This window comes from Streptomyces xylophagus (genome assembly GCF_000716435.1).
GTDB lineage: Bacteria > Actinomycetota > Actinomycetes > Streptomycetales > Streptomycetaceae > Streptomyces > Streptomyces xylophagus.
Window position 1 is genome coordinate 113,706 of the sequence record NZ_JNWO01000004.1, and the last position, 56,502, is coordinate 170,207.

The following is a 56,502-nucleotide window of genomic DNA, read 5'->3' on the forward strand; positions in this document are numbered from 1 at the left end:
CCGAGCGGCTCGCGCACCCGCCGGTTGAAGTCCTCGAAGCCCGGGAGGACCCGGGCCATCGTGTCGCGGATGCGGTCGTAGTCCTGGACGTACCACTGCCGCGGCGTCATCGAGTCCGGGAGCGTCGCCCGTGCCATCCCGGCCACGATCGCGCACTCGGACAGAAGCGTCTCGGCGGGCGGTGATCACCCCGCCCGTCGTACACGACCGACTCGCAAGCCCCGCTGCGCCCGTGGAGAGACCGGACGCGCGCATGGCTTCCGGCTCAACTGGTCCGCAGCCCACGACGGCGCGCGTGATGTCGTCAGCGGCGGCGCCGGTGGCCACCGTGAGGGCTTCGGCCGGTAGCACGCCACGTCGTCCTCGTACAACGTTCCGCCGGGACCGGGCGTCCAATGGTCGGCACATCGGCTGAACGCCGTTCGCGGTGTTCAGCGATCACACGTCGTGTTCGAGGGACCAACGGACCAGGGGTGGGGCGCATGGCGCGCGAAAGACGTCGGCGGAGATGGCGAAGAACCAGGTCAGGGGCGGTCGCCTCGGTCGTGACGATCCTGGCGGTCGGGGCGGGGCTGCTGCCGTGGGCGGGAGCGGGGTCCGCGGTCGCGGACAGTGCGGGGCTGCCGTCGGTCACCCTCAAGGGCGAGCTGGGGCCGCAGACGAAGCCGGCGGTCCCGATCAGTGCGGACGGTTCCGGGGTTCTGTCCTACGGCGTCGATTCGGGGGAGCGGGTCACCTGGGAGCGGCCGGACGGTACGTACGTGAACGGCCTGCCCAAGCCTCTCCGTCTCGGCGAGATGTGGGGCGTCAACGGCGGCTTCGGCCTGGAGCAGGTCGGCACCACCCGCACCTACCGGATCCGGAACTACGACACCGGCAAGGCCGTGCAGTTCGACCTGCCGGCCAGTGACAAGGCCACGACGGTGTTCACCGGGAACCGCCTGATGACGCTGCGGAACACGCACGGCAAGTGGTCGCTGCACCTGCTGGAGATCCCCGCGGCCGGCGGCGCGCCGGTCGACCACCTGGTGCCCGGCGTCCCGGACACCCTGCCGGGAACCGTCACCAACGCGCTGGTGGACTCCCGGGGAGCCGCCATCGACTTCGGTGGCCCCGCCGGCTTCCACGCGCTGCTGGACTTCGCGACCGCCCGCCTGACCGTGGTGCCCGAGGAGGGCGACTCCGCGACGCAGGTGGTGTCGCTCAGCGCCACCAGGATTCTGTACGCCTCCTACACCGACTTCGACAGGTACCTCGTCGACCGCGACCACCCGGACGCGCCACCGACCCTCCTCAAGGTGGATTCCACGGTCAATCTGAGGTTGCTGGGCGACTGGGCGGTCTACCCCGGTGCCGACGGCCAGATCCTGGCCCAGCCCGCCGCCGGCGGCGCGGCCCGCACCCTGCTGCCGCAGTCCGACTTCCAGCCCGTCATGGGGGCGGACGGCGCCGTCTACGTCGCGGGCGGCTCGGGCCCGGACGACTGGGCGGTCCGGCGCATCTCGATCGGTGCCGACGGGACACCGGCCGTCGGCGTCCTCGTACCGCTGCCCCGGCAGTCGGTGTACGACGTCGGCGGTATCGCGGTCGACCAGGGACAACTGCGGGTCGGCACGCTGCACGTACCGAGCGGTGTCTCCCGCGCGACCACGTATCTTTCCGGCTCTTCGCTGTCGCTGACCGCGGGGGGCACGCTGAACGCCACGCCCCCGCAGAACGTCGGCGACCTCGGGTGGCACCCCGCGGACGGCGAACCCGCCTACGACATGCAGTGCACCGGGGAGTGCCTGCGGCTGGTCGGCACCGGGGAGGGCGACGTCGTCCGGTCCACCGGGGAACGCTGGGTACCCACGCTGTCGGCCTCCGGCACGTACAGCATTCAGCGCCCCGACGCACGGTTCCAGTACGTCCTCGACGGAACCAGGGCGCTGAGCCACACCGACCACTGGCACGCCGCCTCCCTGTGGGGCAACCAGCTGTGGAGCGCGGGGAGCAGGAGCGGCACCGTCTCCGCGGTGTCCCTGCCGTCGATGAAGGCACTCGGCTCCGCGGTGTCCGTGGGCGCCCCCTGCACACCCGAGGAGATCCAGGTGGTGGGCCGGTGGATCTACTGGTCCTGCGGTCCCACCGGGAGAGCAGGCGTCTACGACCGCACCACGAAACACGTGATCACGGTGCCGTCCGGCTACGCGGAACTGGCCGACGGCTACCTCGTCAGCCAGAACGCGGCGGCGGCAAGGCTCGACATCACCTACTTTCCCGGCGCGGTTCCCGCCGAGCGCGTGGGCACCACCGCACTGGGCCCGCTGAAGGACCAGGTGGGCGCCGCCGCCGACCGGCGTGGGCGGTTCTGGGCCGTGGACCGGTTCGGCGGCCCCGTCGCCTACCTCACCGACGCGGGAGATGTGACGGTCAGATGGCCGCGGGTCGCCACCTTTCCCCTTGCCGTCATCTCCACCGACAGCCCCGCCGGCGTGGATCTGCGTGCCGACGGTAGTCAGTACACGGGGGTGTGGCACCTGTCGAAGCCGGCGGCGAGCTGGAAGCTGACGATCGCCGCCGACAGCGGGAAGACCGTCCGTACCCTCACCGGTGGTCCGGCCACCGGCAGGATCTCCGCGACGTGGGACGGCACCGGCACCGACGGCAGGAAGGTCCCCACGGGCACGTACCGCTGGACGCTGACCGCGAGGGCCGCCGACCACGCGGGTCAGTCCGCGACCGCGGCGGGTTCATTGGCGGTGTGGTCGTCGGTCGCGCGGCGCCACGACTTCGGCAAGGACGGTGTCGGCGACATCGTGACGATGGACACCGCCGGGCGGCTGGCGATCCAGCCCGGAGACGGCCGCGGCGGGATCGACTCGGCGCACAAAGCTCTGGCGGGCGGCTGGCCGCGGGGCTCCTACCCGGTCCCCTTCGGCGACATGAACGGCGACGGCTGCGACGACCTGTTGATCCGCGACTCCGCTGGCGCGCTGACGCGTTACGACGGCAGCTGCGGTTCACCGATCGCGCCGAAGTCCGCGCACGTCCGGCTCGGCACCGGGTTCAACGCCTACAACGTGCTGACCTCGCCGGGCGACCTGACCGGCGACGGCCGAGCCGACCTGCTGGCACGCGACGCGGCAGGCGTCCTGTGGACCTTCCCCGGCACCACGACGGGCGGCCTCGGCACCCGCGTCAAGGGCGCCCCCCACCAGCAGATCTATCAGCGGCTGGTGGGCGCCGGCGACCTCGACGGCGACGGCATCGGCGATGTGATCGCCCAGGACAAGGCGGGCGTCCTCTGGCGGCTCCTCGGCACCGGCAAGTCCGGCTTCCATCCGCGCATCGGACTCTCCTCGGGCTTCGCCTCGTACAACGTGCTCGCCGTGCCCGGGGACCTCACCGGTGACGGCCGCCCCGACCTGGTCGCCCGCGACACCGCCGGCCGGTTGTGGCGGCTGAACGGCACGAGCGCGGGTTCCTTCTCGGCTCGTACGCGGATCGCCACGAACTGGCAGAGCTACCTGTATCTGACCTGATCCCATCGGCCCGCCGGCCGGGGTGCGCGACGCACGTGCGCGGAGCCCGCCCCGGCCGGTCAGGTGGGCCTCTCCACGTCCGTCAGCTTCCGCCAGAGTCGTCTGCTGCTGCCCGCTGCCCACCGCACGATGTCAGGCTCCCGAATCCCGTGTTCCGCGTTCTCCGAGAGGCGCGAGTGGCCCTCCACCGCACCTCCATCGACGGACGTGAGGCTCTGAGGGGCGGTCGGGAGCGGCTCGGTCGGCCACAGAACTGGTGCGGAGGCGGCATGACTCGGGTGGAGCCTGCGGATTTCCGGGAGTTCTTCGGATCGATACCCACGGCAGTGGCGGTGGTGACCACGGTCGATTCCCACGGGCGGCCTCAGGGGTTCACCTGCAATGCCTTCGCCGCGGTCTCGCCGCAACCGCCGCTGCTTCTCGTCTGCGTGGACGGGCGCTCCCGTAGCCTGCCGTCGCTTCTGTCGTGGCGGGCGTTCGTGTTGCACCTGCTCGCGGACGACGGTGAGGAGACGGCCCGGGTCTTCGCGAGCCGGGCCGTCGACAAGTTCGTGGGACTGCCGTGGTTTCCGAGCGAGGTGGTCCGCGAGGTACCGGTCCTGGACCGCGGCGTCCTGGCGTACGCGGAGTGCACCCTGGACCGGGTGGTGGAGGCGGGCGACCACCATGTGCTCATCGGGCGCATGGAGGCCGTACACCTGCACCCCCGTCGACCGGTGCTGTACCAGCGGGGGACGTTTCGGTCGTGGGGCGGGACGGCCGAGAAGACGGTTCAGGCGTGACAGGCCGGGAGCCCGCCGTGGAACTCCACCATCTCGGCGAACAGAGCAGGCATCTCCGCGGCGTCCCCGACGGCCTGGCCCCGTTCCTCGGCGTACGCACGGTGCAGGTTGGGCACCAGCCGTTCGGCATCGATCCACTCGCCGTAGGGGCCCAGGTCCGCCTCCTGGGCGGTCTCCAGTGGTGTGAGTCCTGCCGCGGCCCCCTCGCGTGCCAGTCGCTGGACGAGACGGAGATAGCCTTCGGCCGAGTCGAGCACCTCGGTGCCGCCCACCGGTCCGTGCCCCGTCACCACGGTGCGGGCACCGAGCGACCGCAGTACGGCGATGGCCTCCACGGAGCCGGCCACCGAGCCCATCGGGCAGAAGGGGGTCACGCCGGACATCACCAGGTCACCGGTGAACAGCACTCGCTGTGCGGGCAGCCACACCACGGTGTCCGCTGCGGTGTGCGCGGGCCCCAGGCAGAGCAGTTCCGCCGTCGTCCCGCCGATGTGCAGGGTCAGCCTCTCCCGGAACGTCACCTCGGGGAGGACGACTTCGACGCCGCCCCAGCACACCTCGGGCCACAGCCCGGTGAGATGCAGACCGACCGTGTCCATCTCGGTGCGGGTCCGCTCGCTGCCGACCACGACAGCTTCGGGGAAGAGGAAGTTGCCGAAGGTGTGATCTCCGTGGGAATGGGTGTTGATCACGGTCCGCGGCGGAATGGGCGTCACGCCGAGCACGGCTTCGCGCAGAGCACGTGCACGGGCCTCGGTGGCGGCTGTGTCCACCAGGGCCGACCGGCCGCCGGAGACGATCAGGCCGGCGTTGTTGAGACACCAGCCGCCGTCCGGTTGCAGATGGGCGAAGATCCCGTCGGCGACCTCCTCGAGCCGGGGCGCGAGTTTCTCGGTGACTCCTTCGACGTCTTCGGTCATGTGGGCTCCCTCGTGCGCATCCTGGACGTCGCACATCGTCGGCTGCGCGACTGGAGGCCCGCTTGAGGCCGGTCACCGGTCGTCGCGACGCCTCGGCAGCACATATGCGAAACGCATATGTGCGCCGTGTGGACTGCATTGGCGAACTCGTGCGGCACGCCCTGGAATTGATCTGGCACTCAGTGTCACTCTGCGGCTGTGCCTTGCCCCACGAGATCGCACGAATGGAGAGAGACCATGCAGATATGTGTCTTGGGTCCACTCGCCGTCGAGTACCACGGCAGGTCCATCGTCCCCACGGCGGGCAAGCCCAGGCAGATCCTCGCGCTGCTGGCACTCCGGCCCGGCCGCGCCGTTCCGGTCGACACGCTGATCGAGGAGGTCTGGGGGGACTCGGTGCCACGCAGCGCTTCGACCACTCTGCAGACGTACATCCTTCAGTTGCGCCGAAAGATAGGCGAGGCCCTGGACGGTGACGGTGATATGTCACCCAGGGACGTCCTGTCCACCTCCTATGGCGGTTACCGTCTGATCCCTGCTGATCAGGGCCACGATCTCACTCAGTTCCAGGACTCGCTGGTGTGCGGTTCGAGGGCTCTCGAGGCCGGGGACGCGCGCTCCGCCGCCCTGCTGCTGGGGAATGCTCTGGCGCTGTGGCGCGGTCCGGTCCTGGCCGATGTGCCCAAGGGCCTGGTGCTCGAGCTCGAAGCCATCGGCATGGCAGAGGCCCGGACGACGGCGCTCGAGCAGCGGATCGAGGCGGATCTCCGCCTCGGCCGGCACACCTCACTGGTTCCCGAGCTCCGTGTGCTGACCGCTCGTCATCCACTGAATGAGAGTCTGCGTGCCCAGCTCATGATCGCCCTTTACCGCGCGGGCAGCCCTTGGCGGGCGCTGGAGGAGTTCCGGCAGCTGCGTGACCAGCTGAACGCGGAGCTGGGCGTGGAGCCCAGCCCCCGCCTTCAGCGGTTGCACCGGGCGGTGCTCGATGGGGATCCCCTCCTGGACACCGACCGGGCGTCGGCCCTACGGCTCGCGGGCTGACACCACGGCCGCCGCGCCGACGAGACAGGACGCGGGGCCGAGCCGGACGGTCCGGGTGGCGAACGACCAGCCGTCCGGGCCGTCCGGGCACGACCCGTCGAAGCCGGCGCCGAGTCCGCGCGACGGCACGCGCGGCCCTGTACCCAGTGCCTTGACGTATGCCTCCTTCAGGGTCCGGAGCCGGAGGACGCCGTCCTCGTGTCCGGTCGCGTCGAGCGCGGCGACGACGGCCGGTTCCCGTGGGGTGCGGATCCGTCGAGCCGGCTCGGGCAGGACGCGGCGCCCCGCCGGCAGGTTCGGCAGTACCGGAGCGCCGAGTGCGGTGCGGTCGAGCCGTACGACCCCTCCGCGTCAGAACATCTGGTCGTGCTCGACGCACCGGGACCGGGTCAGTACGGTGTCGCCCTCGATCACCAGCACGTCGTGGACGACGCAGCTCGGGGCGATCTCCGGTTTGCCCCCCGGGCGGACCGTCACCACCAGCGCGTACACCCTGGACCGGTAGGACCCGTCGGCCTGCTCGGTGAGTGCGATGTGGTTGAACCAGTGCCTGCGCCGCACCGGGTCATTGTCGAAGCGCTTGTGGAAGGCGACCAGTTCGGCGGTGATCCCGTCCCGTCCGACGGCCGGTTCCGCCTGCGGCGAGTGCTGGAACTCCCCGTCCTTGGTGAAGGTCGCCGCGTAGTCCTCGAACCGGCCGCCGTCCAGTGCCTGCATCTGGTGCGCGTAGAAGTGCTGCACGCGTACGAGGAGTTCGCCGGGTACGGCGGGTACGGCGTCGGTCTCGGGTACGACGTTGGTCTCGGTCACCTGGATGCCTCCTGTTTCCTGGGTCCGGATGGGCTCGGGACATGCTCGGCCGGCCCACTGGAGTGCGGGTGGAGGGCGGCCGGGGGGCACTCCAAGCTCCCTCCAGCGTGGCTCGACCGGTTTCCAGGAGGCTCGACGGAACCCAACGGCCACGACATACGGAGGGCACATGACCGCGACCGCATCGCCGGTGGCGCTGGTGACCGGAGCGACCAGTGGCATAGGTCTGGAGATCGCCGAACGGCTGGCCGGGCTGGGCGCCCGTGTCTTCCTCTGCGCCCGGGACGAGGCCCGGCTCACGGCCACCGTCAAGGAACTGCGCGACCGGGGACACGACGTCGACGCCACGGTCTGCGACGTCGCCGACCCCGAGCAGATACGCGGATACGTGCGCGCGGCGGTGGATCGCTACGGACCGGTCGACATCCTGGTCAACAACGCGGGCCGAAGCGGAGGCGGTGCCACCGCGGAGATCCCGGACGAGCTGTGGAACGACGTGATCACCATCAACCTCACCGGCGTCTTCCTGATGACGAAGGAGGTGCTGACCACCGGTGGGATGCGGGAGCGGGGGCGTGGCCGGATCATCAACATCGCCTCCACCGGGGGAAAGCAGGGTGTGGTCCATGCCGCCCCGTACTCCGCCTCGAAGCACGGCGTGGTCGGCTTCACCAAGGCCCTGGGACTCGAACTGGCCCGTACCGGGATCACGGTCAACGCCGTCTGCCCGGGATTCGTCGAGACACCGATGGCGGAACGCGTGCGCGAGCACTACGCGGGTATCTGGGGCGTGAGTGAGCAGGAGACCTTCGACCGGATCACGGCGCGCGTCCCGATGGGCCGCTACGTGGAGCCGCGCGAGGTGGCGGCGATGGTCGAGTACCTGGTCGGGGACGACGCCGCGGCCGTGACCGCGCAGGCACTCAACGTCTGCGGCGGACTGGGCAACTACTGATGGCCGCGAGTGGTCCCGTCGCCCTGGTGACCGGATCCTCCTCGGGGATCGGAGAGGCGATCGTCCGGCGACTGGCCGAGGACGGCTACCGGGTGGCGGTGAACTCGTCGAGTTCTGTGGAGGCGGGTGAGAAGGTGGCCGCGACACTGCCCGACGCGATCTACGTACGGGCCGACGTGTCGGACGAGGGCGAGTCCCGGGACCTGGTCTCCACCGTGGTGGGGCACTTCGGCAGGCTGGACGTGCTGGTGAACAGCGCGGGCCGTACCCGGGCCATCGCGCACCGGGACCTGGAAGCGGCCACTCCCGCGGTGTGGCGCGACATCCTGGACCTCAACGTCATCGGCACCTGGCAGACCACCGTGGCGGCGATGCCGCACCTGGCGCGGACCCGTGCCGGTGCCGTGGTCAACGTCTCGTCCATCGCCGGCAGCCGGACCGCGGGCAGTTCCATCCCGTACGCGGTCAGCAAAGCCGCCCTCGAGCACATGACGCGACTGCTGGCGAAGGCGGTGGGTCCCGAGGTCCGGGTCAACGCCGTGGCTCCCAGCCTCATCGAGACCCCGTGGACGGCGGACGACGCGTTCTTCGCGCCGATCGCGGAGTACGTACGGCAGAACGCGCCGTTGCGCCGGGTGGGAGTACCCGAGGACGTCGCGACGGCCGCACGGCACCTCGTCGACGCGACGTACACCACCGGGCAGGTGGTGTACGTGGACGGCGGCTGCCACCTGCTGTGATCCGTCATTCCGAGCACACCAGGAGTCCGGTGCCATGCGCCTCGCTGTGAATCTCACCTACCAGGGCGCGGCCGAACTGGCCCGCGCCGCAGAACGACTCGGCTACGCGGCCGTCCTCGCCCCCGAGGGATACCGTTCCGACGCGGCGAGCCTGCTGGGACTGGTCGCCGGACAGACCGAGCGGGTGGCCCTGATCTCGGGGGTGATGCAGATCCCCGCTCGTCCGCCCGGGCTGACGGCGCTCACCGCCGCGACGCTCGACGCGCTGAGCGGCGGGCGGTTCAGGCTCGGCCTCGGTGTCTCCAACCCCGATGTGGCGCAGGGCTGGTACGCCGCCGCCGCCGACCGGCCGCTGGCCCGTACCCGGGAGTACGTGGAGGTGGTACGCCGGGCGTTGGCCGGCGGTCCGGTCCGGTACGAGGGGCGTCACTACTCCGTCGGCGGCACCGCCCCGCTCCATGTGCTCACGGAACCCGTGCGCGCGGACCTGCCCGTCTACCTCGCGGCGGTGGGGCCGGCGAACCTCAGGCTCGCCGGCGAGATCGCCGATGGCTGGATCGGGGTGTTCACCGCGCCCGAAGCGGTGGCCGAGGCGGTCACGGAGATCGAGGGCGGCCGGAAACGGGCGGGCGGCGACATGGCGGGCTTCGAAGTGCTGCCGAGTCTGCCCACGGCGGTCGGACCCGATCCGGCCACCGCCGCGGACCTGCTGCGCGACCAGTACGTCTATCTCATGGGCATCGGCGATGCCGAGCGCAACGTGTACTGCGCGCTGTCCCGCCGGCTCGGCTACGGCCATGTCGCGGACGCGCTGCGGGAGCGGCTGGCCGCCGGCGACCGGGCGGGGGCCGCCCGGGCGCTGCCCGTCGACTTCATCGACCGCACCGCCCTCATCGGGCCGGTGCCGCGGATAGCCGAACGGATGGCCGAGTACGCCGAGGTGGGGGTGACCACGCTGGGCGTCATGGTCTCGGCCGCGGCCACCACACAGGCTCAGCGGCTGGTGATCCTCCGTGACTGCGCCGAGGCATGGCAGCTGTCGGGGGTCGCGTCATGACGACGTCCCGTCGCCGGTGCACGCCCTGTCCTCCCCGCTCAACCCTCAAGGAGAAGAAGTGAGTTCGGTCCAGACGGTCCTGTTCGAGGACGACTTCGCCGGGTGGAACACACCGGGCGGACGGGAGCGGTGGGAGCTCCGGCCGCTTTCGTGGCTGCCGAAGGGTGACGGTGTGGCAACCCTGTCGCCGGAGGGGCTGTCCGTGGTGCCCAGCGGGCGCAACCCCGGGACGGGGCGCCCGGCGTTCGCCCCGGCGCCCGACGGGCACGACGGATCGGGGCACCTGCGGTGGGCCGCCTTCGCGCTTCCCGCCTCCGGGGACAGCCGCAAGGGCTTCCCCCTGCCGGACGAGGGTGAATTCCGTGCGGAGGCGGTGCTGTCCGCCGAGCTCTACGGCACCGACGGGCACCCCTACGGCGAAGCCGTCGCGGACCCGGACGCCACCCTGAAGTGCGGCATGGCGGCGATGATCTGCGTGGACATGGAGTCCGGCATGGTCTTCGACTTCGCCCTCACGAACGGTCGCGTCTGGGCGCTGTACGAGCGTCTGCCGCGCCCCGGTGCGGAGCACGGCACCTTCTCGTACGCCATACCGGTCGCCCCTCGTTCGGCGGCGTCCTGGCACGACCTGGCCATCACGGTCGACTCCCGGGCGGGGCGAGCACGGTGGCTGGTCGACGGTGACGAGGTGTTCGCCGTGTCGGGCGTCGGACTCCGGCTCGGGGCGGACGAGTATCTGGCGCGTGCCGAGCCGGGACCGGAGGAGGAGGTGACTGTCCGTCAACTGTCACTGGGGCTCGGGCTGTTCGCCGATCCCCTGTGGGGCCAGGGGGCGCGGCTCGTGGCTCGCCGGGCCCGGGTGGGCATCCTCGGCTGAAGCGGTCCCGGCGGCCTGGGCCGACGGACTGTGGGCTGACACGGGAGGGGGGACGACCGGATGGTCGTCCCCCCTCGGCCGTCCCTCACACGTCGCGGGCGTGGATGCCCGGCCGCCCGGGGTCGAGGCCCCAGGACAGGATCCGGGTCGGATGGATCCGGATCATCTCCCCGCTGAAGTGCTCCATGTGCTTCTCGACGCCCGTGATCGTCTCGGCCCGGCCCCGGACTTCGACGGCGCGTACCCGCCAGGGACTGAAGGAGGCGATGTCGTCGACCACCAGGGAGACGTTCTCGTTGACCTGCACGTTGCGGAACTTACGGGTGTCGCCGAGTGCGCGGCCCTGGATGTCGATCGTCCCGGTCACCGGGTTGTGGCGGAAGGCGACAGGGTTGTTCTGCGGGACGCCGTCCGGCGCCACGGTGGCCAGCCTGCCCAGGGTCTGGCCCTTGAGGTAGTCGAGTTCGGCCTCGGTGAAGCTCATGCTCATGCCTTTCCGCTCGCTTCCAGCGCTGCCTGTCGTTTCTGGGCGCGTTGCGCGGCGAACACCGGCCGCTCGACCGCCGCCAGCACGGCGGTGGCGGCCAGGGCGACCAGCGTGACACCCAGCACCCATCCGAACGCGACTCCGAAGGAGTCCGCCATGGCGGCCGTGGAGCCGTGCGTCCCGGCCAGGCTGTTCTGCAGGACCACCACGATGACCGCGGTGCCGATGGAACCGCCCATCCTCTGCAGGATGCTGAGCTGCGGGGTGGCGTCGTTGATCTTGCTCCGGCCGAGGACCCGGTAGGCGGCGGTCATCGCCGGCATCATGGACATCCCGATCCCGAAGCCGCGGACGACCATCGCCAGGCTCAGCGCCACGTACGAGGTGTGCGCGCCGATCATCACGAACGGCAGGGTCGAGGCGATGTTCACCAACCCGCCGATGACGGCGGTGAGTCCACCGCCGATGCGCTCGGTGATCCGGCCCGCCAGCCACATCGCGGCTGCGGCACCGAAACCGGAGGGGCCCAGCAACAGTCCCGTGGTCACGGCGTCCTCATGACGTACGGCCTGGTAGTAGAGCGGCATCAGGATCATCCCGCCGTACATGGCTCCGCCCAGGCAGAACGTGGCGAGGCAGGCGGCGCCGAACGCCCTGTTGCCGTAGAGCCGCAGATCCAGCAGCGGGCGGCGGGGCTGCCTGACCCGGAGGGCGTGCAGGACGAAGCCCGCCGTGAGCAGGAGTCCGGCGGCGAGCGAGACCATGACGGTGACGGTGAACCTGCCGGTGTTGCCCAGTTCGGCCAGGCCGTAGGTGAGGCCGATCATGCCGAGCGAGATCATCGCCAGGCCGGTCACGTCCAGTGGGCCGGCCTCCTCGGGCTGCTCGCGGGGCAGCAGCCGTAGCCCCAGCAGGAGGGCGAGCGCCCCGATCGGCAGGTTGACGAAGAAGATCCAGCGCCAGCCGGGTCCGTCGAGGAGCAGCCCGCCGATGGTCGGGCCGATCACGGGCGTCAGCACCATCGGGATGCCGATGATGCTCATGACCCGGGCCATGTTCTGCGGCCCGGCCTTCTTCGCCAGGATCATCTGGCCGACCGGGAGGGTCAGGCCGCCGCCGATGCCCTGGAGGACCCGTAGAGCGATCAACTGCTCGACGTTCTGGGCCAGTCCACAGGCGACGGAGGCCAGAGTGAACAGGACGATCGAGCTGAGATAGAGGCGGGTGGCGCCCACCCGCCGGGCGGCCCAGCCGGTCACCGGAATGACCGAGGCGAGAGCCAGCAGATAGGCGGTCACGACCCACTGGACCGTGTTGAGGCCCGTGTGCAGTTCGCGGGTGAGGTGGTCGAGCGCGATGTTGACGATCGTCGAGTCGAGCAGCGAGGCGATCGCCCCGGCCACCACCACCACGGCGATGCGGCGGACCTCGGGGCTCAGGGCGCGCGGTGGCGCGGCGGAGGCCGCCCCGCCCGTGTCGGTTCGGGCACTGTCTGTGGACATGAGGGCATGGTTGCCCACGTGGACAACCGTGTCAACCAGATAGATGAAGACGTTGGCTGGGTGGTTGAGACGCGCTAGCATGGCCTGGTGGATCAGAAGAAGACGGATGGGAAAGAGGGGTCGGCTCCGCGCCGCCCGCGCCGGTCCCCGCGCCCCGAGGACCGTGTGCTCGACGCCGAGCGCAGCCGCCGGCAACTGCTGGAGGCGGCACTCGACGTGTTCTCCCTCAAGGGCTTCGACGGCGCGCGGGTGCAGGAGATCGCCGACCGTGCGGGCGTCAACAAACAGCTGATCAGCTACTACTTCGGCGGAAAGCTCGGCCTGTACCGCGAGCTGCAGAAGGCATGGCAGGAACGTGAGAGCAGCCTCGGTGGGCCCGACCTGCCGCTGGACGAGGCTGTCGTCCGGCACCTTCAGGAGGCGCTGCGCGATCCCCGGCCCATGCGGCTCGGCCTGTGGCGTGGCCTGACCAACCCGTCGGAACTGTCGGCCGACGAGCCCGAGGAGCGCGAGGACCTTTCGCACACCTACGCACGCCGCGACCGCCGGGAGCTGGCCGAGGACATCGACCCCGCCTCCGCCGTACTGCTGCTCATCGGTGCGGTGGCCGCGCCCGTCACCATGCCCCAGCTCGTTCGCCGGATCTTCGGCATGGAGGCGTCGGATCCGGCCTTCCAGGAGCAGTACGCGGACCAGCTGCGGCGGATGATCCGCCGGCTGGCCCTTCCGCTCCCCGACGAACCGTCGCCCGAGCCGGGCTCCACCGGGCATCGAGGCGGCGTCGAGGAGTCCTGATCAACCTGGCCCGTAGCAGCCGATCCAGGGAGGACCCATGACCGTGTCATCCGTGTCGTCATCCGTGTCCAACGCGGGCTTCATCGCCCTCGTCACCGTCAAGACCAAGGACGCCGCCACCCAACAGGCGCTGGTGGAGATGCTCTCGCGGGACGTGGAAGCCTGGGTGCGCCACTGCCCCGGCTTCCTCTCGGCCAACTACCACCTCAGCACGGACGGCACCTCGCTGGTCAACTACGCGCAGTGGACCACCGAGGAGGCGTACCGGAAGTCCTTCGAACGCAACCCGGACAAGGAGGCCATGCGCCGGGCCATCCGCGAGCTGCCGGGAGTCCTCGACGGCCCCTCCATGACCGGCTACCGGCTCGAACGCAGCATCACCGCGCCGCAGGACGTCGGCCCCGGCGAGGACGTCCGGCCGATCGCCGACTGGGTTCGCCGCGGTGCCATGCAGTTGGGCAGCCGGTTGCGCAAGGAACTCCCCGAGAACCCGCCCGCGGTGCCCGAGCTCACCCTCCTGGTGCAGCTGACGAACAACCGGGCGCCCAGGACGGTGCGGGAGCTGGCCGCCCACGACGAGGTGCCGGCCGAGGCGGCGCGCGACACCCTCGCCGGACTCGCGTCACGCGGTCTGGTCGAGGCCGTGGACGGCGACGCCTACGCGATCACGCCGAGCGGCCAGGAAGTCCTGGACGCCGGCCGCCGGGCACGCACCGACTACCTGACGAAGGCCATCGAGGCCCTGGGCCTCACCGCTTCCGAACGGGCCGTACTGCTGCAGGCCGGCCCGCTGCTGGAGCGGCTCGCCCGCTACTGACCCCACCACCCGAGGAGCGCCGATGCGCGTCGACATCTGGACCGATCTCGCCTGTCCGCACTGCTACTACGGCTCCCGGAACCTGCTCACGGCCCTGGCCCTGCGCGGTGACCGGCCGGACGTCCAGGTGTTCTGGCGCAGTTTCCAGCTCATGCCCGGTCCTCCCGCGCCGGATCGCGACCCGGAGGAGGCTGTGCCCAGCCTGTTCGACGCGCTCGCCCGCTTCAACGGCAGTCGCGAGGCCGCCGAGGCCGCCATGGCGCGCATCGCGCCCCGGGCGGCCTCGGCCGGTTTGGACTTCCGGCCCGACCTGGTACGCCCCTGCCGGACCATGAACGCCCACCGCATGGTGCACCTGGCGGCCGAGCACGGCCTGGCCGGACAGGCGGTGGCCCGTCTGTACGGGGCCTACTGGGCCGAGGGCCGTGACCTCGCGCACCACGACACCCTGGTCTCGCTCGTCGCCGAGGTCGGCGTTCCCGCCGACGAGGCACGCGAGGTGCTGTCGGGCGACCGGTTCGAGACGGCCGTGCACGCCGACCGTGCGGAAGGGCTGGCGCTGGGCATCGGCGGCGTGCCGTCGATCGTGATCGACGGCCGCTACGTCGTGTCGGGCACCACCGCTGCCGAAGACCTCGCCGAGCTCCTGGCCGAGGTGACCGAGGGCCTGCCGACTCTCTGATCCCCGGCCACGGGGCTCGTTCAGCGCGAGGAGCGCTCCACGCCCGCGGTGCGGGGCGCGCGGTGGTGCTCCGCCGGCGCCCAGGCGGTTCGCGCCAGCCACGCCTCCAGAGTGAGCAGGCCGGGCTTGCGTCGTCGCAGGGCCGTCAGGTCGGCCGTGTAGCCGACCCGGTTGAGCCAGTCGTAGGCGGTGGCCTGCCATTCGCTCTCCTGCCGCAGCACGTCCATGGGGACCGCCTCGTAGCGCGTGGCGATCCCGGTGTGCCGCTGGAAGACCTCGGCGATCATCTCGCCGGTCAGTTCGTCGCCGGCGATCTCCCACGCCTTCCCCATGAACTCCGCCGGAGCGTCGAACGCCTCCGCCGCGAAGAAGCCGATGTCCTCGGAGGCGATCATCTGCAGTGGCGTGCCGGGCGCCAGTCCGCGCCGGTAGACCAGTTCCCCGTCCTGCAACAGCGGCGGGTACTGGCCGAAGTTGTCCATGAAGTACGTCGGCCGGATGAAGGTCGCGGGCAGCCCCAGCTCGCGCACCCGTTCCTCGATCCGTAGCTTGGCCTCGCGCCAGAAAACGCCGTCAGGGTTCTCGGCACCGCCCACCGAGCTGTGCACGAAATGCTGCACGCCCACCTCGGCGGCGACAGCCGCGATCAGATTCCCGTGGCGCTCCTCGGCCGGCACCCCGCCCGGTCCGAGCGGTGTCTGCACGCTGAAGACGGCGTGGGCTCCGCGCATCGCGGCCCGCACGGACCCGGCGTCCTCCAGATCACCCCGCACCAGGAGCGCACCGCTTGCCGCCAGCTTCTGCGCCGCCACTGACGCCGTGTCACGGACGAAGGCGTGTACCGCCCACCCGCGGGCCAGCAACTCCCGGGCAGTCGAACCGCCTTGGTTCCCCGTGGCTCCGAACACGAGTATCCACTTTGCCGACATGGCTGATTCCTTCGCTCGCCTCAACGGACAAGGCCAGCCTGGCCGCACGGTCTCCAGTCTCACTCGAGCCTCGCCAGCGAGTGTGGGTCGGGCAACGTCGCGAGAGAAGAAGGAGAGGACCGCATGCCGGACCGCCCGAGCGAATTCACCGTGCTGACCACCGCGGCGGTGGACGTCGCCAAGCTCGCCGCAGAGCACGCGACCGAGGCCGAACACCGTCGGTCGCTTCCCGAGGCAGTCGTGGAGTCGCTGATCTCCGCGGGTTTCGCCCGCCACTTCGCACCCGTCGCGCACGGGGGCCGGGCCGGTCGGTTCACCGACGTCGTCACCGCGGTCGCCACGGTGGGTGCCGGTTGCACCTCCGCCGCATGGGGTGCGTCCCTGACGGCCCACCTGCCCCGTATGGCGGCGTATCTCCCCGAGCAGGGACAGGCCGACATCTGGCAGGACGGTCCCGACACCCTCGTCGTGGGGGCTCTCATGCCGCTCGGCCGGGCCGAGCCGACGCCGGGCGGCTGGCGGGTGGGCGGACGCTGGCCCTACGTGAGCCTCGTCGAGTTCTCGGAGTGGGCCCTGGTCTGCGCCGTCACCCCGTCCGGCGCCACCGCCGAGACCCGCTTCTTCGCCGTGCCGCGGAATGCCTACGCCTTCGAGGACTCCTGGGACAGCGTGGGGATGCGCGGCACCGGCAGTCACACCCTGGTCATGGACGATGTGCTGGTACCCGCTCACCGCTCGTTCCCGCGGGACACCGTGGTCACCGGAGCGGCGCGGGACGGTGCGAGCCCGTGTCACCGGGTGCCGCTGAAGGCCGTCAACGGCCTGTGCTTCGCCGCGCCGGTCCTCGGTGCCGCCCGTGCGGCGGCCGACGCCTGGCTGGCCCTGGCTTCCGGGCGCGGCTCGCTCACCGACGCCGCTGCCGCCGATCTGGCCCGGGCGACCGGTGAGACCGACGCCGCGGAGCTGTTGCTGCTGCGGGCCGCCACGACGGCGGACCGTGGAACGGTGGACACCATGGAGGTCGGCCGGGCGGCCCGGGACTGCGCGCTGGCCGCCGACCTGTCGGTCACCGCGGTGGAGCGGCTCCTGCGCGGCGCGGGAACCCGCGGCCAGCAGCAGGGATCTCCGTTGCAGCGGGCATGGCGCGACGCGCACAGCGCGGCCAGTCACGTGGTACTGCAGTTCCAGCCCGCGGCCGTCGAGTACGCGCGGCGGCTGACGGCCTGAAAGGGCGGCGGCCGGGCGGGCACCGATGGTATCGGTGCCCGCCCGGCCGCACAGTGCGCCGGGACGGTGTCACGCGTGCGCCGCGGCCATCCGCTGCAGCGTGGCCCGGCTGTTGTGGCCCAGCGCACTGCGCACATGGGCGCGGGCGTCGGCCAGGGTCGCGTCCGGACCCAGGATCTCGGCCACCGCGTCCGGATTGATCACCACAGTGTGCCGCGCGGTGGCGACGGCCCCCGAAGGGCTGTCGGCGAACGACCAGTTGCCGCTGTGTCCGGCCAGCAGGCGCGGAGCGATCTGCTGCTTGTACGCGATCCACTCGCCGTCCCGGCAGACACGTACCGAGCGTGTGGTGTGCTGTGAGCCGTCCGGGGTCAGGGTGTCCATCTCCATGTGCTGGATCTCGGCCTGCGACTCGGTGAGTTCCACCCGCGTGACGTGCGACAGCAGGTTCGGCCAGCGTTCGGCGTGCGCCACGAACGCGTACGCCTCAGCCGCGGAGACGGGCAGCTCGACGATGTCGGAGAAGGCGAACACCACCTCGTCCACGAGGTGCCCGCAGGAGGCGAGCCGGCCCAGGGCCGCCAGCTCCCGCTCGCTGTTGCGGTCGAGCGCCGCTGTTACGGCGGCCACGGATGCCGGATCGTCGTCGGCCACGGTGAACCGGTGTCGCAGCACGATCTCGGTTCCGCCCGAGGACAGGGGACGGAAGAGCCAGCCGCCCGACATCGAGGTGACGGGCGGCGTGCTGTGCTCCTGGCGGAAGGAGACATAGCGGCGCTCTCGGTCGAGCACGCGGCGAGAGGTCCAGTGAGCGACCGTGCCGTTCACTTCCGCCCATATCTCGAACCGCTCGGAACGTGTCGCATGCTCGAGGTGACGCACGTGAACGGTGGGTTCGAACACGGCCGGCCAGCGGCTGACGTCCGCGACGAGGGAGTAGAGGGCATCGGCCGCCGCGGCGACCGTCAGGGTGTGCTGGGTTCGGTGCAGGACGGCAGAGGGCATGGGTTCTCCTGGACGTCTCCGGCGACGGAAGGGCGAAAGGACGAAGGGCGAAAAGACGGGGCCGCACCCGGTGGGTGGTGCGGCCCCGGTGGACGTTCCGCGCGGTCAGGCCGCGGTTGCGGTCAGGCCGTTCACCAACGCCAGCAGGGCGCGTGGAGTGTCGGCCTCGGCGACTGCCTCCTCCGGCAGCGAGATGCCGTGATCGCGCTCGATCTTCGCCGCGCTCTCCATCAGCGCCAGCGAGTCGTATCCGAGGTCTTCGAAGGTCATGTCGAGGATGTCTCCGCTCAGTTCGACCGAGTCCTCTTCGCCGGCGCACGCGATGAGTGTGCCCCGCAGGTCATCAAGGGTCATGGCTGGTGCTCTCCTCAGGTGTGGGTGGGGGCGCGAAGTACAGCCCGGATCAGACAGTGGTGAGGACGACGGCCGCGTTGAAGCCGTGCCGTCCCCGGGCGAGCACGAGGACGGCGTCGGCGCGCACGGGGCGTGGCTCACCGAGAACGAGGTCCAGTCCGTAGGAGTCCGGGACGGACGTGGTGTGGGCGGTGGCCGGGATCACGCGGTCGCGCAGGGCGAACAGCGCCGCCGCGATGTCGGCGGGGCCGCCGCCCGCGTACATGCGGCCGGTCAGCGCCTTGGGTGCGGTCACGGGCACGCCGTAGGGCCCGAAGATCTCCCGCACCGCCTGTGCCTCGGCCGCGTCGAACGCGGGGATGCCGGCCGCGTCCGCGAACACGGCTCCGATCGCCGAGGGTGTCAACTGTGCGTCGGCGAGCGCGAGTTCGGCGGCTCGACGCAGGCCGGGCGGCCGACCGGTGCCCGGAGACGGATCGAAGGTGGCCGCGTACCCGGCGATCTCGCCGTACGTCCGGGGCGCGCCTCGTTCGCGTGCCGACTCCGCGTCCTCGACGACCAGCATGGCGCCGCCCTCTCCCGGTACGTGGCCGCACGCCGCACCGTCGAAGGGCAGGTAGGCCCGCTCGGGGTCGTCCGCCGTGCTGACCCTTCCGCCTGCCAGTTGAGCCGACCAGCCCCAAGGGTCGAACGCCGAGTCGACTCCACCGCTCAGCACCAGCCGGGTTCCACGCCGCACAGTGCGGCGGGCGTGCCCGATCGCGTCAAGTCCGCCCGCCTGTTCGCCGACGAGGGCCGCGCTCGGGCCGCGCATTCCGTTGCGGATGGAGATCTGGCCGGTGTTGACCGCGTAGAACCAGGCGAAGGACTCGTACACGCTGACGTATTCCGGGCCCTGGCTCCACAGCTTGTGGAATTCCCGGTGCGTGAAGTCGAATCCGCCCTGCGAGGTGGAGGTGATCACCCCCATGTCGTAGTCGTCGATCCCGGCCCCCGCGTCGATGCCCGCGTCCGCGAGGGCCCAGTCGGCCGCAGCGAGGGCGTAGCGGGTGGAGATGTCGGTCTGGGGCATCAGGCGGCTCGGCAGGTGCTCCGCCCCGTCGAAGTCCCTGATCTCGCCGGCGAGCCGGGCCGAGTACCGGGACGTGTCGAAGCGGCTCAGCTCGGCTATGCCGCTTTCCCCGGCGAGCAGGGCCTTCCAGTACTCCTCGGCCCCCAGCCCATTGGGGGCGACGACACCGAGTCCGGTGATGACCGCGCGTCGGGAACTCATAGGGAAGTCACCTCCGGGTCGTGCAGCACCATGGCGCTCTGGAAGCCGCCGAAGCCGCTGCCCACGGTGAGCACGGTGTCCACGCGCTGCTCGCGCGCGGTGAGCGGGACGTAGTCCAGGTCGCACTCCGGATCCGGGACACGCAGATTCGCCGTGGGCGGAACGACGTTGTGCCGTATGGCCAGCACAGAGGCGGCGATCTCGATGGAACCGATCGCGCCGAGCGAGTGGCCCACCATCGACTTGATGGAACTCACCGGCACGGCGCGCGCGTGCTCACCCAGACTCCGTTTGAAGGCCGCGGTCTCGTGCCGGTCGTTCTGCTTGGTGCCGGAGCCGTGTGCGTTCACGTAGTCGATGGTGGTCCGGTCGAGGCGGGCCTCGTCGAGCGCCGCTCGGATCGCCTCTGCCATCTCTCGGCCGTCCTTCTTCAGACCGGTCATGTGATACGCGTTGCTGCGCGTCGCGTAGCCGCCGACCTCCGCGTAGATGTGCGCACCGCGGGCCCGAGCCGCCTCGAGTTCCTCAAGGACGAACATCGCCGCGCCCTCCGCGAGGACGAAGCCGTTGCGGGTGCCGTCGAACGGTCGGGAGGCCGTTTCGGGTTCGTCGTTGCGCGGCGTCGTCGCCTTGATGGCGTCGAAGCAGGCGACAACGATGGGCGACACGGGAGTGTCCGCCGCACCGGCCAGCACGGTGTCGGCACTGCCCTCGCGGATGAGCTGGACGCCGTACCCGACCGCGTCGAGGCCCGATGTGCAACCGTCGGAGACCAGAGTGACCGGCCCCTCGGCACCCACCTCCCGGGCGATCTCCGCGGGCATCACCCCGGGACTGAGGTAGTCGAACATGTACGGCGACAGATGTGCCGGGTCGACCAGCCAGTCGCGGCCGGCGTCCGACATGACCAGGTATTCGTTCTCCAGGCTGGTCGCCGCGGCCACCGCGCTGCCCAGAGCCACACCCACCCGGTGGGGATCGAGTGTCCCGAAGTCGAGACCGCTGTCGGCGAGGGCGTCCCTGGTGCACGCGACGGCGAACTGGGTCGCCCGGTCCATGCGCCGTGTCTCGCGCGGAGTGAACCCTTCGGCCGCGGCGTCGAAGTCGATCTCTCCAGCGATCCGCGACCGGAACGGCGAGGCGTCGAAGAAGGTGATCCGCCGGGTCGCGGTGCGCCCCGTCGTGAGCACGTCCCAGAACTCTTTCGTTCCGGAGCTGCCGGGTGCTCGCACACCGATTCCGGTGATCACCACCCGCCGGGTCACCGCCCGGCTCCTGTTCTGCTCGGCATGGTCCGATAGCCCCTTTCCATGTGGACCCGGAGGTGCTGACGGGGTCCAGCATCGAGGCAGCCGCTCGAGCCTGGCTCGGGAGCGAATGGGGTGGGCGGTGCCGGAGCAGGCTCGGGTAAGAGATATGGGGCACTCTTCACTTCACCGTAACAATGTGAAGACCATGAGGCGTACAATTGGTCGCGGTTACCGGTCACAAACTGGCGAACTGCGGGGGAGTGGTGGGCAAAATCTACGGATGGATATCTGCGCCCTGGTTAGCCGTGTGCACCATCTGTGCACTTCAGGTCGGGGTGGCGTTCAATGGCTTGATTGAAATGCTGTCGGCCGGATCCAGTGGTGTTGCCCTCGCTGTCTGGGTTGTTGCCCTACCGATTCTGGTCGTTCTTCAGGTGCTGCACAGTCCACCCGGCGTGAAGAAAATTCGCCGTTTCTCCCCGTGGTCCCTTCACCTGCAAGCGCTGCTGACCTATGTGCCGTCCGTGGCCATCGGGGTCACATGGCCGGGAATGGGGGGTTTCATCGCGGGCGCGGCGGCGGGTATGCTGCGCGGCTGGCGGGGGACGGGAGCATTTCTCGGAGTTCTGCTCGTCGACCTGGCGGTGAGCAGGCGGAACGGCCTGTCGTATACGGAATCGGCCGTGGCCGGTACCGTGACGCTGACCGTCGGCCTGGCCGTTACCGCCCTGGTCCGGCTCGCGTGCCGCCTTGCCTGGATGCATCAGTCGGAGGACCAGGCCGTGCGCAGCGCCCTGCAGGACGAGCGTCAGCGGATAGGCCGGGACATGCACGACCTGCTGGCCAGTCGACTGGCGTACGCGACCATCCGCGGCGAATTGGCCAATCGCTATCTGGGGAATCAGAACGAGCGGGCCCGATCAGAATTGCACAGTCTTATGGGATTGACCCGCGAAGTCCTCGTCGATATGCGTTCGATGGCCCATGAATTCGGAGTGCTGTCCTTCCGCAACGAACTGGAAAACGCTCAGTCCTTGCTGAGGAGTGTGGACGTCGATATCACGGTCGACGAAGAGGCGACTGTGTTGCCGGGCGAAATACAGAATTTCTTCGCCACCGTGGTGCGTGAATCCGTGGCGAATATTCTCCGGCACAGTGAGGCGACCTTGTGCACAATCTCCGTGCGGCGCAAGGGCGATGCGTTCGTGTTGTCCGTGCTCAATAACGGTGTACGCGATGCCTACGACGTCGTCACGCCGGCATCCGGGGGCGGACTTTCCAATCTCGCGTTACGCGCCGCCGAACTCGGCGGCCGGTGCAGGGCGTGGGCCCCCTCGACCGGCCATTTCGAGCTCACTGCGTCCTGTCCTGCGGAGCCGCCGTCCCCTCGGCTGGAGGCAGCCATCCCGCTTCCCGGGCGATGCGTACAGCGTCGAGACGACTTCGAGCACCGAGTTTTGTGATGCAGTTGCCGAGATAGTTTCGGACAGTGCCCGCGGACAGTCGTATCGCATCCGCGATGTCCGACACCGTCTGCCCGTCCGCAGCCCGCCGGAGCATTTCCGTTTCCCGCGGAGTGAGCGGATTGACACGACTTTCCCAGGCCGCGAGCACCAATTCGGGCGCGAGCGCGCGGTGTCCGGCGGCGACCCGCCTGATTGCCGTGGCCAGATCGGCAGGGGGCGCGTCCTTCATCAGGTATCCGTTGACGCCCAATTCCATTGCTTCCCGCACGGTTGCGGCGGTGCCCAGGCTGGTCAGCAGCAGCGTCCGGCACGAGGGGAGGTGCTCGTGCAGTTGGCCGGCCACCTGAATCCCGCTGGTGTCGGAGAGATTGACATCCAGTACTGCCACATCGGGACGGTGGGTGAGTGCGAGGTGCAGCACCTGGCTGCCCACGCCGGTGTCCGCGACAACCTTCAAGTCCCGCTCGGCGCGGAGCAGTTCGACGAGCGCCCCCCGGATCAGATGCTCGTCATCGGCCAGCAGCACACGTATCACAGAAGTCCCCCCAGTGCTCTGGGCTGTCGTCCCAGCCGGCGAAGCGGCGCCCCCGTGACCATTGGCGGACCAGTGGACGCCATGAGCCCACCCTACTTGGACGGTGGAAAGGATTCGGGAAATTAACCCATCTCTCATATTGGATGCGTAAATTCACTTGACAGGGCACTCGCATTGGTTCGTCAAGAAGGAGCGGGCATTTGTGGCGTCCCTGAGTACGACGAGCCGATGGTTTTGGGGAGCCGGCGACGAACAAGGCCAGGCCGGGGACACGACAGGAGCGCCTACGGGGTGGCGCCCGGTGACATCAAGTCCCCGGGCGCCCCGGAAGGCCGAACTCGCCGCCTAGGAAAGGACCTTGTAGCCGCTCCAGCCGCTCGCGATCTGCACCCGCGCACCGAACGAGCCCTTTCCGTCCCCGCTGTTGCGCCACACCTTGCCACCGGTGTCACGGGAGACCAGGTCCGGCCTGCCGTCGTCCGTGATGTCGCCGACCCCGACGACCGCGTTGTACGAGCCGCCCCAGTTCGACAGCACCTTGACGCGGGCCGCGAACGTGCCGTCGCCCTTGCCGTCGTAGCGGTAGACGTTGTTGGACGTGTCCTGGGCGAGGAGGTCGGGCTTGCCGTCGCCGGTGATGTCACCGGTGCCGACGATCTTCTTGTAGCCCTTCCAGTTGTCGTAGAGCTTGACGCGGGCGGCGAGCTTGCCGGTACTCGTCCCCTTGTAGAGGTAGACCGCTCCGGTGGACGCGTTCCGCGCGATCAGGTCCGGCCGTCCGTCACCGCTCACGTCGCCGGGCGAGGTGAGCACGTTGTACTGCGTCCAGCCGCCGGTCCCGAGGGTCGTGTACGACGTCGACGGCTTGACCGCCGCCCCGCAGCCCGGCTTGTACAGCCGCAGCGCGCCGCTGCCGTAGCGGACGAGGACGTCGTTGCAGCGGTCGCCGCTGAGGTCGCCGAAGGGGATCGCCGTGATGGTCGTGGGCCAGCCGGTGCCCGTGTACTTGTCGCCGAGTTTGCCCGTTCCCGTGCCGCTGTGGAAGGTCAGCCCGCCCGAGGAGTTCAGGGTGAGCAGGTCGCCGCGGCCGTCCGGGCCGTCGGGGCTGACGAAGTCGCGGCGCACCGCGGCTCCGCCCTGCCCGAAGCCCTCGCCGCCGGTCACCGTGTTCGGCGTGGCGGTGCCGAGGCCGGTCACCTTCAGGGTCCAGGTGTAGGGGCCGTTGGGGAAGTAACTCCCGCTCGCCGTCCTGCCGTTCCAGGTCGCCCTCACCCAGGCCGCGGTCGCGCCGCCGGTGAGGGTGCGGGTGGCCTTGCCGTTCGCGCCGCTCTGGACCGAGGTGAAGGTGAGCGACCAGGAGGTGACCGGGCGGGACAGCACCCAGGCGCCCTCGAAGGGCATCCCCGGGGCCACATAGCTGCCGGCCGACGTCTCGAAGGCCGTCACGGCGGACGGGGCGATGCCCGTGGTGGTGACGTGGGTGCGCTCGTAGTCGTCGAACCAGGCGACCAGACCGGTGTACTCGTCGACCGTCCAGCGGTAACGGCGGTCCACTGAGCCCTTGTCGGGCAGGTCCGAGGCGATCGTGCGCGTGGTGCCGGTGGCCGCCTCGGTGAGGACCAGCGTGCCCGCGCCGTGGTCGTGGCGGACGGTGAAGCCGTCGCCGAGCAGCACGTCGCCCGGGGCGACCGCCCTCGACGTACCGGCCTTGGTGTCGTACACGCCCGCCGAGTCCGTCCCGCAGGCCCAGTACACCCAGCGTCCCGCCGCCTGGAGCTCGCTCGGCACGCAGGCCAGGCCCGGGACGGTCACCGTGGTGAGCGTCTTCGCCTGCGGGATGCTGTACGAGGTGAGCTTGCCGGCGGTGGTGGTGGCACTCCACAGGGTGGAGCCGTTCAGGGCGGCGGCGCCCACTGACCGCTTCAGCTTCTGGCCCTGGCCGAACTCGCCGACGTACTGCGCCGGGCTGGTGCCGCCGGAGTCGAAGACGGCGTAGCCGTCGGAGACGTCGACGATCCGGCCGCCCTGGCCGCCGAAGTCCAGGTCGTTGCCGCCGATCTCCACCAGCCGGTCGTCGCCGAGGCTCTCGCCCTCGTCGGTCCCGCCGTTCGCGTCGAGGTAGACGTCCTGGGCGTCGAGGTTCCCCCACAGCGCCGAGCACGTGGTGCCCTCGTACGGGCAGAGGGCGGCGTAGATCGAACGGCTTGACGTGGCCTCGGACGCCGTCAGCGTGGCGGAGCCGTCGGTGGTGAGGGTGCGCACGGACGTGGTGTCCGCGGTGGCGTTCGGGTCGTCCTCGGCGACCCGCAGACTGCCGCGGCTGAGCGCGATGCCCGTCTTGGCGTTCTCCAGCGCCGGGGCCTGCTGGACCTTCTCCAGCTCGAGCGTGCCGTCGTCGGCCCGGCTCACCCGCCGCACCCACCAGTCGGTGGCGTCGGCGCCGCCGGTGACCAGCGCACTGCCGTCACCCGCCGCCAGCGTGTACTCGCCGGCGCTCGCCAGCAGGGTCTCCTGCACCGAGGGATCGTCGACGTCGACCGCGAGCAGCCGGGAGCCGAGCGACCTGGAGGACAGCGGCAGCAGCAGCCGGTCGCCGACCAGGACCGGGTCGCCGTCGAGCGCGCCCGGATCGGCGGGCAGCGTGACGACCTGCTCGGCCGCGGTGAGGTCGGTGCGGGACTTCAGATGCAGCTCGGCGGTGCCGGCGTCGTACCAGCCGATGCGGTCCTCGCTCATCACGTAGTGCGAGGCGTAGGTGGCGTCGGTGAACGCGTAGGTGTTCACGGCCGAGGCGACGTCGACGTAGCCGATCGTGCTGCTGTCGACTGACCAGAGCACCCCGCCGGAGTCCGCCGCGAGGACGTCCTCGCTCCCCACGCTCGTCGCGTCACCGGTGACCCTGCGGCTGCGCCACTCGCCGTCGACCTTGTCGATCAGGGTGTGGGTGGTGACGATCGTGTCGCCGGCGAGGGCCCGGTAGTAGCCCTGCCCGTACTGGCCGGAACCGTTCCAGCTCACCTTCTTGGAGGTGGCCGTCGCCGGATCCCACAGGGTGGCGTACGCGTCGTTGGCCGTGGTCGGAAGAGCGACCAGGTCGCTGTCCGAGCCGTACCAGGCGTGACGGCACGCGGAGGCGATGGACGTGCAGCCGGTGCCCGGTGTGTAGACACCGTCGGCGTTCTCGACGGTGACGGTCCTTCCGCTCGCGTAGTCGCTCCACAACAGCCCGGTCCTGCCGGTCTGCCGGTGCAGGAAGCCGGTGTCGCCCGCGACGTACGGGCGGTCGGTGCGTGGTGTGGTGGAGCTGGGGTCGACCAGTGTGATCGCGGTGGTGTCGGCCTCGGCCGCTTCCGCGGAGCCGCCGCCCTCCGACAGGACGACGACGGACGTGGCCACGACGGCGACCACGAGTGAGGAGACGGCGGCGGCAGGACCGCCCCGTCTCAGGGCGTGTCTGCCCACGTGATGTTCCCTCCCCCGCGAGGTCCTTGCCCTCGCACAAGTGGCCGAATCTTACCCGACTCTTACCAAAGGGAGTGACGGCAAGGAGCCGCTCGCGAAGGTGAGAACCGTCGCGGCGGCGAGGCCGTCTGGTTCACCATGGGGTGTGCGATTCGATTCAGTTCCCATGCCGACGACCGTCGAGGCCAGACCTCGTGACAGCCGCGGCTACCCCGTGCCCGCCATCACCCCGTGGGAGGGCGACGAACCCCGGTTCGCGCTCACCGACTACGGGCGCAGCGCCGAGTGCGCACGACAGCGGCTGTGTTCGGTCTGCAACACCCTGATGCCCAGAGGACCGGTGTGGCGGGTGGTGGGTGCCGCGGAGAGTGCCGCGATCCGCGAGGCGCTCACCGCCGGGCGGCCGTACCGCAACATGGCGGCGACGCTGGAAGCTCCGGGACACCGCGCGTGCATGCTCTACGCCTCGATGGTCTGCCCGTATCTGGCGCGGCCCAACGCGCGCCGGGGACTGACGGCGGAAGCCCCGGACGACATGACCGCGCATGTCGTCCGGGGCGCCGTTCGTGGGGACATGGGTGCCGTGGTGGGGTACGGCGACTACGAGTTCGCCGTCACCAGGACCCAGGTTCTGTTCCGTTTTCTCGACGTGGTCGAGTACCTGCCGCACGACACGGCCGACCAGCACCTGCCCGAGCTACAGGCCGAACTCGCCCGCTCCGGCGGCCGGTTGGGTGGCGGTCAGCCGCGGTAGGCGGGCAGGCCGGTGTGGGTGGAGACCTTGACGGGCTTGCCGAAGCCGTGGGCGGTCTTCGTGATGGTGTACGTACCGGTGGGGGCCCGGAAGGCGATGGTCTTGCCGTTGGGCGACCAGGTGGGCTCGGTGTAGTTGCTGGTGGCGCTGGGGGTGACGTCCTTGACGACGTTGGTGGAGCCGCCGAAGTCCTCGACGAAGAGGTGGTCGTGCCCGTGGACGGAGCGGACGAAGACGACCTCCTCGTTGTCGGGGGAGAGAGCGGGCTCGGAACCCTTGGCCAGCGCGCCGCCCTGCTGCCGCAGGTAGTCGTCCCGGATGTAGACCTCGCCGGTGTGGGTGTTCTCGTAGACGGCTGAGCCGTAGCTGCCGCCGGCGTTCGGCCAGGTGTTGTTGGTCTGCGGGACTTGGCCGTCTCCCGCGTAGCCGTTCAGGCTGATCTTGGCCGGCCTGCCGTGGTTGCTGGTGGCCTTGATGCCTTCCAGGACGGTGCTGCCGTGGATCTTGGCGGAGAAGACGATGTTGTTCTTCGCGGGGATCTGGTTCGTACGGTCGGCCGCGGCCACCTGCCAGGTGGGGTGGGACCAGGTCTGCCCGCCCGGGTTGGCGGCGACGGTGACGCGGTGGGTGCCGTCGGGGTTCGAGACGACGAGGTTGCCGTGCCCGTCGATGAACGCGGCCTTGCTGCCACTGGGGTTCCAGGCCAGGTCGCGGACGACGGTGCCGAAGTCGATGGACCTGCCGTTGACGATGACGTGGCGGGTGCCGTCGCTGATGGTGAGCCCCCGGGGCACGGTGACCGTGTGGCCGGACGCGGCAGCGGCGACCATCGCGGCGCTGCCCTTGGCACTACCGCCGGAGGACGGAGCGGCCATCGCGGTGGCGGCGGCGCCGCACAGGGTGAGCAGTGCGGCGGTACCCGCGGTGACGACGGCTGCGGTGCTCCGACGGTTACGAGCGGACATCGAGTTTCCCCCCAGGGATGTGAATGACGCTGCGATGAGAGTCTCGCGGGAACCGCCTGCCGTCCCCGGAACCTGAACCGGTCCGCTCGACCTGCCGCCCTGCGCGATGGGACGAAGTCTTTCGGCGGGCGGTGACGGGGCTGTGCGCTCACTGTCACAGCTGTGCAATAGCACGTCGGATGAGATGAAGAGACGTCAGCGAGGGACGCCGGAGACCGAACCGCCCCGCGAGGGGTGCCCCTATGAATTTCGTCAACGAAATCGGGCTGCGTCGAGGATCGGTGCCGGGCAGCATGACGGTGTGTCCGATCTGCTCTGGGAAGACGTCGAGTACTTCTTCGACCTCGATGAGATGGGGTCGTTGCCGGACGTGCGTGTCCCTGACGCCTCGGTGGAGGACTGGCAGGCGGTCCTCGACCTGATCAGTGCGAGCGGCTGGCAGTGCCGGTACTCCGAGGGCGAGGTCGTGATGCCGATGCCCCGGGCAGAAGCGGTGTTGTCCCGCCCGGCTGATGCGGAGTGCCCGGAGCTGCGGGTTTGGCCGACAGCCGATGTGCTGGCGATCTTCCGCTTCCACGCGGCGGAGGAGATCGACTTCGACGTCGATCTGCGGGAGCTGCAGGGCCAGGACCGACTCGATGTGTTCTGCGCCTTCCTACGGGCGATCGGGCGCCGGCTGGCCAAGCCGGTGCTGATGGATCCGGAGGGTGATTACGGTCATCCGGTGCTCGGGTTCGATGTGGAAGCCGATCGGGTTGTTCTCTTGGCCGAACCACCGGCCGGTTGACCACGGACGCCGGCTGCGGTCCGCAGAAGGTGCCGTCGGAGAAGTCGGAGAAGAGAGACAAGTGTCGCCCGGTGACCATCAGGTGACCGCTGTCCGTCAGGTGATGTGCGGGGTCGGAGGAAATGATGGGGGGCGTCACCGCAAGCAACCAGCAACCAGCAACCAGCAGCCGACGCACCGCGCGAAAACCCCGACCGCACCGGAAGGAATCTCACCCATGACCGCGACCGCGCCCAAGGCTCCGACTGCACCAGGGGTGCGGTCCTGGTGGGGAATCCCGTACGCCACCGCCGAGCGGTACCGCCGCCCCGTGGTCGCGGACTTCGATCCCGACCGCCCCTACGACCGCAAGGGCGTCGCCCCCGTCCAGCCCGACAGCGGCGACTGGCTCGAAGCGGACAGCGGAACGGGCGAGGACTGCCTGAACCTGAACGTGTGGGCTCCCGAGCGGCGGGCCGGGAAGCCGCTGCCGGTGGCCGTGTACATCCATGGCGGCGGATTCGAGTTCGGCGCGAACACGCAGCCCACCTCGAACGCCGCCGGTCTCGCCGCGACGGGACGCGTGGTGAGCGTGTCGCTCAACTACCGGCTCGGCGCACTGGGCGCGCTCTCGCTCTCGCAGTACGGCGGGCGGCTCGCCGAGGCCAGCAACCTGGGCCTGCAGGACGTCATCGCAGCCCTCACCTGGATCAGGCAGCACATCGCCCACTTCGGTGGCGACCCCGACGACGTCACCGTCTTCGGCCACAGCGCCGGCGCCTACTCCACCCTCGGGCTGCTCGGGGCCTCCGCCGCGGACGGCCTGTACCGGCGACTGGCCGGGTTCTCCGGCGCGCCTTCGCGTCTCGTCCCGGCCTGGTGGGCCGAGGAGCTCGCGGAGCGGTTCGTCAGCGAACTCGGTGTCGCGGGCAACCCCGACAAGCTGATCGATCTCGACGCGGCGTCCCTGGTGGCCGCCCTGCGCACGGTCTGTCCGACGGATCTCGGAGTCCGTGGCGGCATGGACAACCAGAGCCTCGGCGTCGTCCTGGACGCCGAACAGCCCGGCGGGGTGCTGCACGCCCACCCCCTGGACGTCCTGGCCTCGGGCTCGCACCGGGACATCGACGTCCTCCTCAGCACGGCCAGCGACGAGATGGGCTGGTGGGTGGCGAACGACCTCGACCGGTTCGACCCGCACGCCGTCGACCGCGTCACCGACGAATTCGCGGGCTGGCGCATTCCCCGCTCCCGCGCCAGGAGGATCGTCGACACCTACGACCAGGACGGCCGCACCCCTGCCGAGGTCCGCGCCGCGTCCCTGACGGACTACATCTTCACGCTCCCCGCCGCTCGCGGTGCCCTGGCCCACGCCGCCGCGGGCGGCACCGCCCGTCTCCTCATGATCGGGCCCGCCGAGGATGCGCCCGCCGTGCACGGCACCGAGCTGTACGCCCTGGTCGGCCAGCAACGGCCGGGCCGCAGCCCTGAACAGGCCGACCGCGATACGCGTGTCCGCGACATCGTCCTCGACTTCGTCACCGGCGAGCAGACCCGCCTGTGGCCCGCCGTCACGGACGACCGGCCCACCTCGGGAAGTGTCGGCAACCCTCCCCACGAGCCCAGCGCCCGCTACCAGGCGGTCCTCGACCTGTTCGGGAACATCGCCCGCCCCTGACGGCCACCGGGCGATGACTTCGTCACCCCGGAACAACGCACCTGGGGGCGAGCACAGTTGGCGAACACAGTTAGGGAACTCGACATGAGCCGACCGACACCAGCCGGCGACTCCGCACCGGCGACGATGCGGGCCGTCGTCGTCACCCGGCCCGGCGGCCTCGACGCACTGGAGATCAAGGATGTGCCGGTGCCCGTACGCGAGCCCGGCTGGGTGCGGATCAGGGTGAAGGCGTTCGGCGTCAACGAGTCCGAAGTCACCACCCGCAAGGGCGAGTCGGACGCGGCGGTCACCTACCCGCGTGTGCCCGGCATCGAGGGCGTCGGCGTGGTCGACGAGGCCGACGAGGACAGCGAACTGCGGCCGGGACAGCAGGTGGCCACGATGATGGGCGGCATGGGCCGCTCGTACGACGGCGCCTACGCCCAGTACGTGACCGTCCCCGCGGCGCAGGTCATCCCGTTCGAGACCGGCCTGCCGTGGGAGGTCGTCGGCGCGCTGCCGGAGATGTTCCAGACCGCCTACGGATCGCTGACCACCGGCCTGGACCTCAAGGCCGGGCAGACGCTGCTGATCCGCGGCGGCACCTCCACGGTCGGGCTGAGCGCGGCCACGATCGCGAAGGACCTCGGAGCCACCGTGCTGTCCACCACCCGCAGCCCGGAGAGGGCCGGGGCACTGCGGGCCGCGGGCGTCGACCATCCCCTCGTCGACAACGGCACGATCGCCGACCAGGTGAGCGAGTTGATGCCGGAGGGTGTCGACGCCGTACTGGAGCTGGTGGGCTGCTCGGTCCTCGCCGACACCCTCCGCACCGTCCGTCGCCACGGCACGGTCTGCTTCACCGGAGCCCTGGCGGGCCAGTGGACGATCCCCGATTTCACCCCGTTCATGATCCCCAACGGGGTGCGGCTGACGTCCTACGGCGGTCAGGCCGCCGACCTCCCGGCCGACGTCTTCGCCCGCCAGCTCCGGGCCATCGCCGCGGGGAGCCTCGAAGTCCCGGTCGCGAAGGTCTACCACGGCCTGGAACAGGTCCGTGCCGCCCAGGCCGACGTCGAGTCCGGCACCACGCCGGGCAAGCACGTCGTCGTCCTGCCGACGATCACTCCCACAACACCCCAGAGGGCGGAACCCCTATGAGAATCCGACTGACCGCCGGAGAAACCGTCCTCGACGCAACCCTCGAAGACAACGCGACGGCACGCGACTTCGCCTCGCTGCTTCCGCTGACCCTGCAGATGAACGACCTGTTCAAGCGCGAGAAGTACGGTCACCTGCCCCGGTCTCTCACCGCAGGAGGCGAGCCGCGGTCCAGCTACGAGATCGGCGACATCGCCTACTGGTCACCCGGTCCCGACATCGCGATCTTCTATGACCACGACGGTCAGTCCATCCCCGAACCCGGCATCATCGTCCTTGGCGAGATCGGCTCGGGGACCGATGCCTTCAAGAAGTACGACGGCACGGTCGACGTCACCATCGAGGCCGTCGACTGAGACCCAGCCGGAAACCACCGGGACCGTCAACCGAGATCGTCAACAGGGAGAGGAGGGGGGACGTTCGTGGCCTCGCCGGCCGCGAAGGCGGCCGGGGTGAGACCGGTGCGGTCGCGGAAGAAGCGGCCGAAGTTCGCGGGGTCGGTGAAGCCGAGGTGGACGGCCACGGTCCGGGCATCCCACCGTTCACCTCCCAGCAGGCGCCGGGCTTCCAGGAGGCGCCGCTCGTCGATGAGTTCACGTACTCCCTTGCCGGTGGCGTCCCGCGCGGCACGGCTGAGGGTGCGGACCGAACAGCCGAGCAACTCGGCGTAGTCCGCGGCTTGGTGGAGTTCGCGGAAGTGCAGCTCCAGGGCGTCCAGGAAGCGCCCGTACCTGTCGGCGCGGCCGGTGCCGGCGGTGGCCGTGCCGGTGGGGGCGATGCCCGGGGAGTTGGCCAGGCGCAGCAGCAGCGATTCGAGCAGGCTGCGCCGCAGGGCGTGGTGGATGCCGAGGGGGCGGCGCCCCAGTGCGCGGTGTTCGTCCAGGAGTTGGAGTGCCGTCTGCTGGAGCCAGTCGGTGTCGTCGGGGTGCGGGCTGAGCACGGCAGGGGCCTCGTGCGCGGTGAGCGGGGCCAGGAGGCGGGCGAGGTCGGGCCGCAGTACGTCCGGTTCGAACAGGATGAACGGGCCGCGGGCCGCGCCGGGCGAATGCCAGCACTGCGCGTGCCCGGGACGCACCCACAGCCACTGGCCGGCGGCGACGGTCCGCGTGACGTAGTCGACGTCGTGCCGCAACTCGCCCTCGGTGACCAGGATCAGATAGTGGAAGGTGGCACGGCCCGGCCGGGGCGGGTTCCACGGCCAGTCGTCGTGCTGGGCGAAGAAATCCTCGACGGTACTCACTTCAAGGCCGTACGGAGTACCGACCGGGGGCTGGAAACCGTACAGCGGAACCGCGGCCGGCCCGGCCTGCCCGCTTGGCCAGCTAGGCCCGCTCGGCCCGGAGTGTCGCTTGTCGACCATCACGTGTCCGCAGCCTACCGCCCGTCCAGTCGCCTTCGACGCAAGGATGGGACGTGCCACCGTGCCCGCGCGGCGCGCCCTCCGCCTCCTTCGACGCCACAGTCCGTCACCCCCTGGGAAGGCTCACCGCCCATGAACGGATCGGCCCTGCACAAGACCGCCGCCGACTGCGCGGAGGAACTCCCCGGAGCCCGGCTGGAGCACCCCTTCGGCCCCGACTGGGCGGTCTACAAGGTGCGCGGCAAGGTGTTCATGCTGATGACCGAAGTCCCGGGGCGTCCCGTCGTGATCCTCAAGGCGGACCCCGGCGAGGCCCACGCCCTGCGGGAGCAGTACAGCCACATCACCCCCGGCTACCACATGAACAAGAGGCACTGGATCACCCTGGAGGGCGGAGAAGGCGTCGACAAGGAGCTCGTCGGGGAGCTCGTCACCGAGTCCTACCGGCTCGTCGTCGCCCAACTACCCAGGGCGGAGCGGCCCGTTGACCCGCACACCTACGGCACAGGCACAGGTACCGGCACGCGGGCGGCCCGGTGAACGCGGCCGGTGATCGGCTCCAGGACACCGCCCGCCGGGCGGCCCTTGCCCTCCCCTACGCCCGCGCTCACGTACGCGGCCACGCCTCGATCACACCGGGCCGCTATCTCGACCAACGCGACTGGAACTCGCTCGGGCCGGGACCCGGCATCGCCGAGCGGCTGCCGCGACGCGACCGCGCGGATGCCCGATGCCCGATGAGCAACCTTCTCCGGCGCGGTGATCTGAGGTACGGGCACACCCTGGCGTCGCCGCGTTCGGCCATGAAAGCGGCTGGCGCACTCCGAAGCGAGCCGAGGTGGCCACCTCCGCCCCGCATCTGCGAATACTTGGCTAGCCACACGATTGCTGTTACGGTAGTCATGTGGCTAGCCACACTTTCTCTTGAACGTCCCCCGCAGAACTGAGGAGACCCCATGTCCCACGAGAACTCTCTGGTGAAGCCTCCGATCAATCAACGCGTGCTGACCCTCGGCATCACCTCTGATGCGCTTTCGCCGGACGATTTCCCGCCGGGGGTTGCGACGCTCGAAGAGCTGGTCGCCATGAGGGAGCGCAGCTGGGCTGCGCTCCAGGCGACAGGCATCGACGGCGAGGCGGGATATGTCAGCCTGGACCCCGACGAGGCCGAGGCCGAGCTGCGTCGGCTGTTCGCCGCGCACTCATACGGGGTGGTGCTCATCGGCGGCGGCATCAAGAACGTCCCGGAGTACACCGTCCTGTTCGAACGGATCGTCAACGTGCTCATCGACCTCCAGCCCGACATCCGGTTGAGCTTCAGCTCACATCCGACGAACGTGCCCGAGGCGCTGCAACGTTGGCTCAAGAAGTCCTGACAAAGACGCCTCACGGAGCCGGGCGTTGGACGCGGCGGTGAGTGATGAGGCAGGCGGCGAAGCCGAGGAAGGCTTCGTGGATGTCGTCGCGTCGTCCCAGCCGATCCGCAGCCGGCGCAAGCCGTGCAGCCAGGGGATCGTCCGACTCCCCGCACAGTGGGCAGCTTGAGTCGCCAGCTCCCCTAGCAGGTAGCTCGTCACCACCGTCAGTACCTGCCCGCTCGACCAGGCGGCCACGGTCCAGCAGGCCAGCGACGCCGGGCACGTGCGGGGCAAGTACGGTCCTGACCGTCGCCCGAGCACGCCCGCCCACCCCCTCCCCAGGTGGCAGAGCGGCCGGCCGCACCGACTACCCCACCCACACTGGCTGAGGAACCGAACCATGCCCACCCCCGAACTCCGCATCCCCACGACGGCCGACGCAGGACCGATGAGCTACGCGATCTTCCAACTCTCCCGCGCCCACCGCGCCTACGCTGCCGCTCTGCTGCGCGAGATGGACCTGCATCCCGGACAGGAACTGGTGCTGATGCACCTTTTCGATCAGGACGGCCAGTCCCAGTCCGAGCTGATCGAATCCCTCGGCGTGGACCACTCCACCCTCTCCAAGGCGCTACGCCGCATGCAGGACGCCGGCCTGGTCATCCGCGAGCCGGCCGCACATGACCGGCGCGTCATGGTGGTCCACCTCACCGACAAGGGCCGGGCGATGCGCGAGCCCATCACGGCCCTGTGGCAGGCCCTGGAGGAGACCACCGCCCGGAATCTGTCGGAGCAGCAGGCGGAGTCCTTCGTCGAGACCGCCTACGCCATCACCGAGGCGATCAGCAGCCGCGCGTTGCCCGAGCCCGAGGAAGAGTCCACCTGACTCCCCCGGTGTGCACCCCAGACTCCCGTACGCCACACCGCACATGAAAAGGGCACGTGGACTGGGGTGCACACCGTCCCGCATGCGGCACGACCCACCTCCAGTCAGGCCATGCCACCTCCCCTGTCCCGGCTGTTCCGGACGCGGCACGTGGCGGCGAGGCGTACGACGGATCCGCCGCCACGGCCCGCCTCACCCACCCCACCCCCCCCGTCCGGCACGCAGGCGCCCATGCCCGCAGCCACCGCCCAGCAGCCTGACCGAAAGTGAGACCCCATGCCTGCCACCGACTCAACCGCCCTCCCGGTCCTCGTCGTGGGGGCGACCGGCTCCCTGGGGAGCAAGGTCGTCGACGAACTACTCAAACGCGGCAAGAACGTCCGCGCCCTGGTGAGACCTGCCACCGACGCCGGCCGGCTCGAAAGCCGGGGCGTTCAGATCGCCCGCGGCGACATGCTCGACGTCGACTCGCTCGTGGCCGCCATGACCGGCGCCGACGCCGTCATCACCACCGCCGCCGGCTACACCCGCGGCGGCAAGAACGCCCACGACATCGACACCCTCGGCAACGCCAACCTCGCCGAGGCCGCCCACCGCACCGGCATCCGGCGGTTCGTCCTGACCAGCATCCTCACCAGCGACCAGACCCCGGATGTCCCGCACTTCTGGCACAAGAAGCTCGCCGAGGACAAACTCGAACAGCTCGGCGTCCCGTTCGTCGCCCTGCGCCCGGGGGCGTTCCTCGACCAGGTCGCGACCATGGCGGGCAACCCGCTCGACAAGGGCCGCCTGATCTGGATGTCCAAGGCCACCGTTCCGCTGACCTTCGTCCGCACCTCCGATCTCGCGGCATACCTGGCGGCCGCGGTCGACGCCGAGGCGGAGGCCGGTGAGCGGATCGACATCGGCTGGGACCGTCCGGTCACCATGCGCGAGGTGGCCGACGTGATGGGCCACCGGGCCGGAAAGAAGATCAAGGTGTGGACCGTCCCCTCCGTCGTCGTCCGCGCCGCAGGAGCCGTCGTCGGCCGCTTCAATCCGGTGGTCAAGGACATGGCCGCGATGTTCGGCTGGTTCGACACCGGACGCTACGTCGCCGACCCCCGCCGTCAGGAGCAGCTGTTCGGCCCCGTCCCCACGGCCGAGCACGCCCTCGCCCAGTTCACCGACGAGCTGCACACCGCACAGCACCAGTGACAGCCCGCGTTCCGCGCCTCGCCGCCAGGTGGCCTGACCAGGACGCCTCGGGCGCCCGAGGGCCGCGGATAGGGTGCCCCACCTGCACTTAGGGCACGCGGAGGGCACGCGACCCCCGAATTGGTCTAGACAACAAACAACCCCCAGGCCGCTGACCTGGGGGCAGATTCTGGAGCGGGTGACGAGAATCGAACTCGCACTCTCAGCTTGGGAAGCTGATGTTCTACCACTAAACTACACCCGCGCGTGACGCCGGTTGAGCCGGTGTCGAATGCCCGCTCACTCTACCCCATGCCCTGCCCCCGGTGCTGAAGCCGTGGAGGCCCGGTCGCGTTTCGGAGGGCGGACACGGCTGCGGGGAGCCGGAGTTGGGGCGTACGGTGGAGGCGTGGAAGAGGGTCTGGGTGGGACCGGAGTGCCGCCTGGAGAGTCGTTCCTTTCATCCCGTAATGTGGCATTTGGCGTCCGGCGAGCAGCAGTCGGACGCGGCTCTTGGGGAAGGGACTCATGGACTTGATGGAGCGCACCGTCGTCCGTTGTGCCGATGGGCACGTGTTCAGCACCGCTTCGTTCCCGATGCAGCAGGCGGAGCGGCTCGGCCCCGGCCGGCTCGTGCGGTGTCCACGGTGTGCCCGGCTCCGCAGTGTGGTGCCGGTGACCTTGGAGAAGCAGTAGCGGTAACGCGGTAGGCAGCAACAGGCGCGCGGGTCGTCCGATTGTGGTCGGTCCGCGCGTCTTGCGTATCCTCGGGGCGTGCTTCTCTCAGACAAGGACATCCGGGCCGAGATCGACGCCGGGCGGGTCCGGATCGATCCCTACGACGAATCCATGGTGCAGCCGTCGAGTGTCGACGTGCGCCTCGACCGCTACTTCCGGGTGTTCGAGAACCACCGCTACCCCCACATCGACCCCTCCATCGAACAGGCGGACCTGACGCGGCTGGTGGAGCCGGAGGGCGACGAGCCGTTCATCCTCCACCCCGGCGAGTTCGTGCTCGCCTCGACCTACGAGGTCGTATCGCTGCCCGACGACCTGGCCTCGCGCCTGGAGGGCAAGTCCTCCCTCGGCCGCCTCGGCCTCGTCACGCACTCCACCGCCGGCTTCATCGACCCCGGCTTCTCCGGCCACGTGACACTGGAGCTGTCGAACCTCGCGACGCTCCCCATCAAGCTCTGGCCGGGCATGAAGATCGGCCAGCTGTGCCTGTTCCGGCTCACCTCGCCGGCCGAGTTCCCCTACGGCAGCGAGCGCTACGGCTCCCGCTACCAGGGCCAGCGCGGTCCCACCGCCTCCCGCTCCTTCCTCAACTTCCACCGGACGCAGGTGTGAGCATGGGCGACACGGACAAGGACGTACGGGAGAACCTGACCTACGAGGCGTTCGGCGTCGCCGTGCGCGAACTCGCGCAGACCATCGCCGACGACGGCTACGAGCCCGACGTCATCCTCAGCATCGCCCGCGGCGGAGTCTTCGTCGCCGGGGGCCTGGCCTACGCCCTCGACTGCAAGAACATCAGCCTCGTGAACGTCGAGTTCTACACGGGCGTCGGCACCACCCTCGACATGCCGGTGATGCTCGCCCCCGTCCCCAACGCCATCGACTTCTCCTCCAAGAAGGTCCTGATCACCGACGACGTCGCCGACACCGGCAAGACGCTCAAACTGGTCCGCGACTTCTGCCTCGACACCGTCGCCGAGGTCCGCAGCGCGGTGATCTACGAGAAGTCGCAGTCGCTGGTGAAGTGCGAGTACGTGTGGAAGCGCACCGACGACTGGATCAACTTCCCGTGGAGTGTGCTGCCTCCAGTACATAGGTCCGGAGAAGCGGCGAAGCCGAACAAGGAAGCCGTCTGACCTGCGGACGCCGTAGGGGTTGCGGTACTGGTGAGCGAAGAGGCCCTCGGTTGATCACCGAGGGCCTCTTGTTCATGAGGGTTCGCGTTCCAAGAGATCTCACAAGAGATCTCAGTTGATCCGGTCCGGATGTGCCCAGGCCCTCATGGCGCTTGACCTTGCCCAAAGGTGAAGGCCGACGCTGTCTGTGGCGACCACGTTGGCCGGCTGAGCGCGTGGCTCCGACCGAACCGGGCTGAGAGGAACCTGCATGGATGACGACGCTCTCCTGGCAGAACAGATGGCTTACTACAGGGCCGGTGCGGCCGAATACGACCGGCCCTATGCAGAGTACGAGGACCTGCAGAGGTTGCTGGCTGTCGTCGATGAACTCCCGATTGCCGGGGATGTGCTGGAGTTGGCCTGCGGAACGGGCCAGTGGACCCCAAGGCTCGCCGCGCGGGCCCGGTCGGTAACGGCTGTCGACGTGGCAGCCGAAGTGCTGGCGCTCGCTCGTGCGCGCATCGCATCCTCCGCCGTGGAATTCCTTGAGGCCGACCTGTTCGAGTGGCAGCCGCCACGGCGCTTCGACACCGTGTTCTTCGCCTTCTGGCTCTCCCACGTCCCGCCGAGGCGGTTGCCCGACTTCTGGAACACCGTCGCCGCCGCGCTCGCGCCCGGCGGAAAGGCGATCTTCGTCGACGACGGCCCCGCGGCAGCCGCATACGAGGAAGTCCTCACGGACCAACCGACGCCCTCGGCGCTGCGCCGACTCGATGACGGCAGCCAGTACCGCATTGTGAAGGTGTTCCACGACGCCCGGACCCTCACGGACGACCTCACAGCGCTGGGGTGGTCGGTCCGCATCCGGCCCATGGCCGGGAACTTCATCGGCATCGCAGAACCGCCGACAGGACAGGACAGGAAAGGACAGGAAGTAAACGGGGGTAGTAGTGCATGCCCTCGTCCTGTGACAGACGCCTGACCGCTTGCCGCTGAAGGCTGATCATCCGCGCCGATACACTCACGGCGCCATGGAACAGCTGCCCGAGAGCGTGGATCGCGACATCCTGGAGCACCGGATCATCGCTGCGCTCAAGGCAATCCGCGAAACGTCGGGGTGCACCCTTCACGAGGCGCTCGATGTCTTCGCGCAGCGGTACGAGGAGCTCCGCCGCGATCGTCCGGACGACTTCGGTCTGAGCCGGGACGAATACGGCCGAGGTTTCTACTCCTGATCCAGCCACCCCAGCCACCCCAGCCAACTCAGCCGGAAAATGGCGGCAAGAGCGGAGACTTGGCCCCTCCTCATCATGTGTCCGCGCCGTCGGTGGTCGGCAGGAGCGCCGCCAATTCGGTGTCGTCCGGGCGGTGGACCGCCTCGGCCGCCTTACGCAGAACGGCGCGGTCGACCTTGTCCGCGTCCGCGATCAGGTGGACCACCACGGCGTCGATGGGTACCGCGTACTCGTGGCTGTCACCTGCTTTGCGGTACCAGGCGTCGCCGTCGTGCTCACAGGTGACCCGCTTGTCCGACACCTCGCCCAGCGGCTGCTTGGGGCAGCTCTCCGCTGTCAGTCTGCCGTGACCTGCGAAGAGGCCGAACTTGGTGGCACCCTTTTCGGACCGGTACGCGGCGGCGAACTCGTCGTCGTACTCGCCGACCGACTCCTGGAACACGGTGTAGCCGGAGACCTCGGTGACATAGACGAGTTCCGGCGCCACGCCCCATGCGCGCGCGGCGGCGTCGAGGTCGGCGCTGTCGGCGGCCGTCCCGCTGTTCTTGTCCGCGTCGCATCCTGTGAGGAGAACTGGCAGCAGGAAAAGGGGGAGCAGCGCACGCGCGGGTCGCATCATGCCCATACCTTTTCGCATGGACATGCCGCAGGAACAACCGATTTCCGGATTCCCCCGGGTGTGGTTCCCTGCGAGTTCCCGTTCGATTGGGCACGCCGGGGGCACGCTCAGTCTTCGGCCTGACTCGGTGCCGTGAGGTCCACCCATATCCACGGCTTGTGGTCCCACGTACGCACCTCGCCCACGACGAGGTCGACGGTCGCCCCGACCCTGGGCAGCTCCTGCGCGAGGTGCTGCACTCCCGGCTCGCTGCTGCGGCGAATCATGTCCAGCGAGGCGCCCACGGGCTCGTATCCGTTGAGTTCCGCCACGAAGCCCCAAGGCTCGTGACCAGTGATCGTTGCTCGGACTGTCTCGCCTTGCCGAAGCTCGGTCAGGGAACGCCGTGAACCGTCTGCCATGGTGGCATCATCTCAACGCCCTCGACGACAGTCAGTCACGACGGCAGAAGCGTGGTGGCTAGGCGCTTTGGTCCGTCGAACCCCCGGTCGTGCGCCGCGCGGGTCAGATTCTCGACGCCTGAGCGCGACGGCAACTTCCAGGACTCCTACGGCTTCTACGTCGACGAGGGGCTCCCGGCGTGCACCGGGAGCCCCTCGTCGACGTAAAAGCCGTAGCCGCGAAGTCTCTAGAACGTGCCCAGCTTCACGATCGACAGCAGGGCGATCAGCTGGATTGCCGACGCGCCCAGGGCCTTCGGCCAGGGGAGGTCGTGGGAGCGGCTGACCATCATGGTGAGGAGGGCGCCGGCCGCTACCCAGGTGGCCCAGCCGAGGGCCTGGACGAAGGTCGCGTCGCCGCCGAAGAACATGGCGAAGACCAGGCGGGGGGTGTCGGTGAGGGACATGATCAGCATGGAGAGGCCGACCGTGGGCTGCCAGGCTCCGTCGCCGCCCAGCTGGCGGGCCAGGGTGTGGGTGACCACGCCCAGGACGAAGGACGACAGCACCATCGCCACGGCGGTGATGAGGACGATCGGGACCGCGTTCGCCAGGGTGGCGTTTATCGCGTCCTTGCGGGCGCCGTCGAAGCCGAAGACCGCGAGCAGGCCGTAGAGGAACGTCACGATCAGGGCGGGGGCCCACATCGTGTAGTCCCGCATCTGGAGGAAGGTCTGCCGGGGGGCGAGGACGATGCCCCTCAGCAGGTCCTTCCAGTGCAGGCGGGGGCCGACCGGGCCGGAGGGCGCCTGGGCCGAGCCCGCGCGGTAGGTGCCGCCCTGGGTGTACGGGTCCTCGCCCACGGAGAACGCCTGGGTGTGGCCCGGGTTGTTCGCCGCGTACGGGTCAGGGGTGCCCGGGTGACCGCCCTGGCCGTAGCCGCCGCCGTCACCGAAGTACTCCGGCTCGTCGCCGTAGGCGCCGTTGCCGGCGTTCCCCTGTGACGACCACTGCCGGCCGCCGCCGCTCGCAGCGCTTCCGTACTGCGGTTGCTGCTGCGGCGGGTACGGCTGCGGGGCCGCAGGGTAGCCGTACGGTCTTCCCTGCGGCGCCGGGGGTGCCTGCTGCCCGTACGCAGGTTGTTGAGGGCGCGCTTGCGGGGCCCTGCCGTCCCGGCCGCCGCGTCCGATCCTGAATCCAGCCACGTCATCGAACGTACCTGGTTCCGCTGAGTCACGTGCCGGGCCGGGGGTTTCGGACGGGGCTTTGCTGCCGAGCTGTGACATCCCCTAAGGGACCTGTGACATCCCCTGAGGGACAGGGGTGTCAGTCGGCGAACACGGCTCCGAACTGGGGTGTGCCCGAGGTCGAGACGCCCGCCGCGCTGGCCGAGATGGCGCGGGAACCGGTCGTGACGATCTTCGTGCCGTTGGAGGGGAGGTAGGTCACCGCACCGTCGCCGCCGTTCTCGTACGAGCCCACGACCAGGTCCGCCCGGCCGTCGCCGTTGACGTCGTCGAGCTTGACGTCGGCGCCGAAGAGGTCGTTCTTCTCGTCGTCGCCGGGGACGCCGGCCGTGCTCTGGGCGAAGGACTGGACGCCGGTGGTGGTGTTCGCGCCGGACGCGGAGCCGTAGATGACCGTGACCATGCCGGCGTTGGTGTTGGCGCCGAGGTCCTCGTTCGGGGCGGAGACCACGACGTCCTGGTAGCCGTCGCCGTTGACGTCGCCCAGGTCCAGGTCCCAGCCGAAGGCGTCGCCCTTCTCCGAACTGCCGGGAATGTTCCCGGAGTTCTGGGTGATGCCGGTGGTCGAGGCGGGGCCGGACGCGGAGCCGTAGGTGATGTTCACCTTGCCGCCGTTCGCCGAGTCCGGGACGGTCGTGCCGTCGCTCGTCGTGGCGTCCCAGCCCGCGCCGCTGACGATGTCGCCGTAACCGTCGCCGTTGATGTCGCCGATGCCGGTGACGATGCCGGGCTTGAGGGTCTTCACCCCCGCGATGCTCAGACCGCTCGCCGCGCCGGGCACGTAGTAGTTGGTGTTCCAGCCGTTGCTGGTCCGCGTCTCGTAGCCGTCGACCACGAGGTCGGTGCGGCCGTCGCCGTTCACGTCACCGGCCGTCAGGTGCTCCGGGCCGTACGGGAAACCGGTCGTGCCGGAGTGGATCGGGGGCTTGATCGTGTAGCGGCCGCCGGGCTTGCCGGTGGAGCTGCTGAAGCCGCCCTTGTAGACGTAGACGGTGGCCGCCGAACTGCCCACCGCCAGGTCCGCCTTGCCGTCGCCGTCGAAGTCGCCGGCGGCGAGGGTCTGGCCCCAGTTGTCGTGCCCGGACACGGCCGGGTCCGGTACGTCGCTGCTCTTGCCGGTCAGGCCGCTCCTCGAACCCCACAGGATCGCGAGCGCGCCGCCGTCGGTGTCCGTGCCGACCTTCTCGTACGGCGACGACACGGCCAGGTCGTCGTATCCGTCGCCGTTGAAGTCGGCGTACGCCGTGTGGTAGCCGAAGTAGTCGCCGGACTCGGCGGTGCCGGGGACGTTGCCGGAGTTCTGGCTGAGTGTCGTGCGCTTCGCGGACGACACGCCGGTGGTGGTGCCGTACAGGACGACGATCTGGCCGGCGTTGGCGTGACCGCCGACAGATGCGCCGGGCGCGGAGGCGACGACATCGCCGATTCCGTCACCGTTGAAGTCGGCCTTCGCGACCTTGAACGAGTCGGCGGCGCTCGCTGTCGTCATCGAGAGCGTGAGCAGACCGCCCGTCAGCGCGGCCGCGGTGGCCGTCGCGAGGGCGAGTCGCAGGTACTGCTGCATGCGGGGTCTCCTGCGGCATGCGGGGGATGCGTGGCGGGCATCCGCGTCGATGGGGTGCGTACCGTCCGTTTTCGCCTGGAGTTGTCCTTGGCTTCACGGGTGGTTGGCGATCAGGAGACCTGTGGTGGGGCGTGAGGGTTGTACGTGAGGTCGGTAAATCTCTGGGGGGTGGTGGTAGCGACTGTTGGGTCTCAACTTGGCGCCGGGGTTTGCCACTTGCGTAGGTTGTGAGGTGAACGTTGGGCCGCCCGCTTCTTTGTCAGTGTCGGGATTGCGTGAGCCGAGTAAAGGGCGCTCCCTGCGGTCGCGTCGGCTGCGCCGATTGCGCTGCGCTCCACCCTTGACTCGTCTCACGCAATCCCGTTGGAGAAGCGAGCGGGCGGCCCCGAGGGATGGGTGGCCAGGCAGGTATCCCGTCGGGTGGGCTGTGCTGCGGGCCGGGGTGGTGGGGGCGCGTTCGCGTCTCGCCTGCACGCCGGGTCGGCTTAGCGGCCACCCACCGGTGGGGACTGACCGACGTAGGGGGGATGCCACCCGGGCTGCGTGGCATGCCGGGCCGGTGCGGGTGGGGCGCGTTCGCGTCTCGCCAGCACGCCGGGCCGGTTCAGCGGCCAACGCCCGGTGGGGACTCCCGCATTGAGGATTGAGGGAGGGGCTCGAGGGAGGGCGGGGGGTTGTTGGAAGCTGGGTTCGTTTCTAACCTGTGACGTGGCGTGTGAGAAGTTAGTCTGGGACCCAGCTTCCAGCACCCCCCAGCCCTGATCTCGTCCTACTCCCGCCCGGGGACGTAGTTCAGGCAAGGGGAGGCATGCCTGGGCCATCCGTTCTTCCGGGCCGCTCGCTCGCTTCTCAAACGGGCTGGAGCGGCCCGAGTCAAGGGTGGAGCGCAGCGCAATCGGCGCAGCCGACGCGACCGCAGGGAGCGCCCTTTACTCGGGGCGTGGAAGCCCGACACTGGCCAAGAAGCGAGTGGCCCAACGGTCACTTCGAAGCTGCGTCCGGTCTCGTCTTGTTATGACGTGCAGACGTTTTTGAGCTTCTTCGCTGCCGCGTCGATCTTGCTGGAGTCGGGGTTCGTGTCGCCGTTCAGGATGGACTTGTTGTAGTCGGAGATCGCCTTGTTGAGGTCGGTGACCGCCTTGTCGACCTTGTTGTCGTCCGAGTTGGCGTCGATCTTGTCGAGGTTCTTGTCGATTGTCGCGATGGATTCGTCGGTCTTGGTCGGGTCCTTCGCCGCGTCGACGCCCGCGTCGTGGATCGCCTTGAGGCTGTCGGAGATCGTGTTCCAGTTCTTGAGGCAGTTCAGGGAGTTGGAGGCGTCGGAGGTGTCGGTGGGGTCGCAGGCGGTGAGGAGGCCGGCGGTCAGGGCTATGGCTGCGGCGGTCGTGGCGAGGGTGGCCGTACGACGGAGCTTCGTGGTCATGGGTGTGCCCTTTTCGGGTGAGGTAGCGAGGTAGCGAGGGGACTGGGGGCTACGGGCTGGGTGGAGCTCAGGCCCAGGGCTCTTCCACCCTCGCCTCCGCGGCCGGCTTGCGGCGGTTCGCTACCAGGCCGCCCGCCGCGCCCAGGGAGACCAGGCCCATTCCGGCGGCGGTCGCGATGCCCTTGACGCCGTCCATGGAGAGGTAACAGAACGCGGCGACACCGCCGTTGAAGAGGAACAGGAACCACAGCGTCGACGGCTTCGACAGGAACGCCTTGATCTTCGGCTTCTTCGCGATGCGTGAGCCGGCCAGCAGCGAGACGGCGATACCGGTGTAGGTGGCGGCACTCTTCGCCGTACCGTCCAGGACCGCCCCGGAGGCCGTGCTCGCGACGAGGCCGCCGATGAAGAACGACCACAGCAGCAGGTTGGCGACGAACGACTTCAGGGTGGTGAGCAGCGACTTCACGGGATGTCCTAGGGGAGGCGGGGGCGTGATCTCTGCCCTCTACGATTCCGTCGCGCGCTCGCCGTCACGAGGGACCGTTCTCCCGGATTCGGGGTGTAGCCCGCTACACCCTTCCCCTACGACGACGGCGCCCCGCGCCCTCCGGAGAGGGTGCGGGGCGCCGTCGTAGCGGATCGGGCCGTTACTTCACCGGCTGGGGTTCCGGGGCGTTCTCCGGTTCCGAGGTGCCTGCCGGGGGTTCGTCGTCGGTCGGCGTCCTGACCGAGTCCAGGAGGAGCTGGGCCACGTCGACCACCTGGATCGATTCCTTCGCCTTGCCGTCGTTCTTCTTGCCGTTCACGGAGTCCGTGAGCATGACCAGGCAGAAGGGGCACGCCGTCGACACGATGTCCGGGTTCAACGAAAGCGCCTCGTCCACGCGCTCGTTGTTGATGCGCTTGCCGATGCGCTCTTCCATCCACATGCGCGCGCCGCCGGCACCGCAGCAGAAGCCGCGTTCCTTGTGCCGGTGCATCTCCTCGTTGCGGAGGCCGGGGACGCTGGCGATGATCTCGCGCGGGGGCGTGTAGATCTTGTTGTGGCGGCCCAGGTAGCACGGGTCGTGGTAGGTGATCAGACCTTCCACCGGCGTCACCGGGATCAACTTGCCCTCGTCGATCAGGTGTTGGAGCAGCTGGGTGTGGTGGATGACCTCGTAGTCGCCGCCGAGCTGCGGGTACTCGTTGCCGATCGTGTTGAGGCAGTGCGGGCAGGTCGCGACGATCTTCTTCGCGGCGCGAGGCTTCGCCGACTCCGGCACCACCTTGCCGTCGTCGTCCAACTCCTCGCCGAACGCCATGTTCAGCGCCATGACGTTCTCCATGCCGAGCTCCTGGAACAGGGGCTCGTTGCCGAGGCGGCGGGCGGAGTCACCCGTGCACTTCTCGTCGCCGCCCATGATCGCGAACTTGACGCCCGCGATGTGGAGGAGTTCCGCGAAGGCCTTCGTCGTCTTCTTCGCACGGTCCTCGAGGGCGCCGGCGCAGCCGACCCAGTACAGGTACTCGACCTCGGTGAGGTCCTCGATGTCCTGGCCGACGACCGGGACCTCGAACTCGACCTCCTTGAGCCACTCCAGGCGCTGCTTCTTGGCCAGGCCCCAGGGGTTGCCCTTCTTCTCCAGGTTCTTGAGCATCGTCCCGGCCTCGGACGGGAACGAGCTCTCGATCATCACCTGGTAGCGCCGCATGTCGACGATGTGGTCGACGTGCTCGATGTCCACCGGGCACTGCTCGACGCAGGCGCCGCAGGTGGTGCAGGACCACAGGACGTCCGGGTCGATGACGCCGTTCTCTTCGAGCGTGCCGATCAGCGGGCGCTCGGCCTCCGCCAGAGCCGCGGCCGGTACGCCGGCCAGCTGCTCCTCCGTCGCCTTCTCCTCGCCCTCCATGGACTTGCCGCCGCCCGCGAGCAGGTAGGGCGCCTTGGCGTGGGCGTGGTCGCGCAGGGACATGATGAGGAGCTTGGGGGAGAGGGGCTTGCCGGTGTTCCAGGCGGGGCACTGCGACTGGCAGCGGCCGCACTCGGTGCAGGTGGAGAAGTCGAGCAGGCCCTTCCAGGAGAACTGCTCGATCTGGGATACGCCGAAGACGTCGTCGTCGCCCGGGTCGGTGAAGTCGATCGGCTTGCCGCCGGAAGTCATCGGCAGCAGGGCGCCCAGTGACGTCTCGCCGGTCGCGTTGCGCTTGAACCAGATGTTCGGGAACGCCAGGAAGCGGTGCCAGGCGACGCCCATGTCGGTCTTCAGGGCGACCGTGATCATCCAGATGAAGGAGGTCGCGATCTTCACGCCGGCGAAGAGGTACGTGAGGTTCTGGAGCGTGGACACGTCCAGGTGCTCCAGGCCCGACACCACCGGGTACGAGATGAAGAAGGACGCCTCGTAGCCGTCGACGTGGTGCTGGGCGCCCTCCAGCGCGTGCAGCATGAAGATGCAGACGCCGACGATGAGGATGACGGCCTCGACGAAGTACGCCTGGCGGAAGTTGGAGCCGGCGAAGCGGGACTTGCGGCCCGGCTTGTTCGGCTTGTTCAGCTGGCGGATCGCGATCAGCACGAGGATGCCGAGGACCGTCATCGTGCCGATGAACTCGACGAAGACGTTGTACGGCGCCCATTCGCCGATGACCGGCAGCAGCCAGTCGGCCTGGAAGAGCTGGCCGACGGCGTTGACGATCGTCAGCAGCAGCGAGAAGAAGCCCACCGCCACGAACCAGTGCGCGACACCGACGACGCCCCAGCGGTTCATCCGGGTGTGGCCGAGGAACTCCTTGGCCACGGTGACGGTGCGCTGGACGGGCTCGTCGGTGCGGGTGCCCGCGGGCACGTTCTGGCCGAGTCGCATGAAGGTGTAGATCTGCAGGACGGCGCGGGCGAACAGCGCCACACCGACCACGATCAGAACCAGCGACACGATGATCGCGGCGAGTTGCATTTCAGGGCTCCTCGGGCCTGCGAGGGGTCATTACCGAACCCAGAACATTACTAAGCGGTAACTTAATCGGTCCGACCGAGATTACCCTCATTCTCTGTCGCACTGTAGCCAGCTGTGCGGTGATCTATGTCGCTGAGGGTCGCCTTAAAAACCTGTGACGGTCCGATCGTGTTATTCGTACTGAATTGGTACATTTGCGTCTAATTTAGAACCGTGCTCTACGGGATTCTCGCCGCCACGACCGCCCTGCTCCTCGCCGCCCTCCTCGCCGCACTGCTCCGGGTGCCCGCGCTGCGGGCGGGTGTCGTCGACCGCAGACGACGGACGCGCCCGGTACCGCTGCTCGGGGGACTCGCCGTCGTGCTCGCCGTCGTGGCGGTCACCTGGGGGTGCGACTGGACCGGCGTCGCGCCTCTGGGTGATGACGTCGGCGGTCTGTTGGTCGCCGGGTCCGCCGTGGCCGCGCTCGGGCTCGTCGCCGACGTGTGGCGGCTGAAGACGCGGTTCCTGGTCGTCGGTACGGCGGTGGCGGCGGCCTGTGTCGTGCCGTACGCGGAGATCGGGGTGCCCGGGGGGCTGCTGGCCGCGGCCTGGATCGTGTTCGTCGCCGGTGCCTTCAAGGGGCTCGATCACGCCGACGGGCTGGCCGGGACCGTGGGAGTGGTCACCGCCTTCGGGGTCGGGGCCTGTGCCGCGATGGAAGTGATGGACGGGTTCGCGGTGTTGTTGAGTGTGCTGGCCGCCGCGCTCACCGGGTTCCTGATGCACAACTGGCATCCCGCGCGGATCGCGCTCGGCGCGTGCGGGTCGCTGTTCACGGGTTTCGTGCTCGCCTCGGCGGCCGTGATCACCCGGACCGGGCACGATCTCGCGTCCAGCGCGGGCGTCCTGTTCGCGCTCACCGCCGTCGCGAGCGCCGACGCCGTCCTGGTGCTGCTGTCGCGGCGGCTGGCCGGGCGGGCGCTGTTGCGGGGCGGGCCGGACCATCTCGCCCACCGGCTGCGGCGGTTGGGGCTCACCCCGCAGGGGGCGGTGGTGCTGCTCTCGATCGGGGGGTTCTCCGGAGTGCTCGTCGGGGTGCTCGTGCACAACGGGTGGGCGGGTGAATCCGCCGTGATGTGGGTGGCCGGCGGGGCCCTGGTCGTCGTAGGAGGACTGTTGAAAGTCTCTGTCTACGGGGTGCGGCGGGCCGGATCTCCGCAGGTCAGCGCGCAGTTGCGTGTAAGGAACGGATAAGAGTTGAGTCCGCTCGACTCAGCTCTGTTGACCCAGCGATGAGTGTCGTGCACACTTGAGTCCGTTCCACTCAAGTCATTGCTGGAGGAATCAACCATGGCACGTGCGGTCGGCATCGACCTGGGCACGACTAACTCCGTCGTCAGCGTTCTTGAAGGCGGCGAGCCCACCGTCATCACCAACGCAGAGGGCGCCAGGACCACGCCGTCCGTCGTCGCCTTCGCCAAGAACGGCGAGGTGCTCGTCGGAGAGGTGGCCAAGCGCCAGGCGGTCACGAACGTTGACCGGACCATCCGTTCCGTGAAGCGCCACATGGGCACGGACTGGAAGATCGAGCTGGACGGCAAGAGCTTCAACCCGCAGCAGATGAGCGCCTTCATCCTGCAGAAGCTGAAGCGCGACGCCGAGGCCTACCTGGGCGAGAAGGTGGCCGACGCGGTCATCACCGTCCCGGCGTACTTCAACGACTCCGAGCGCCAGGCGACGAAGGAGGCCGGCGAGATCGCGGGCCTGAACGTCCTGCGCATCGTGAACGAGCCGACCGCCGCGGCGCTGGCGTACGGCCTCGACAAGGACGACCAGACGATCCTCGTCTTCGACCTCGGTGGCGGCACCTTCGACGTGTCCCTCCTGGAGATCGGCGACGGCGTCGTCGAGGTGAAGGCCACGAACGGCGACAACCACCTCGGTGGTGACGACTGGGACCAGCGGGTCGTCGACTACCTGGTGAAGCAGTTCGCGTCCGGCCACGGTGTGGACCTGGGCAAGGACAAGATGGCCCTCCAGCGTCTCCGCGAGGCTGCCGAGAAGGCCAAGATCGAGCTGTCGAGCTCCACCGAGACCTCGATCAACCTGCCGTACATCACGGCGTCCGCCGAGGGCCCGCTGCACCTGGACGAGAAGCTCACCCGCGCCCAGTTCCAGCAGCTGACGGCCGACCTGCTGGAGCGCTGCAAGACGCCGTTCCACAACGTCATCAAGGACGCCGGCATCTCCATCAACGAGATCGACCACGTCGTCCTCGTCGGTGGCTCCACCCGTATGCCCGCCGTCGCGGAGATCGTGCGCGAGCTCACCGGTGGCAAGGACGCCAACAAGGGCGTCAACCCGGACGAGGTCGTCGCCATCGGCGCGTCCCTCCAGGCCGGTGTCCTCAAGGGTGAGGTCAAGGACGTCCTGCTCCTCGACGTGACCCCGCTGTCCCTCGGTATCGAGACCAAGGGCGGCATCATGACCAAGCTGATCGAGCGGAACACGACGATCCCGACCAAGCGGTCCGAGATCTTCACCACCGCCGAGGACAACCAGCCCTCCGTGCAGATCCAGGTCTACCAGGGCGAGCGCGAGATCGCGGCGTACAACAAGAAGCTCGGGATGTTCGAGCTGACCGGTCTGCCGCCGGCCCCGCGTGGTGTCCCGCAGATCGAGGTCTCCTTCGACATCGACGCCAACGGCATTATGCATGTCACGGCCAAGGACCTCGGCACCGGCAAGGAGCAGAAGATGACCGTCACCGGCGGCTCCTCGCTGCCGAAGGACGAGGTCGACCGCATGCGCCAGGAGGCCGAGCAGTACGCGGACGAGGACCACCGTCGCCGCGAGGCCGCCGAGTCCCGCAACCAGGGCGAGCAGCTCGTCTACCAGACGGAGAAGTTCCTCAAGGACAACGAGGACAAGGTCCCCGCCGACGTCAAGACCGAGGTCGAGGCCGCCGTCGAGGAGCTGAAGGCCGCGCTGAAGGGCGAGGACACCGCCGAGATCCGCACCGCCACCGAGAAGGTCGCCGCGGTCTCGCAGAAGGTCGGCCAGGCCATGTACGCCGACGCCCAGGCCGCGCAGGCCGCGGGCGGCGACGCCCCGGGTGCCGAGGCGCCCAAGGCGGACGACGACGTGGTGGACGCCGAGATCGTGGACGACGAGCGCAAGGACGGTGCCGCGTGACGGAGGAGACTCCGGGCTTCGACGAGAAGCCCGACGTCCCCTCCGGCGCCACCCCCGAAGACGCCGAGCCGAAGGCCGCCTCCCCCTCCACGGGGGAGGGGGCGGCCCCGGCAGGGGACGCAAGTGCACAGATCGCCGGTCTGACGGCCCAGCTGGACCAGGTGCGCAAGGCGCTCGAAGAGCGCACCGCGGACCTCCAGCGGCTCCAGGCCGAGTTCCAGAACTACCGCCGCCGGGTCGAGCGCGACCGGATCGCGGTCAAGGAGATCGCCGTGGCGAACCTCCTGACCGAGCTGATGCCCACGCTCGACGACATCGGCCGCGCGCGGGAACACGGTGAACTCGTCGGCGGTTTCAAGTCGGTGGCGGAGTCGCTGGAGACCGCCGCGGCGAAGATGGGACTGCAGCAGTTCGGCAAGGAGGGCGAGCCCTTCGACCCGACGATCCACGAGGCCCTCATGCACTCGTACGCGCCGGACGTCACCGAGACGACCTGCGTGGCGATCCTGCAGCCCGGGTATCGCATCGGCGAGCGCACCATCCGCCCCGCGCGGGTGGCGGTCGCCGAGCCGCAGCCCGGTGCCACGGGGACCGGCAAGGCGGAGGACGAGTCCGAGGCCGCCGACGAGAAGGACAACGGCCCTGAAGAGGGCTGACGCAGCCGACGCATCGAGCGGACCGAAGGAGGGACGTCGAGGATGAGTACCAAGGACTTCATCGAGAAGGACTACTACAAGGTCCTCGGCGTCCCCAAGGACGCCACCGAGGCCGAGATCAAGAAGGCGTACCGGAAGCTCGCCCGCGAGTTCCACCCGGACGCCAACAAGGGCAACGCCAAGGCCGAGGAGCGCTTCAAGGAGATCTCCGAGGCCAACGACATCCTCGGTGACCCCAAGAAGCGCAAGGAGTACGACGAGGCCCGCTCCCTCTTCGGCAACGGCGGCTACCGCCCGGGGCCGGGTGGCGCGGGCGGCGGCAACTTCAACTTCGACCTGGGCGACCTCTTCGGAGGCGGCGCCCAGGGTGGCGGCGCCGGGGGTTCCGGCGGCTTCGGCGGCGGCATCGGTGATGTCTTCGGGGGCCTGTTCAACCGCGGCGGCACGGGCACGACCCGTACGCAGCCGAGGCGCGGCCAGGACATCGAGTCCGAGGTCACGCTCAGCTTCACGGAGGCCATCGAAGGGGCCACGGTCCCGCTGCGGATGTCCTCGCAGCAGCCCTGCAAGGCCTGTTCGGGCACCGGCGACAAGAACGGCACACCGCGCGTGTGCCCGACCTGTGTCGGCACCGGCCAGGTCGCGCGCGGCTCCGGCGGCGGTTTCTCGCTCACGGACCCGTGCCCGGACTGCAAGGGCCGCGGCCTGATCGCCGAGCACCCCTGTATCGAGTGCAAGGGCAGCGGGCGCGCCAAGTCGTCGCGGACCATGCAGGTCCGTATCCCCGCGGGGGTCACGGACGGCCAGCGCATCCGGCTGCGCGGCAAGGGCGCGCCGGGTGAACGGGGCGGTCCCGCAGGGGACTTGTACGTCATGGTGCACGTCGACGCGCACCCCGTGTTCGGCCGCAAGGAAGACAACCTCACGGTGACGGTCCCGGTGACGTTCACGGAGGCGGCACTCGGCGGCGAGGTCAGGGTGCCCACCCTGGGCGGGCCGCCGGTGACGCTGAAGCTGCCGCCGGGCACACCCAACGGCCGCACGATGCGGGCCCGCGGCAAGGGCGCGGTCCGCAAGGACGGCACCCGGGGTGACCTCCTCGTGACCGTCGAGGTGAGTGTCCCGAAGGACGTCACGGGGAATGCTCGTGACGCACTGGAGGCGTATCGAGAGGCGACCGCGGGCGAGGACCCGCGGGCGGAGCTGTTCCAGGCCGCGAAGGGAGCATGAAGAGATGGACGGCCGTCGACGCAACCCGTACGAGCTGACCGAGGAGACCCCGGTCTACGTCATCTCGGTGGCGGCCCAGCTCTCCGGCCTGCACCCGCAGACGCTGCGCCAGTACGACCGCCTCGGCCTGGTCTCCCCGGACCGCACGGCCGGGCGGGGCCGGCGCTACTCGGCCCGCGACATCGAACTGCTGCGCACCGTCCAGCAGTTGTCGCAGACCGAGGGCATCAACCTGGCCGGCATCAAGCGCATCATCGAGCTGGAGAACCAGGTCGTCGCGCTCCAGCAGCGCGTCGCCGAACTCCAGGCGGCGGTCGAGGGAGCGGCGGCGACGATGCAGCAGCGCGAGGCCGCCGTCCACGCGTCGTACCGCCGTGACCTGGTGCCGTACCAGGAGGTCCAGCAGACCAGCGCGCTGGTGGTGTGGCGGCCGAAGCGGCAGCAGTCCTCGGACTGACGCACAGCACGGCAGGCATCCCGAAAGGGGCCCGGAGGTTCACCGACCTCCGGGCCCCTTTCGCGTGCCGACCGCGTTCGGATCGCGCTCAGACCGTGCTCAGGGCTCCAGGATCGCCCAGTCCGCCCCGGGCGCCGACTCCGTGCCGTCCGCGTACAGCGCGGTCACCCAGTAGTGGTGGGTGGTGCCGCGGGCGGCGGTGGTGTCGTCGTAGGAGCGGTCCGTGGTGGCCGCCAGCTTCTCGTACGCCTTGGTGACCGGGTTCCAGCGGTAGACCTGGTAGCCCGTCGCCGAGTCGACCGCGTTCCACGCGAGGCCGACGCCCGAGTCGGTCGCGGTCGCCGACAGGCTGATCGGTGAGTCCTCCGGGGTCGCCACCGACGGGGTCAGATCCAGTTCGTCGATGCTGACGGCGTACACGGGACTCGACGACCACCTGGTGGAGTTGCCCGCGGTGTCGACCGCGGCCACGAAGTAGCAGCGGTGCTGGCCGTCGGGCAGGGTCACGTCCGTGTAGCGCGAGGTGGACGGGGACAGCCACGCCCACTCCGACATGGAGCAGACCTGTTCGTCGCCCTCCTCACCGAGGACCGTGCCCCGGTAGACCGCGTACCGGGCCAGGTCGGGCTCGGTGTTGTCGGCCCAGTCCAGCTCGATGCCGTACTCGGTGGCCGTCGCGGTCAGCCCGGTCACCGGGGCCGGCGCCTTGTCCGAGGCGAGCGTGGTGACGGTGACCGTCGCGGAGGGGAGGGAGACGGCGGCCACCTGGTCCTGTGTCGTCACCGCGTAGTGGTACGTGGTGTCCTCGTCCGCCGAGTAGTCGCCGCAGCTGTAGCGCCGTGACCCGTCGGCGAGTTCCTTGTACGTCGTGGTGCAGGTGACCGGCGTGCCGGACGTGTCCACCGGCAGGGTCGTCGAGCGGTAGACGTGGAAGGTGTAGACCCAGGCGTCCTCCGGCCTGACCGTCCAGGACAGCAGCGCGGCCCCGATGTCCGCCGTCGCCGTGAGGTCGCGCGGCGCGGCGGGCGGCCGGTGCGCGCTCACGGTGTCGGTGTACGGGGAGAGGTGGCCGGAGCCGTCCACCGCGGCGACCTTGTAGGCGTACGTGGAGACCCGGTCGAGCGTGTCGTCGCTGAGGTGGTTCCAGTTGACGTCGGTGACCTTGTCGGCGCCGCCCCGGTTCGTGCGCACCACGCGGTACTTCACCGCGCCCGGCACCGCCCGCCAGGACAGTTCGGCGGTGGTGTCCGTGACCGAGGAGGCGAGGCCGAACGGCGCGGTGAGCGTGATGCCGGTGACCAACTGGTCGGCGGTACCGGCCGATTCGTTGCCCGCCTTGTCGTAGGCGCGTGCCTCGTAGTAGTAGACGGCGCCGGTGGCGGGCGGGGTGTCGGTGTACGAGGTCGCGGTCGTGGTGGTGAGCCGGGTCCAGCTCGTGCTGCCCCGCAGCCGCCGGTAGACCCGGTAGCCCGCGAGATCCATCTCCGCGTTCCTGCCCCAGCTCAGCTTCGCCTTGTTGCTCGCCGTGTCGTACGACATCAGCGGGTCCATCGGCGTGAGGGGCTTGACCTTGTCGACGGTGGCCGAGGTGCGGGGCGTGTACGTGAACTTGGCCTTGGCGGCGCCGGTCCAGTTCACGTAGTCGACGCGGAGGGTGTGCCTGCCCTTCGGGACGGTCACGTTGACGGTCTTGCCCACGGCCGTGGAGGTGTTCTTCCACAGGTCGATCTTGCGGACGCCGTCGACGTACACGCGTATCCCGTCGAGGCCGGTGACGGCCAGGGCGAAGGGCCCGCCGGAGCCGAAGTCGCGGGTCACGCTCCAGCGGACGCCGAAGTTGTCCTTCGGGAGGCCGGAGGCGGGCGCGCCGCTCCAGCTCTCGTCGACCGCGCTGTCGCAGTCCGTCTTCCTGGGGGTGCCCTTGAAGGTGGTGTTCGCGAAGAACTGCCGTTTGTAGACGGGGGAGGTGCAGCTGGTGGCCGCCGAGGCCGACGGGACGGCGACGGTGGTGAGGACACCGGCCGTGCCGGCCAGCACCACGGCCGTCGCCCGAAGGGCTGTCTTCATCGGGGTCACTCTCCGCTCGGCAGGGACACGGCGGAGTCCACGTTGCTGAAGGTCTCCGAGCCGTCGGGAGCGACGACCGAGAGCAGGTAGTAGACGGTCGTGCCGCGGGGCATGGTGGTGTCGGTGTAGCCGGTGGCGGTGGGCGCCAGCGGGACGTCCGTCACGCGGACGTAGGTGCCGCTCGCGCGGTCCCAGCGGTACACGTTGATGCCGGCGGCCTCCGTGGCGACCGAGTCGGCGCAGTCGATGTACATGCCGCCCGCGTCGCCGCGGGTCGTGTACGCGGCGACGGAGCAGGGCGCGGTGTCCTCGGGGACGGTCGTCGGCCTGAGGTCCTGCTCGGTGGCGGTGACCGAGGCGACGGGGCTGTCCCAGTAGGCGCCGGTGAACTTGGCGTAGTTGCCGTAGATGTCGGCCGGGACGACGACGTAGGTCTTCTCCTCGCCGTCCGCGACCTGCGGGCCTGCGACGAACTCCGAGGTGCCGGCGGGTACTTCGCCCAGGAAGTCCGGTGTGCAGCAGGACCGGTACTCGTAGACCTCGTAGTGGGCCAGATCCGTCGCCGGGCTGTCGTCCCAGTCGAGCCTGAAGCCGTACTCCAGGGGCTCGGCGGTCAGGCCGGTCACGGGCGGCGGCGCCTTCTCGTCCCCGGGGCGGGTGACGGTCATCTCGGCGGAGCCGGTGGACCAGCGGCCCGCGGTGTTCTTCCGGGTCATCACGTAGTGGTACGTGGTGCCCTGGTCGCCGTCGTAGTCGACGCAGCTGCGGATCCTGTTGCCGGCCGCGTCCGTACTGGCCTTGCGGCTGCGGCAGTCGGTGAGGTTGTCGTAGGTGGTCGCCACCGGGGAGGTCGTCGAGCGGTAGACGTCGTAGTCGGCGGTGTCGCCGCCCGGTGCCTCGGTCCAGGTGAACACGGCGCCGTAACTCGGCACCGATGCCGTCACGTTCTGCGGCGGGAGGATGGACCGGGTGGAGCGGACGACGTTGGAGTCCCGCCCGTTCTTCGCCGCGTCCAGCGCCTTGACCTTGTAGTCGTAGGCGTCGCCGTAGGTCGCCCGGGTGTCGACGTA

Annotated in this window: 53 protein-coding genes, 1 tRNA gene and 1 pseudogene (2 of these 55 running past the window's edge); 30 read left to right on the forward strand and 25 right to left on the reverse strand. The window is 69.6% G+C overall.

Annotation, left to right across the window (positions count from 1 at the left end):
• Positions 1-182, reverse strand: a pseudogene (locus tag OO70_RS57015) (hypothetical protein) (its annotated part extends 292 nt beyond the left edge of the window); the annotation flags it as partial.
• Between the two features lie 363 nt (positions 183-545).
• Between OO70_RS57015 and OO70_RS51160 the strand changes: the two are divergent.
• Entirely contained in the window at positions 546-3,524 is a 2,979-nt protein-coding gene (locus tag OO70_RS51160; protein ID WP_051741026.1) for an FG-GAP-like repeat-containing protein, read from the forward strand.
• 269 nt (positions 3,525-3,793) lie between these two features.
• Positions 3,794-4,306 (forward strand): flavin reductase family protein, encoded by a 513-nt coding sequence (locus OO70_RS09965; RefSeq protein ID WP_043667125.1) that lies wholly within the window; start codon positions 3,794-3,796, stop codon positions 4,304-4,306.
• Here OO70_RS09965 and OO70_RS09970 read toward each other — a convergent pair.
• Positions 4,297-5,226 carry an MBL fold metallo-hydrolase gene (locus tag OO70_RS09970; protein ID WP_043667128.1) on the reverse strand — a complete coding sequence of 310 codons (930 nt, stop codon included), beginning with the start codon at positions 5,224-5,226 and terminating at the stop codon, positions 4,297-4,299. The genes OO70_RS09965 and OO70_RS09970 overlap by 10 nt on opposite strands.
• Positions 5,227-5,463: 237 nt before the next feature.
• On the opposite strand from OO70_RS09970, the gene OO70_RS09975 reads away from it, so the two are divergent.
• The gene (locus OO70_RS09975) at positions 5,464-6,270 is read left to right on the forward strand and encodes an AfsR/SARP family transcriptional regulator (protein ID WP_043667131.1); all 807 of its coding nucleotides are present in this window, start codon (positions 5,464-5,466) and stop codon (positions 6,268-6,270) included.
• Here the strand turns inward: OO70_RS09975 and OO70_RS54455 are convergent.
• Positions 6,253-6,399, reverse strand: a complete 147-nt coding sequence (locus tag OO70_RS54455; protein WP_158711433.1) for a hypothetical protein — start codon at positions 6,397-6,399, stop codon at positions 6,253-6,255. The genes OO70_RS09975 and OO70_RS54455 overlap by 18 nt on opposite strands.
• A gap of 222 nt (positions 6,400-6,621) precedes the next feature.
• On the reverse strand, positions 6,622-7,080 hold the full coding sequence (locus OO70_RS09980) for a nuclear transport factor 2 family protein (RefSeq protein ID WP_043667135.1): 459 nt from the start codon (positions 7,078-7,080) through the stop codon (positions 6,622-6,624).
• Positions 7,081-7,249: 169 nt separating this feature from the next.
• Between OO70_RS09980 and OO70_RS09985 the strand changes: the two genes are divergently transcribed.
• From OO70_RS09985 to OO70_RS10000, 4 genes are read left to right on the forward strand one after another with little or no spacing between them, the layout of a single operon-like run.
• Positions 7,250-8,035 carry an SDR family NAD(P)-dependent oxidoreductase gene (locus OO70_RS09985; RefSeq protein ID WP_019070484.1) on the forward strand — a complete coding sequence of 262 codons (786 nt, stop codon included), beginning with the start codon at positions 7,250-7,252 and terminating at the stop codon, positions 8,033-8,035.
• Complete coding sequence (locus OO70_RS09990; RefSeq protein ID WP_043667138.1) at positions 8,035-8,775, forward strand: SDR family NAD(P)-dependent oxidoreductase; 741 nt, start codon at positions 8,035-8,037, stop codon at positions 8,773-8,775. The genes OO70_RS09985 and OO70_RS09990 overlap by 1 nt, the downstream gene beginning before the upstream one ends.
• A 34-nt stretch (positions 8,776-8,809) precedes the next feature.
• The gene (locus OO70_RS09995; RefSeq protein ID WP_043667140.1) at positions 8,810-9,832 is read left to right on the forward strand and encodes an LLM class flavin-dependent oxidoreductase; all 1,023 of its coding nucleotides are present in this window, start codon (positions 8,810-8,812) and stop codon (positions 9,830-9,832) included.
• Positions 9,833-9,890: 58 nt separating this feature from the next.
• The gene (locus OO70_RS10000) at positions 9,891-10,709 is read left to right on the forward strand and encodes a DUF6081 family protein (protein ID WP_043667143.1); all 819 of its coding nucleotides are present in this window, start codon (positions 9,891-9,893) and stop codon (positions 10,707-10,709) included.
• An 85-nt stretch (positions 10,710-10,794) separates the two neighbouring features.
• Here the strand turns inward: OO70_RS10000 and OO70_RS10005 are convergent, their stop codons facing one another.
• Positions 10,795-11,193: a PPOX class F420-dependent oxidoreductase gene (locus OO70_RS10005; RefSeq protein ID WP_043667146.1), complete on the reverse strand. Its 399-nt coding sequence runs from the start codon at positions 11,191-11,193 to the stop codon at positions 10,795-10,797.
• A 2-nt stretch (positions 11,194-11,195) separates the two neighbouring features.
• Complete coding sequence (locus OO70_RS10010) at positions 11,196-12,698, reverse strand: DHA2 family efflux MFS transporter permease subunit (RefSeq protein ID WP_043667741.1); 1,503 nt, start codon at positions 12,696-12,698, stop codon at positions 11,196-11,198.
• An 87-nt stretch (positions 12,699-12,785) separates the two neighbouring features.
• Here OO70_RS10010 and OO70_RS10015 point away from each other — a divergent pair, with 87 nt between their 5' ends.
• From OO70_RS10015 to OO70_RS10025, 3 genes are read left to right on the forward strand one after another with little or no spacing between them, the layout of a single operon-like run.
• The gene (locus tag OO70_RS10015) at positions 12,786-13,493 is read left to right on the forward strand and encodes a TetR family transcriptional regulator (RefSeq protein WP_234336810.1); all 708 of its coding nucleotides are present in this window, start codon (positions 12,786-12,788) and stop codon (positions 13,491-13,493) included.
• A gap of 37 nt (positions 13,494-13,530) precedes the next feature.
• On the forward strand, positions 13,531-14,310 hold the full coding sequence (locus tag OO70_RS51780; RefSeq protein WP_063749701.1) for an antibiotic biosynthesis monooxygenase: 780 nt from the start codon (positions 13,531-13,533) through the stop codon (positions 14,308-14,310).
• A 22-nt stretch (positions 14,311-14,332) separates the two neighbouring features.
• A complete protein-coding gene (locus OO70_RS10025; protein WP_043667153.1) occupies positions 14,333-14,992 on the forward strand; it encodes a DsbA family oxidoreductase in 660 nt (219 codons plus the stop codon).
• Between the two features lie 20 nt (positions 14,993-15,012).
• On the opposite strand, the gene OO70_RS10030 is transcribed toward OO70_RS10025, so the two are convergent.
• Positions 15,013-15,921: an NmrA/HSCARG family protein gene (locus OO70_RS10030; RefSeq protein ID WP_043667156.1), complete on the reverse strand. Its 909-nt coding sequence runs from the start codon at positions 15,919-15,921 to the stop codon at positions 15,013-15,015.
• Positions 15,922-16,044: 123 nt separating this feature from the next.
• Between OO70_RS10030 and OO70_RS10035 the strand changes: the two genes are divergently transcribed.
• Positions 16,045-17,148 carry an acyl-CoA dehydrogenase family protein gene (locus OO70_RS10035; RefSeq protein ID WP_043667161.1) on the forward strand — a complete coding sequence of 368 codons (1,104 nt, stop codon included), beginning with the start codon at positions 16,045-16,047 and terminating at the stop codon, positions 17,146-17,148.
• A 69-nt stretch (positions 17,149-17,217) separates the two neighbouring features.
• Here OO70_RS10035 and OO70_RS10040 read toward each other — a convergent pair whose 3' ends face one another.
• The 4 genes from OO70_RS10040 to OO70_RS10055 form a co-directional block, all read right to left on the reverse strand.
• Entirely contained in the window at positions 17,218-18,153 is a 936-nt protein-coding gene (locus OO70_RS10040; RefSeq protein ID WP_043667163.1) for an aromatase/cyclase, read from the reverse strand.
• Between the two features lie 105 nt (positions 18,154-18,258).
• Complete coding sequence (locus OO70_RS10045; RefSeq protein ID WP_043667166.1) at positions 18,259-18,507, reverse strand: acyl carrier protein; 249 nt, start codon at positions 18,505-18,507, stop codon at positions 18,259-18,261.
• A 49-nt stretch (positions 18,508-18,556) separates the two neighbouring features.
• On the reverse strand, positions 18,557-19,780 hold the full coding sequence (locus OO70_RS10050) for a ketosynthase chain-length factor (RefSeq protein ID WP_043667170.1): 1,224 nt from the start codon (positions 19,778-19,780) through the stop codon (positions 18,557-18,559).
• Positions 19,777-21,045 carry a beta-ketoacyl-[acyl-carrier-protein] synthase family protein gene (locus tag OO70_RS10055; protein ID WP_043667173.1) on the reverse strand — a complete coding sequence of 423 codons (1,269 nt, stop codon included), beginning with the start codon at positions 21,043-21,045 and terminating at the stop codon, positions 19,777-19,779. Before OO70_RS10055 ends, OO70_RS10050 begins: the two co-directional genes overlap by 4 nt.
• A 248-nt stretch (positions 21,046-21,293) precedes the next feature.
• Between OO70_RS10055 and OO70_RS10060 the strand changes: the two genes are divergently transcribed.
• The gene (locus OO70_RS10060) at positions 21,294-22,493 is read left to right on the forward strand and encodes a sensor histidine kinase (RefSeq protein ID WP_158711434.1); all 1,200 of its coding nucleotides are present in this window, start codon (positions 21,294-21,296) and stop codon (positions 22,491-22,493) included.
• On the opposite strand, the gene OO70_RS52235 is transcribed toward OO70_RS10060, so the two are convergent.
• A complete protein-coding gene (locus OO70_RS52235; RefSeq protein ID WP_078651332.1) occupies positions 22,384-23,031 on the reverse strand; it encodes a response regulator transcription factor in 648 nt (215 codons plus the stop codon). The genes OO70_RS10060 and OO70_RS52235 overlap by 110 nt on opposite strands.
• Before the next feature lie 345 nt (positions 23,032-23,376).
• Positions 23,377-26,493, reverse strand: coding sequence for an FG-GAP repeat domain-containing protein (locus OO70_RS51165; protein ID WP_051741028.1), 3,117 nt, complete (start codon positions 26,491-26,493; stop codon positions 23,377-23,379).
• Between the two features lie 166 nt (positions 26,494-26,659).
• On the opposite strand from OO70_RS51165, the gene OO70_RS10075 reads away from it, so the two are divergent.
• Positions 26,660-27,247, forward strand: coding sequence for a hypothetical protein (locus OO70_RS10075; protein WP_043667181.1), 588 nt, complete (start codon positions 26,660-26,662; stop codon positions 27,245-27,247).
• Here the strand turns inward: OO70_RS10075 and OO70_RS10080 are convergent.
• A complete protein-coding gene (locus OO70_RS10080; RefSeq protein ID WP_043667184.1) occupies positions 27,235-28,212 on the reverse strand; it encodes a TolB family protein in 978 nt (325 codons plus the stop codon). The genes OO70_RS10075 and OO70_RS10080 overlap by 13 nt on opposite strands.
• A 301-nt stretch (positions 28,213-28,513) precedes the next feature.
• On the opposite strand from OO70_RS10080, the gene OO70_RS10085 reads away from it, so the two are divergent.
• From OO70_RS10085 to OO70_RS10100, 4 genes are all read left to right on the forward strand, one after another.
• Positions 28,514-28,999: a hypothetical protein gene (locus OO70_RS10085; protein ID WP_199827290.1), complete on the forward strand. Its 486-nt coding sequence runs from the start codon at positions 28,514-28,516 to the stop codon at positions 28,997-28,999.
• Between the two features lie 217 nt (positions 29,000-29,216).
• Positions 29,217-30,656 carry a carboxylesterase family protein gene (locus OO70_RS10090; RefSeq protein WP_043667188.1) on the forward strand — a complete coding sequence of 480 codons (1,440 nt, stop codon included), beginning with the start codon at positions 29,217-29,219 and terminating at the stop codon, positions 30,654-30,656.
• Positions 30,657-30,740: 84 nt separating this feature from the next.
• Positions 30,741-31,799, forward strand: coding sequence for an alcohol dehydrogenase catalytic domain-containing protein (locus tag OO70_RS10095; protein WP_051741031.1), 1,059 nt, complete (start codon positions 30,741-30,743; stop codon positions 31,797-31,799).
• Positions 31,796-32,155: a cyclophilin-like fold protein gene (locus OO70_RS10100; protein ID WP_043667190.1), complete on the forward strand. Its 360-nt coding sequence runs from the start codon at positions 31,796-31,798 to the stop codon at positions 32,153-32,155. The genes OO70_RS10095 and OO70_RS10100 overlap by 4 nt, the downstream gene beginning before the upstream one ends.
• Positions 32,156-32,181: 26 nt before the next feature.
• On the opposite strand, the gene OO70_RS10105 is transcribed toward OO70_RS10100, so the two are convergent.
• Entirely contained in the window at positions 32,182-33,039 is an 858-nt protein-coding gene (locus OO70_RS10105; protein ID WP_106971649.1) for a helix-turn-helix domain-containing protein, read from the reverse strand.
• Positions 33,040-33,291: 252 nt separating this feature from the next.
• On the opposite strand from OO70_RS10105, the gene OO70_RS10110 reads away from it, so the two are divergent.
• The 4 genes from OO70_RS10110 (at position 33,292) to OO70_RS10125 (ending at position 36,600) form a co-directional block, all read left to right on the forward strand.
• Positions 33,292-33,699 (forward strand): MmcQ/YjbR family DNA-binding protein, encoded by a 408-nt coding sequence (locus OO70_RS10110; RefSeq protein WP_043667192.1) that lies wholly within the window; start codon positions 33,292-33,294, stop codon positions 33,697-33,699.
• Positions 33,700-34,115: 416 nt separating this feature from the next.
• Entirely contained in the window at positions 34,116-34,535 is a 420-nt protein-coding gene (locus tag OO70_RS51170; protein ID WP_051741035.1) for a hypothetical protein, read from the forward strand.
• Positions 34,536-34,917: 382 nt separating this feature from the next.
• On the forward strand, positions 34,918-35,403 hold the full coding sequence (locus OO70_RS10120) for a MarR family winged helix-turn-helix transcriptional regulator (RefSeq protein ID WP_043667195.1): 486 nt from the start codon (positions 34,918-34,920) through the stop codon (positions 35,401-35,403).
• Between the two features lie 276 nt (positions 35,404-35,679).
• Complete coding sequence (locus OO70_RS10125) at positions 35,680-36,600, forward strand: SDR family oxidoreductase (RefSeq protein WP_043667198.1); 921 nt, start codon at positions 35,680-35,682, stop codon at positions 36,598-36,600.
• A 170-nt stretch (positions 36,601-36,770) separates the two neighbouring features.
• On the opposite strand, the gene OO70_RS10130 is transcribed toward OO70_RS10125, so the two are convergent.
• A tRNA-Gly gene (locus OO70_RS10130) sits at positions 36,771-36,844 on the reverse strand.
• Between the two features lie 509 nt (positions 36,845-37,353).
• On the opposite strand from OO70_RS10130, the gene dcd reads away from it, so the two are divergent.
• The 4 genes from dcd to OO70_RS10150 all read left to right on the forward strand — a co-directional run bounded on the left by dcd (position 37,354) and on the right by OO70_RS10150 (position 39,670).
• A complete protein-coding gene (gene dcd / locus OO70_RS10135; protein ID WP_019055444.1) occupies positions 37,354-37,929 on the forward strand; it encodes a dCTP deaminase in 576 nt (191 codons plus the stop codon).
• 2 nt (positions 37,930-37,931) lie between these two features.
• Positions 37,932-38,453, forward strand: a complete 522-nt coding sequence (locus tag OO70_RS10140; protein ID WP_043667204.1) for a phosphoribosyltransferase — start codon at positions 37,932-37,934, stop codon at positions 38,451-38,453.
• A 250-nt stretch (positions 38,454-38,703) separates the two neighbouring features.
• Positions 38,704-39,417: a class I SAM-dependent methyltransferase gene (locus OO70_RS10145; protein WP_078651333.1), complete on the forward strand. Its 714-nt coding sequence runs from the start codon at positions 38,704-38,706 to the stop codon at positions 39,415-39,417.
• Positions 39,418-39,466: 49 nt separating this feature from the next.
• A complete protein-coding gene (locus OO70_RS10150) occupies positions 39,467-39,670 on the forward strand; it encodes a hypothetical protein (protein ID WP_043667764.1) in 204 nt (67 codons plus the stop codon).
• Positions 39,671-39,743: 73 nt separating this feature from the next.
• On the opposite strand, the gene OO70_RS10155 is transcribed toward OO70_RS10150, so the two are convergent.
• From OO70_RS10155 to OO70_RS10185, 7 genes are all read right to left on the reverse strand, one after another.
• Positions 39,744-40,289: a hypothetical protein gene (locus OO70_RS10155; RefSeq protein ID WP_234336811.1), complete on the reverse strand. Its 546-nt coding sequence runs from the start codon at positions 40,287-40,289 to the stop codon at positions 39,744-39,746.
• A 107-nt stretch (positions 40,290-40,396) separates the two neighbouring features.
• A complete protein-coding gene (locus OO70_RS10160; RefSeq protein WP_234336812.1) occupies positions 40,397-40,600 on the reverse strand; it encodes a hypothetical protein in 204 nt (67 codons plus the stop codon).
• Positions 40,601-40,917: 317 nt separating this feature from the next.
• Complete coding sequence (locus OO70_RS10165) at positions 40,918-41,955, reverse strand: Yip1 family protein (RefSeq protein ID WP_078651334.1); 1,038 nt, start codon at positions 41,953-41,955, stop codon at positions 40,918-40,920.
• 40 nt (positions 41,956-41,995) lie between these two features.
• Positions 41,996-43,480: an FG-GAP and VCBS repeat-containing protein gene (locus OO70_RS10170; RefSeq protein ID WP_043667212.1), complete on the reverse strand. Its 1,485-nt coding sequence runs from the start codon at positions 43,478-43,480 to the stop codon at positions 41,996-41,998.
• 1,012 nt (positions 43,481-44,492) lie between these two features.
• Entirely contained in the window at positions 44,493-44,903 is a 411-nt protein-coding gene (locus OO70_RS10175; protein ID WP_043667215.1) for a hypothetical protein, read from the reverse strand.
• Between the two features lie 67 nt (positions 44,904-44,970).
• Complete coding sequence (locus OO70_RS10180; RefSeq protein ID WP_043667218.1) at positions 44,971-45,372, reverse strand: hypothetical protein; 402 nt, start codon at positions 45,370-45,372, stop codon at positions 44,971-44,973.
• 181 nt (positions 45,373-45,553) lie between these two features.
• The gene (locus OO70_RS10185; protein ID WP_043667221.1) at positions 45,554-47,845 is read right to left on the reverse strand and encodes a (Fe-S)-binding protein; all 2,292 of its coding nucleotides are present in this window, start codon (positions 47,843-47,845) and stop codon (positions 45,554-45,556) included.
• A 213-nt stretch (positions 47,846-48,058) separates the two neighbouring features.
• On the opposite strand from OO70_RS10185, the gene OO70_RS10190 reads away from it, so the two are divergent.
• From OO70_RS10190 to OO70_RS10210, 5 genes are all read left to right on the forward strand, one after another.
• Positions 48,059-49,081, forward strand: a complete 1,023-nt coding sequence (locus OO70_RS10190; RefSeq protein WP_043667224.1) for an MraY family glycosyltransferase — start codon at positions 48,059-48,061, stop codon at positions 49,079-49,081.
• 96 nt (positions 49,082-49,177) lie between these two features.
• Entirely contained in the window at positions 49,178-51,022 is a 1,845-nt protein-coding gene (gene dnaK / locus OO70_RS10195; protein WP_043667227.1) for a molecular chaperone DnaK, read from the forward strand.
• A complete protein-coding gene (gene grpE / locus OO70_RS10200; protein WP_043667230.1) occupies positions 51,019-51,678 on the forward strand; it encodes a nucleotide exchange factor GrpE in 660 nt (219 codons plus the stop codon). Before dnaK ends, grpE begins: the two co-directional genes overlap by 4 nt.
• A gap of 42 nt (positions 51,679-51,720) precedes the next feature.
• A complete protein-coding gene (gene dnaJ / locus OO70_RS10205; protein WP_043667234.1) occupies positions 51,721-52,908 on the forward strand; it encodes a molecular chaperone DnaJ in 1,188 nt (395 codons plus the stop codon).
• A gap of 4 nt (positions 52,909-52,912) precedes the next feature.
• Positions 52,913-53,365 (forward strand): heat shock protein transcriptional repressor HspR, encoded by a 453-nt coding sequence (locus tag OO70_RS10210; RefSeq protein WP_019062994.1) that lies wholly within the window; start codon positions 52,913-52,915, stop codon positions 53,363-53,365.
• 99 nt (positions 53,366-53,464) lie between these two features.
• Here the strand turns inward: OO70_RS10210 and OO70_RS10215 are convergent, their stop codons facing one another.
• On the reverse strand, positions 53,465-55,432 hold the full coding sequence (locus OO70_RS10215) for a PA14 domain-containing protein (RefSeq protein WP_043667238.1): 1,968 nt from the start codon (positions 55,430-55,432) through the stop codon (positions 53,465-53,467).
• 5 nt (positions 55,433-55,437) lie between these two features.
• Positions 55,438-56,502, reverse strand: partial view of a PA14 domain-containing protein gene (locus OO70_RS10220; protein ID WP_043667240.1) — the 3' portion only. It continues 957 nt past the right edge of the window; 1,065 of the gene's 2,022 nt are visible here — the last part of the coding sequence; its start codon lies beyond the right edge, outside the window; the stop codon is at positions 55,438-55,440.

Coding starts and splice junctions, on each gene's coding strand:
- OO70_RS10030 (WP_043667156.1), bottom strand. CDS start 15,921: ATGTCGGCAAAGTGGATACTCGTGTTCGGAGCCACGGGGAACCAAGGC.
- OO70_RS10040 (WP_043667163.1), bottom strand. CDS start 18,153: ATGCCCTCTGCCGTCCTGCACCGAACCCAGCACACCCTGACGGTCGCC.
- OO70_RS10165 (WP_078651334.1), bottom strand. CDS start 41,955: ATGTCACAGCTCGGCAGCAAAGCCCCGTCCGAAACCCCCGGCCCGGCA.
- OO70_RS09990 (WP_043667138.1), top strand. CDS start 8,035: ATGGCCGCGAGTGGTCCCGTCGCCCTGGTGACCGGATCCTCCTCGGGG.
- OO70_RS10110 (WP_043667192.1), top strand. CDS start 33,292: ATGAACGGATCGGCCCTGCACAAGACCGCCGCCGACTGCGCGGAGGAA.
- OO70_RS10035 (WP_043667161.1), top strand. CDS start 16,045: ATGCCGGACCGCCCGAGCGAATTCACCGTGCTGACCACCGCGGCGGTG.
- OO70_RS51780 (WP_063749701.1), top strand. CDS start 13,531: ATGACCGTGTCATCCGTGTCGTCATCCGTGTCCAACGCGGGCTTCATC.
- OO70_RS09995 (WP_043667140.1), top strand. CDS start 8,810: ATGCGCCTCGCTGTGAATCTCACCTACCAGGGCGCGGCCGAACTGGCC.
- OO70_RS10050 (WP_043667170.1), bottom strand. CDS start 19,780: ATGAGTTCCCGACGCGCGGTCATCACCGGACTCGGTGTCGTCGCCCCC.
- OO70_RS09970 (WP_043667128.1), bottom strand. CDS start 5,226: ATGACCGAAGACGTCGAAGGAGTCACCGAGAAACTCGCGCCCCGGCTC.
- OO70_RS10150 (WP_043667764.1), top strand. CDS start 39,467: ATGGAACAGCTGCCCGAGAGCGTGGATCGCGACATCCTGGAGCACCGG.
- OO70_RS10045 (WP_043667166.1), bottom strand. CDS start 18,507: ATGACCCTTGATGACCTGCGGGGCACACTCATCGCGTGCGCCGGCGAA.
- OO70_RS10170 (WP_043667212.1), bottom strand. CDS start 43,480: ATGCAGCAGTACCTGCGACTCGCCCTCGCGACGGCCACCGCGGCCGCG.
- OO70_RS10025 (WP_043667153.1), top strand. CDS start 14,333: ATGCGCGTCGACATCTGGACCGATCTCGCCTGTCCGCACTGCTACTAC.
- OO70_RS10100 (WP_043667190.1), top strand. CDS start 31,796: ATGAGAATCCGACTGACCGCCGGAGAAACCGTCCTCGACGCAACCCTC.
- OO70_RS09985 (WP_019070484.1), top strand. CDS start 7,250: ATGACCGCGACCGCATCGCCGGTGGCGCTGGTGACCGGAGCGACCAGT.
- OO70_RS10155 (WP_234336811.1), bottom strand. CDS start 40,289: ATGATGCGACCCGCGCGTGCGCTGCTCCCCCTTTTCCTGCTGCCAGTT.
- OO70_RS10080 (WP_043667184.1), bottom strand. CDS start 28,212: ATGTCCGCTCGTAACCGTCGGAGCACCGCAGCCGTCGTCACCGCGGGT.
- OO70_RS10005 (WP_043667146.1), bottom strand. CDS start 11,193: ATGAGCTTCACCGAGGCCGAACTCGACTACCTCAAGGGCCAGACCCTG.
- OO70_RS51170 (WP_051741035.1), top strand. CDS start 34,116: ATGTCCCACGAGAACTCTCTGGTGAAGCCTCCGATCAATCAACGCGTG.
- OO70_RS10215 (WP_043667238.1), bottom strand. CDS start 55,432: ATGAAGACAGCCCTTCGGGCGACGGCCGTGGTGCTGGCCGGCACGGCC.
- OO70_RS10095 (WP_051741031.1), top strand. CDS start 30,741: ATGAGCCGACCGACACCAGCCGGCGACTCCGCACCGGCGACGATGCGG.
- OO70_RS10210 (WP_019062994.1), top strand. CDS start 52,913: ATGGACGGCCGTCGACGCAACCCGTACGAGCTGACCGAGGAGACCCCG.
- OO70_RS10175 (WP_043667215.1), bottom strand. CDS start 44,903: ATGACCACGAAGCTCCGTCGTACGGCCACCCTCGCCACGACCGCCGCA.
- OO70_RS10185 (WP_043667221.1), bottom strand. CDS start 47,845: ATGCAACTCGCCGCGATCATCGTGTCGCTGGTTCTGATCGTGGTCGGT.
- OO70_RS10090 (WP_043667188.1), top strand. CDS start 29,217: ATGACCGCGACCGCGCCCAAGGCTCCGACTGCACCAGGGGTGCGGTCC.
- OO70_RS10010 (WP_043667741.1), bottom strand. CDS start 12,698: ATGTCCACAGACAGTGCCCGAACCGACACGGGCGGGGCGGCCTCCGCC.
- OO70_RS10140 (WP_043667204.1), top strand. CDS start 37,932: ATGGGCGACACGGACAAGGACGTACGGGAGAACCTGACCTACGAGGCG.
- OO70_RS10120 (WP_043667195.1), top strand. CDS start 34,918: ATGCCCACCCCCGAACTCCGCATCCCCACGACGGCCGACGCAGGACCG.
- OO70_RS10075 (WP_043667181.1), top strand. CDS start 26,660: ATGCCGACGACCGTCGAGGCCAGACCTCGTGACAGCCGCGGCTACCCC.
- dnaK (WP_043667227.1), top strand. CDS start 49,178: ATGGCACGTGCGGTCGGCATCGACCTGGGCACGACTAACTCCGTCGTC.
- dnaJ (WP_043667234.1), top strand. CDS start 51,721: ATGAGTACCAAGGACTTCATCGAGAAGGACTACTACAAGGTCCTCGGC.
- OO70_RS10125 (WP_043667198.1), top strand. CDS start 35,680: ATGCCTGCCACCGACTCAACCGCCCTCCCGGTCCTCGTCGTGGGGGCG.
- OO70_RS09975 (WP_043667131.1), top strand. CDS start 5,464: ATGCAGATATGTGTCTTGGGTCCACTCGCCGTCGAGTACCACGGCAGG.
- OO70_RS09965 (WP_043667125.1), top strand. CDS start 3,794: ATGACTCGGGTGGAGCCTGCGGATTTCCGGGAGTTCTTCGGATCGATA.
- OO70_RS10145 (WP_078651333.1), top strand. CDS start 38,704: ATGGATGACGACGCTCTCCTGGCAGAACAGATGGCTTACTACAGGGCC.